Source organism: bacterium (genome assembly GCA_017744355.1).
Classification (GTDB): domain Bacteria; phylum Cyanobacteriota; class Sericytochromatia; order S15B-MN24; family UBA4093; genus JAGIBK01.
Genome location: JAGIBK010000007.1, coordinates 1 through 57,671, shown reverse-complemented (window position 1 = coordinate 57,671; position 57,671 = coordinate 1). Strand labels below are relative to the sequence as shown.

Annotated in this window: 48 protein-coding genes (1 of these 48 running past the window's edge); 27 read left to right on the top strand and 21 right to left on the bottom strand. The window is 67.5% G+C overall.

Features of this window, described 5'->3' with window-relative positions; translation table 11 throughout:
* Positions 1–1,038 carry the 5' portion of a glutamine-hydrolyzing GMP synthase gene (guaA, locus tag J7643_16635; GenBank protein MBO9542217.1) on the bottom strand. 519 nt of this gene lie to the left of the window's left edge, so 1,038 of the gene's 1,557 nt are visible here — the first part of the coding sequence; its start codon is at positions 1,036–1,038; the stop codon falls past the left edge of the window.
* A gap of 84 nt (positions 1,039–1,122) precedes the next feature.
* Positions 1,123–2,280, bottom strand: coding sequence for an iron-containing alcohol dehydrogenase (locus J7643_16630; GenBank protein ID MBO9542216.1), 1,158 nt, complete (start codon positions 2,278–2,280; stop codon positions 1,123–1,125).
* A gap of 289 nt (positions 2,281–2,569) precedes the next feature.
* Here J7643_16630 and J7643_16625 point away from each other — a divergent pair, with 289 nt between their 5' ends.
* Positions 2,570–3,250, top strand: a complete 681-nt coding sequence (locus J7643_16625; GenBank protein MBO9542215.1) for a hypothetical protein — start codon at positions 2,570–2,572, stop codon at positions 3,248–3,250.
* A 66-nt stretch (positions 3,251–3,316) separates the two neighbouring features.
* On the opposite strand, the gene J7643_16620 is transcribed toward J7643_16625, so the two are convergent.
* Both J7643_16620 and J7643_16615 read right to left on the bottom strand, forming a co-directional pair.
* Positions 3,317–3,718 (bottom strand): YjbQ family protein, encoded by a 402-nt coding sequence (locus tag J7643_16620; GenBank protein MBO9542214.1) that lies wholly within the window; start codon positions 3,716–3,718, stop codon positions 3,317–3,319.
* Between the two features lie 25 nt (positions 3,719–3,743).
* Complete coding sequence (locus tag J7643_16615) at positions 3,744–5,345, bottom strand: hypothetical protein (GenBank protein ID MBO9542213.1); 1,602 nt, start codon at positions 5,343–5,345, stop codon at positions 3,744–3,746.
* A 168-nt stretch (positions 5,346–5,513) separates the two neighbouring features.
* Between J7643_16615 and J7643_16610 the strand changes: the two genes are divergently transcribed.
* Together J7643_16610 and ggt are read left to right on the top strand one after the other, a co-directional pair.
* The gene (locus J7643_16610) at positions 5,514–7,265 is read left to right on the top strand and encodes a PAS domain-containing protein (protein MBO9542212.1); all 1,752 of its coding nucleotides are present in this window, start codon (positions 5,514–5,516) and stop codon (positions 7,263–7,265) included.
* 11 nt (positions 7,266–7,276) lie between these two features.
* Positions 7,277–8,992, top strand: a complete 1,716-nt coding sequence (gene ggt, locus J7643_16605; protein MBO9542211.1) for a gamma-glutamyltransferase — start codon at positions 7,277–7,279, stop codon at positions 8,990–8,992.
* A 16-nt stretch (positions 8,993–9,008) separates the two neighbouring features.
* Here the strand turns inward: ggt and J7643_16600 are convergent, their stop codons facing one another.
* Entirely contained in the window at positions 9,009–9,608 is a 600-nt protein-coding gene (locus J7643_16600; protein MBO9542210.1) for a hypothetical protein, read from the bottom strand.
* Positions 9,609–9,800: 192 nt separating this feature from the next.
* On the opposite strand from J7643_16600, the gene J7643_16595 reads away from it, so the two are divergent.
* From J7643_16595 to J7643_16585, 3 genes are read left to right on the top strand one after another with little or no spacing between them, the layout of a single operon-like run.
* Entirely contained in the window at positions 9,801–11,066 is a 1,266-nt protein-coding gene (locus tag J7643_16595) for a TolC family protein (protein MBO9542209.1), read from the top strand.
* Positions 11,063–12,289, top strand: a complete 1,227-nt coding sequence (locus tag J7643_16590; GenBank protein MBO9542208.1) for an efflux RND transporter periplasmic adaptor subunit — start codon at positions 11,063–11,065, stop codon at positions 12,287–12,289. Before J7643_16595 ends, J7643_16590 begins: the two co-directional genes overlap by 4 nt.
* Complete coding sequence (locus J7643_16585; protein ID MBO9542207.1) at positions 12,276–15,380, top strand: efflux RND transporter permease subunit; 3,105 nt, start codon at positions 12,276–12,278, stop codon at positions 15,378–15,380. The genes J7643_16590 and J7643_16585 overlap by 14 nt, the downstream gene beginning before the upstream one ends.
* A gap of 59 nt (positions 15,381–15,439) precedes the next feature.
* Here the strand turns inward: J7643_16585 and J7643_16580 are convergent, their stop codons facing one another.
* Positions 15,440–16,408, bottom strand: a complete 969-nt coding sequence (locus tag J7643_16580) for a C1 family peptidase (protein MBO9542206.1) — start codon at positions 16,406–16,408, stop codon at positions 15,440–15,442.
* A 280-nt stretch (positions 16,409–16,688) separates the two neighbouring features.
* Between J7643_16580 and rarD the strand changes: the two genes are divergently transcribed.
* Positions 16,689–17,579, top strand: coding sequence for an EamA family transporter RarD (rarD, locus tag J7643_16575; GenBank protein MBO9542205.1), 891 nt, complete (start codon positions 16,689–16,691; stop codon positions 17,577–17,579).
* 15 nt (positions 17,580–17,594) lie between these two features.
* Here the strand turns inward: rarD and J7643_16570 are convergent, their stop codons facing one another.
* The 5 genes from J7643_16570 to J7643_16550 form a co-directional block, all read right to left on the bottom strand.
* Positions 17,595–18,134, bottom strand: a complete 540-nt coding sequence (locus tag J7643_16570; GenBank protein ID MBO9542204.1) for a tetratricopeptide repeat protein — start codon at positions 18,132–18,134, stop codon at positions 17,595–17,597.
* Between the two features lie 7 nt (positions 18,135–18,141).
* Positions 18,142–19,545, bottom strand: a complete 1,404-nt coding sequence (locus J7643_16565) for a DUF3370 domain-containing protein (protein MBO9542203.1) — start codon at positions 19,543–19,545, stop codon at positions 18,142–18,144.
* A gap of 53 nt (positions 19,546–19,598) precedes the next feature.
* Positions 19,599–19,871 carry a hypothetical protein gene (locus J7643_16560; GenBank protein MBO9542202.1) on the bottom strand — a complete coding sequence of 91 codons (273 nt, stop codon included), beginning with the start codon at positions 19,869–19,871 and terminating at the stop codon, positions 19,599–19,601.
* Between the two features lie 287 nt (positions 19,872–20,158).
* A complete protein-coding gene (locus J7643_16555; protein ID MBO9542201.1) occupies positions 20,159–21,862 on the bottom strand; it encodes a DEAD/DEAH box helicase in 1,704 nt (567 codons plus the stop codon).
* The gene (locus J7643_16550; protein ID MBO9542200.1) at positions 21,859–22,491 is read right to left on the bottom strand and encodes a histidine phosphatase family protein; all 633 of its coding nucleotides are present in this window, start codon (positions 22,489–22,491) and stop codon (positions 21,859–21,861) included. Before J7643_16550 ends, J7643_16555 begins: the two co-directional genes overlap by 4 nt.
* Before the next feature lie 121 nt (positions 22,492–22,612).
* Here J7643_16550 and J7643_16545 point away from each other — a divergent pair, with 121 nt between their 5' ends.
* On the top strand, positions 22,613–24,652 hold the full coding sequence (locus J7643_16545; protein MBO9542199.1) for a thioredoxin domain-containing protein: 2,040 nt from the start codon (positions 22,613–22,615) through the stop codon (positions 24,650–24,652).
* 36 nt (positions 24,653–24,688) lie between these two features.
* Here the strand turns inward: J7643_16545 and J7643_16540 are convergent, their stop codons facing one another.
* The 3 genes from J7643_16540 to J7643_16530 all read right to left on the bottom strand — a co-directional run bounded on the left by J7643_16540 (position 24,689) and on the right by J7643_16530 (position 27,602).
* Positions 24,689–25,579: a carboxypeptidase regulatory-like domain-containing protein gene (locus J7643_16540; GenBank protein MBO9542198.1), complete on the bottom strand. Its 891-nt coding sequence runs from the start codon at positions 25,577–25,579 to the stop codon at positions 24,689–24,691.
* A gap of 162 nt (positions 25,580–25,741) precedes the next feature.
* The gene (locus J7643_16535) at positions 25,742–26,446 is read right to left on the bottom strand and encodes a glycerophosphodiester phosphodiesterase (GenBank protein MBO9542197.1); all 705 of its coding nucleotides are present in this window, start codon (positions 26,444–26,446) and stop codon (positions 25,742–25,744) included.
* A gap of 67 nt (positions 26,447–26,513) precedes the next feature.
* Positions 26,514–27,602, bottom strand: a complete 1,089-nt coding sequence (locus J7643_16530; protein ID MBO9542196.1) for a hypothetical protein — start codon at positions 27,600–27,602, stop codon at positions 26,514–26,516.
* Positions 27,603–27,760: 158 nt separating this feature from the next.
* Between J7643_16530 and J7643_16525 the strand changes: the two genes are divergently transcribed.
* The gene (locus J7643_16525; GenBank protein MBO9542195.1) at positions 27,761–28,276 is read left to right on the top strand and encodes a DUF2721 domain-containing protein; all 516 of its coding nucleotides are present in this window, start codon (positions 27,761–27,763) and stop codon (positions 28,274–28,276) included.
* Here J7643_16525 and J7643_16520 read toward each other — a convergent pair.
* A complete protein-coding gene (locus J7643_16520) occupies positions 28,273–29,517 on the bottom strand; it encodes an MFS transporter (protein MBO9542194.1) in 1,245 nt (414 codons plus the stop codon). The two genes, J7643_16525 and J7643_16520, sit on opposite strands and share 4 nt — an antisense overlap.
* Positions 29,518–29,639: 122 nt before the next feature.
* On the opposite strand from J7643_16520, the gene J7643_16515 reads away from it, so the two are divergent.
* Genes J7643_16515 through J7643_16505 form a run of 3 tightly spaced genes read left to right on the top strand, consistent with a single transcriptional unit; the run spans position 29,640 to position 31,561 of the window.
* Complete coding sequence (locus J7643_16515) at positions 29,640–29,981, top strand: STN domain-containing protein (protein MBO9542193.1); 342 nt, start codon at positions 29,640–29,642, stop codon at positions 29,979–29,981.
* Between the two features lie 38 nt (positions 29,982–30,019).
* Positions 30,020–30,766 carry a TatD family hydrolase gene (locus J7643_16510; GenBank protein MBO9542192.1) on the top strand — a complete coding sequence of 249 codons (747 nt, stop codon included), beginning with the start codon at positions 30,020–30,022 and terminating at the stop codon, positions 30,764–30,766.
* Between the two features lie 12 nt (positions 30,767–30,778).
* Positions 30,779–31,561 (top strand): tRNA threonylcarbamoyladenosine dehydratase, encoded by a 783-nt coding sequence (locus J7643_16505; protein MBO9542191.1) that lies wholly within the window; start codon positions 30,779–30,781, stop codon positions 31,559–31,561.
* 64 nt (positions 31,562–31,625) lie between these two features.
* On the opposite strand, the gene J7643_16500 is transcribed toward J7643_16505, so the two are convergent.
* A complete protein-coding gene (locus tag J7643_16500; protein MBO9542190.1) occupies positions 31,626–32,609 on the bottom strand; it encodes a glucosaminidase domain-containing protein in 984 nt (327 codons plus the stop codon).
* Between the two features lie 161 nt (positions 32,610–32,770).
* On the opposite strand from J7643_16500, the gene J7643_16495 reads away from it, so the two are divergent.
* Entirely contained in the window at positions 32,771–33,238 is a 468-nt protein-coding gene (locus tag J7643_16495; protein ID MBO9542189.1) for a hypothetical protein, read from the top strand.
* Positions 33,239–33,294: 56 nt separating this feature from the next.
* Here J7643_16495 and J7643_16490 read toward each other — a convergent pair whose 3' ends face one another.
* The gene (locus J7643_16490) at positions 33,295–34,776 is read right to left on the bottom strand and encodes a bifunctional metallophosphatase/5'-nucleotidase (protein ID MBO9542188.1); all 1,482 of its coding nucleotides are present in this window, start codon (positions 34,774–34,776) and stop codon (positions 33,295–33,297) included.
* A 212-nt stretch (positions 34,777–34,988) separates the two neighbouring features.
* Here J7643_16490 and J7643_16485 point away from each other — a divergent pair, with 212 nt between their 5' ends.
* The 4 genes from J7643_16485 (at position 34,989) to J7643_16470 (ending at position 38,091) form a co-directional block, all read left to right on the top strand.
* Positions 34,989–35,888, top strand: a complete 900-nt coding sequence (locus J7643_16485) for a DUF697 domain-containing protein (GenBank protein MBO9542187.1) — start codon at positions 34,989–34,991, stop codon at positions 35,886–35,888.
* Between the two features lie 10 nt (positions 35,889–35,898).
* Positions 35,899–36,930 carry a tRNA (adenosine(37)-N6)-threonylcarbamoyltransferase complex transferase subunit TsaD gene (tsaD, locus tag J7643_16480; GenBank protein MBO9542186.1) on the top strand — a complete coding sequence of 344 codons (1,032 nt, stop codon included), beginning with the start codon at positions 35,899–35,901 and terminating at the stop codon, positions 36,928–36,930.
* Positions 36,931–37,244: 314 nt separating this feature from the next.
* Positions 37,245–37,670, top strand: coding sequence for a nucleotidyltransferase domain-containing protein (locus J7643_16475; GenBank protein ID MBO9542185.1), 426 nt, complete (start codon positions 37,245–37,247; stop codon positions 37,668–37,670).
* Positions 37,660–38,091, top strand: a complete 432-nt coding sequence (locus tag J7643_16470; protein ID MBO9542184.1) for a DUF86 domain-containing protein — start codon at positions 37,660–37,662, stop codon at positions 38,089–38,091. The genes J7643_16475 and J7643_16470 overlap by 11 nt, the downstream gene beginning before the upstream one ends.
* A 10-nt stretch (positions 38,092–38,101) precedes the next feature.
* On the opposite strand, the gene J7643_16465 is transcribed toward J7643_16470, so the two are convergent.
* The gene (locus tag J7643_16465) at positions 38,102–39,835 is read right to left on the bottom strand and encodes an NFACT family protein (protein ID MBO9542183.1); all 1,734 of its coding nucleotides are present in this window, start codon (positions 39,833–39,835) and stop codon (positions 38,102–38,104) included.
* A 197-nt stretch (positions 39,836–40,032) separates the two neighbouring features.
* Between J7643_16465 and J7643_16460 the strand changes: the two genes are divergently transcribed.
* Positions 40,033–41,238 carry a peptidase S8 gene (locus J7643_16460; protein ID MBO9542182.1) on the top strand — a complete coding sequence of 402 codons (1,206 nt, stop codon included), beginning with the start codon at positions 40,033–40,035 and terminating at the stop codon, positions 41,236–41,238.
* A 62-nt stretch (positions 41,239–41,300) separates the two neighbouring features.
* Here the strand turns inward: J7643_16460 and J7643_16455 are convergent, their stop codons facing one another.
* On the bottom strand, positions 41,301–41,666 hold the full coding sequence (locus J7643_16455; protein ID MBO9542181.1) for a hypothetical protein: 366 nt from the start codon (positions 41,664–41,666) through the stop codon (positions 41,301–41,303).
* Positions 41,667–41,814: 148 nt separating this feature from the next.
* Between J7643_16455 and J7643_16450 the strand changes: the two genes are divergently transcribed.
* Complete coding sequence (locus tag J7643_16450; GenBank protein ID MBO9542180.1) at positions 41,815–42,237, top strand: hypothetical protein; 423 nt, start codon at positions 41,815–41,817, stop codon at positions 42,235–42,237.
* A 26-nt stretch (positions 42,238–42,263) separates the two neighbouring features.
* Positions 42,264–43,070, top strand: a complete 807-nt coding sequence (locus J7643_16445; GenBank protein ID MBO9542179.1) for a hypothetical protein — start codon at positions 42,264–42,266, stop codon at positions 43,068–43,070.
* Between the two features lie 52 nt (positions 43,071–43,122).
* Here J7643_16445 and J7643_16440 read toward each other — a convergent pair whose 3' ends face one another.
* Positions 43,123–44,142, bottom strand: coding sequence for a c-type cytochrome (locus tag J7643_16440; GenBank protein ID MBO9542178.1), 1,020 nt, complete (start codon positions 44,140–44,142; stop codon positions 43,123–43,125).
* 14 nt (positions 44,143–44,156) lie between these two features.
* Positions 44,157–45,689 (bottom strand): SpoIIE family protein phosphatase, encoded by a 1,533-nt coding sequence (locus tag J7643_16435; protein ID MBO9542177.1) that lies wholly within the window; start codon positions 45,687–45,689, stop codon positions 44,157–44,159.
* Positions 45,690–45,941: 252 nt separating this feature from the next.
* Here J7643_16435 and J7643_16430 point away from each other — a divergent pair, with 252 nt between their 5' ends.
* The 7 genes from J7643_16430 to J7643_16400 all read left to right on the top strand — a co-directional run.
* Positions 45,942–46,634 (top strand): hypothetical protein, encoded by a 693-nt coding sequence (locus J7643_16430; GenBank protein ID MBO9542176.1) that lies wholly within the window; start codon positions 45,942–45,944, stop codon positions 46,632–46,634.
* Positions 46,635–46,784: 150 nt separating this feature from the next.
* Positions 46,785–48,683, top strand: coding sequence for a hypothetical protein (locus J7643_16425; protein MBO9542175.1), 1,899 nt, complete (start codon positions 46,785–46,787; stop codon positions 48,681–48,683).
* Complete coding sequence (locus J7643_16420) at positions 48,680–50,590, top strand: hypothetical protein (protein MBO9542174.1); 1,911 nt, start codon at positions 48,680–48,682, stop codon at positions 50,588–50,590. The genes J7643_16425 and J7643_16420 overlap by 4 nt, the downstream gene beginning before the upstream one ends.
* A 9-nt stretch (positions 50,591–50,599) precedes the next feature.
* A complete protein-coding gene (locus J7643_16415) occupies positions 50,600–52,483 on the top strand; it encodes a hypothetical protein (GenBank protein ID MBO9542173.1) in 1,884 nt (627 codons plus the stop codon).
* An 11-nt stretch (positions 52,484–52,494) separates the two neighbouring features.
* On the top strand, positions 52,495–54,369 hold the full coding sequence (locus tag J7643_16410) for a hypothetical protein (protein ID MBO9542172.1): 1,875 nt from the start codon (positions 52,495–52,497) through the stop codon (positions 54,367–54,369).
* Positions 54,366–55,880 carry a hypothetical protein gene (locus J7643_16405; GenBank protein MBO9542171.1) on the top strand — a complete coding sequence of 505 codons (1,515 nt, stop codon included), beginning with the start codon at positions 54,366–54,368 and terminating at the stop codon, positions 55,878–55,880. Before J7643_16410 ends, J7643_16405 begins: the two co-directional genes overlap by 4 nt.
* Positions 55,881–55,980: 100 nt before the next feature.
* Positions 55,981–57,671 (top strand): carboxypeptidase regulatory-like domain-containing protein (locus J7643_16400; GenBank protein MBO9542170.1); only part of this gene is annotated, 1,691 nt, incomplete at its 3' end.

The following is a 57,671-nucleotide window of genomic DNA, read 5'->3' as shown; positions in this document are numbered from 1 at the left end:
CTTGATGGTCGCGGTCATCGCCCCGGTCGCCCCCGACTCGATCAGGTCGGTGTAGAGGGTGCCTTGGGCGAGGAAGGCCGTGGCCTCGTCGATGCCGAGGCGCGCCACCTCTAGTTGCTGAACCTCGATGAAGGTGTCCCCGATGATCCGGCGCTTGGTCTCGGGGTCCGTCACCCCTTCGAGGCGCGAGAGGAAGGTCTCGGAGGCGTCCACGAAGTGCAGGTTCGAGAGGCCCATCTCCTTGAGGGAAGCGACCACCTGCTCGCTCTCGCCCGCGCGCATCAGGCCCGAGTCGATGTGGATCGGGAAGATCTGCTCGCTGGGCAGGGCCTTGGCGAGCAGGGCCGCCGTCACCGTCGAGTCCACCCCGCCCGAGACCAGGACGATGACGGGGCGATCGCCCACCGTCGCCTGGACCTCGCGCACGGCCTCGTCCAGGTAGTCCTCGACCGACCAGTCGCCCTTGCAGCCGCAGACGTTGAACACGAAGTTCCGGATGATCGCCTTGCCGTTCGGCGTGTGGGTCACCTCCGGGTGGAACTGCAGCCCGAAGCGCCTGGCCTCGGGCGCCTCGATGGCCGCGACCACCCCGTCCTCGGTGCGGGCCGTGACGGTAAAGCCCTCGGCGAGACGATCGAGCCGATCGCCGTGGCTCATCCAGACTTGCTCCTTGGCTGCCAGGCCTCCCATGAGGCGCGCTTCCCCGGCGACTTCCAGGGCGGTGCGGCCGTACTCGCGCTTGGTATGCGAGACGACCTCGCCACCGCCCAGGTGGTTGAGCAACTGCATCCCGTAGCAGACGCCGAGCACCGGCACGTCGAGCGCGAGCACGCCGGGGGCCGGACGCGGAGCACCCGCCTCGTGCACGCTCGCGGGGCCGCCCGAGAGGATGACCCCCTTGAGGCCGTCGCCCGCAAAGCGCTCGACGGGCGCATCGTGGGGCAGGATGGTGGCGTAGACGCCCATCTCGCGGATGCGCCGCGCGATGAGCGGGGTGTACTGGCTACCGAAATCTAGAATGACGATGCGCTCGTTCATGGTTCCTCATGAGGCTCTAAACCAAGAGGGGAGCTTGCGCCCCCCTCTTGCTCAAACTGTGTTGGCAGGGTTTCTACCTTACCACTAGCGGCAGCAGACCTCCAGGATCTGTCGGATGGCCGGGACCCCGATGTCCTCGCGCTCGCCGAGGTTCACGTCGCCGCGACGCTCCATGCGATCGACGATGGTGGGGATCGTCTCGGCGCTGACCCCATAGGCCTCGAGGCGGGTGGGAACCCCCAGCGACTCGAAGAAGGCGCGGGTCTTGGCGATCGCCTCGACCATGCGCTTTTCGTCGTCGCCCTCGCGGATGCCCCAGACGCGCTCGCCGTACTGCAAGAGCTTCTGAGCCTTCTCTTGGCGCTTGACCTCCATGATGGCGGGCAGCACCACCGCGAGCGTCTGGCCGTGGTCGAGACCGTGCAGGGCCGTCAGCTCGTGGCCGATCGAGTGGGTGGCCCAGTCCTGCGGCACGCCGACCCCGATGATCCCGTTGAGGGCCATGGTGGCGCTCCACATGAAGCTCGCGCGCGCCTGGTAGTCGGTGGGGTTCGCAAGGGTCTCGGGGCCGACCTCGACCAGGGTCGAGAGGATGGCCTCGGCCATGCGATCCTGCAGGGGCGCATCCGCCGGATAAGTCAGGTACTGCTCGGTGGTGTGGACGAAGGCGTCCACGATGCCGTTGGCGACCTGGCGGGGCGGCAGCGAGAAGGTCGTCTCGGGATCGAGGATCGAGAAGCGAGGGTAGACGTGCTTGCTCGAGAAGGCGAGTTTGTCGCGGGTCTCCCACTTGGTGACGACCGAGTTGCCGTTCATCTCGGAGCCGGTCGCCGGCAGGGTCAGGACCGCGCCGAGGGGAATCGCCGACTTGACGCGCGCGCCCTTGGCCAGGATGTCCCAGGGATCGCCCTCGAAGTTCACGGCCGCCGCGATGAACTTGGTGCCGTCGAGAACCGAGCCGCCGCCGACGGCGAGCAGGAACTCCACGCCTTCCTTACGCACCAGCTCGACGGCGGGCATCAGGGTCTCGAACCGCGGGTTGGGCTCGATGCCGCCGAATTCCAGAACCTCGCGGCCCGCAAGCGCTTGCTTGACCTGGTCGTACACGCCGTTGGCCTTGATGCTACCGCCGCCGTAGGTCAAGAGGACCTTGGTACCGGCCGGGATCTCCTCGGCCAGACGGGCGATCTGGCCCTTGCCGAAGTGGATTCGGACCGGGTTCTGGAAACTGAAGTTCTCCATGGGTGAGTTGCTCCCTTCGTACGTGCTGAAAGCAGCATTATCTCACGATCCAGCAGCGAATGATAAAGCTTTGCGTCAAGACTGGCCATCTTGCTGGACAAGGAAGCGGCGCGACTTGCTCGCGCTCCGTCGGCACCGAGATCCCGGGTGGACGCCTGAGCGCCCAGGAAGCCTGGGGGCGTTCGTTGTGCCTCGACGCAGGCATCCCTTAGCATCGGGGCCACCCACCAGGGAGATCGGTGATGACGGCCGCCAGGCCGGAAGGGAGCGAAGGATGACTCGGAGGAACGTGTGGACGTATCTCGCGCTCGCTGGCGCCGCCGCGGCGGCTGGCTGCCAGGCGGCACCGAGCGGAACGCCCGCAGGGGCGTCACAAGCGCTCGTCCCGACCGCAAGCGCCGAGCGGCACGTGCAGGGTCTGGACCAGGCGGGCTTCGAGCGCATGATTCAGGCGCTCCCGAAGCAGCTGACGAATGAACAGGCTGATCGCATGCTCGTGAAGCTGCCCAAGGATCAGCTACGCGCCCCGTTGCTCTCGGACGTGCGCCGCGCCGGATACCGGGTCAGCGGCGGCGTGATGGGCTACGGCAACGGCATGGGCTACGGCCAGGCATACGACATGGGCGAGGGCCAGGCTTACGGCAACGGTCATGCGTACGGCCAGGACTACGGCAACGGTCATGCGTACGGCATGGGCGGCCCTGGGTACGGCGGCATGGTGGCCCCGCCCAACCTCGACTATCGCTTCATGAGCATCGCCCCCGGCGTGAGCTCGCCGTACATCACCTACTACCCCTACGTCTACAACGTCACCAACAACCACTGGGCGCCCTACGCCGCGTACTGGAGCGGTCGCTACTACTATCCCTACTACCAGGGCTACGGTAGCCTTTACGCCCCCTACACCTACAGCGCGATCATGCCGTACGGCGGCGTGTACGCGATGCGCACCGGGACCATCGCCCGGTAAGGCAAGTAGGAGAATGCAAGCGGGCGGCCGGGTACTCCGGCCGCCCGCCTTTTGCCAAGGCGGCTCCTACGCTGAAGCCACGACCTTGACGAGCACTTCACGCGTGCGCGGGCCGTCGAACTCAGCCAGGAAGATCCCCTGCCAGCGCCCCAGCATGAGCCGCCCCTGGTGGACGATCACCGTCTGGGAAACGCCGAACAGGCTGGTCTTGAGGTGGGCGTCGGCGTTGCCCTCGCCGTGGACGAACTCCCAGTGCTGGGGGATCTTCTGACTCAGCCAGTGGAGCATGTCGCGGGGCACGTCCGGGTCGGCGTTCTCGTTGATGGTGATCGCCGCCGTGGTGTGGGTGCTGAAGACTACCACCAGGCCGTCGCGCACCCCGGATCGCGAGAGCACCGCGCGCACCTCGGCGCTCAGGTCGATCAGTTGCTCGCGGGCGTGGGTCTTCACTTGCAGGGTTTCAAGCATGACGGTTCCTTCGGTTCAGGCGGCCTCAAGCGAAGGCCGGGCCGGTCGGGGGGCGTTCGTCGACGGCCCGCGCGGGCGACGGGGGCACGTCGGTGGGCAGGGTGACGGGCAAACGGCCTTCGAGCGGCAGGCCCCGGCTCAAGGTATCGATGGCCGCCTCGATCTGAACGGGTTCGGCCCCGAAGGCGAGCACCCAGCGCGCCGCCTCGGGCAGCTGCGAGACCAGAAAGGGGCTCGAGAACGAGAGGACGGTCGTCTCGACCCGGCGCGCGATCGCCCGCAAGGGTTCGAGCAGGTCCTCGGTGAGCAGGCTGCGGTCCTTGCTGACCCGGATGGGCGAGAAGACCCCGACCAGGACGCCGGGCGCCGAGGCCGCCTCCTGCAAGAGGGCCTCCCATTGCTGGGAAGTGGTCTCACGCGAGACGCGGGTGTGGCGCGCGAGGCCGTGGGCTTCGAGGGAACGATGCCAGGCATCGAGGCGCGAGGGGTCGGCCCCGTCGTCCACCCCGACGACGAGCATCCCCTTCGAAAGCGGCCCTGCCTGCTCCCCCTTGGCGAGCGTGAGCGCCCTGCGCGCCACCTGGCGCGCCAGCTCCTGCGGCTCGCCCTCGGGCGCGTCCGACACCGAGCGATCGAGGCGACGCTTGGCTTCCAGCACGCGCTCAGCGGCCTCGTAGACCCTTGCTTCGGACAGCACCCCGCCCTCGACCGCCGCCACCAGCCCCGCGTGGGCCGCATAAGGGTCCGGGGGCATCAGGAGCACGTCGCAGCCGGCCGCCACCGCCCGGACGGCGGCCTCGGCCGGCGAAGCGGAAGTGGTGATGGCCCCCATGAGCAGGGCGTCGCTCACGATGAGCCCCTTGAAGTCCAGCTCCTCGCGCAAGAGGCCCGTCATCGCCGCGCGGCTGAGGGTGGCGGGCGCGTCGATCCCAAGAAGCGGCAGGGCCAGGTGGGCCGACATGACCGACGCCACGTCGGCTGCGATCGCCGAGCGGAATGGCGGCCACTCGATCGCTTCGAGCCGCGCGCGCGAAGCGATGACCGCCGGCAAGCGGGTGTGCGAGTCGGTGGCGGTGTCGCCGTGCCCCGGGAAGTGCTTGGCGCAGGCGAGGGCCCCGTGGGCCTGGCAGCCCTTCACGAAGGCCGCGACCAGCTCGGCCACCCGGGTCGGATCGCCCCCGAAGCTGCGGATGCTGATGATCGGGTTGAGCGGGTTGCTCGTCACGTCCGCGACCGGCGCGAAGACCCAGTTGACCCCGACCGAGAGCGCTTCGCGGGCGGTCCAGGCGCCGAGCTGGTAGGCAAAATCGGGCGCGTCCGCGGCCCCGAAGGCCATGGCGGGCGGAAAGGCGCTCAATCCCTCGATCTGCTGCCCTGCCCCGTGCTCCATGTCGGCGGCGATGAGAAGGGGCAGACGGCTTACGGCCTGGAGGGCCGCGACCCGCTCGCGGGTCGCGGCGGCCTTGCCGTGAAAGAGGATGTAGCCGCCCCAGCCGTAGCGTTCGAGCTCCAGGGCGACGGCTTCGGCGTGGTAGGGGCGATCGCCCAGCTGCGCGCCGAAGAGGGTCGGGCAGATGAGCTGTCCGACCGCCTCGTCCAGGCTCAGGTCCCTCGCGGTATGCGGCAAGCCCATCCTCGCTCCTCTCGACGCTGGTTCCCCGGAAAAAGCCGACCTCGATTATAGCGTTTGCCGACCGCGTCCCGCATGGCGATGCCTGCCCCTCAAACGGAACAAACCCTCGTCTCTTGTTCGTCGAAGCCTCGACCCGTACGATCCTGCGGAGGGGGTGTGCCCATGGTCCCATCGCCGAGTCCGCATGACGACTTAGAGGCCCCGATCCTGGACGAGCAGCAGAATGTCTCGCTGGATCGGCTCTGGTTCCTGGTCCATGCCGGCGGGATCCTCGCCTCCTCGCTCGAGGTCGAGAGCATCCTGCAGAGCGTCGCCCGGCTTGCGATCCCCCTATTGGCCGATTGGTGCGTGGTGGACCTCTTCGAGGGGGGGGAGCCCCGGCGGCTCGTGTCGCTGCACGCCAACCCCGCGCTCGAAGCGCCTGCCGAGGCGATGAGGCGCTTTCCTCCCAACCTCTCCAAGGAGGAAGGCATTTCCAACGTGCTGCGCACGGGCAAGCCGATCTTCCTGCCCGAGCTCGGCCCGAGCTACCTCGAAACCGTCGCCCTCAGCGAGGCGCATCTCGCCCTCTTGCGGCGCCTCTCGCCCCGCACCATGATCTCGGTACCCTTGAGCGCGCGAGGCAGCCTGTTCGGCGCCATCAGCCTCTTTCGCTCGAACGGCGATCGCCCCTACACCTCGGAGGATCTGCTCGTCGCCGAGATCCTCGCCCAGCGCGTGGCCGTCGCCCTCGACAACGCGCGGCTCTACCAGGATGCCGAAGGCATGCGCGATCGCTTCCATGCGCTCATCGACGACGTGGACGGCATCGTCTGGGAAGGGAACCCGGACACCATGGCCTTCACCTTCGTCAGCAAGCGTGCCGAGGCCATCCTCGGCTACACGCAAGCCGAGTGGCTCGCGCCCGGCTTCTGGGAAAGCCACCTCCACCCGGAGGACCGCGAGGCGATCGTCCGCCGATGCGTCTCCACCACCCGATTGGGCCAGGACCACCGGCTGCTCTACCGGATGATCGCCGCCGACGGGCACACCGTCTGGATCAACGACTACGTGCGGGTCCTCGTCGACGAGAGCGGACGCCCCGTCCAGTTGCGAGGGGTCATGCTCGACGTGACCCTCCAGCACGACCTGGAGGTGGAGCGCGCCCGGCTCCAAGGCGAAGAGCAAGCAAGCCGCGCCGAGGCCGTGGCCGCCAAGAAGCTCGATCGGCTCAAGGACGAGCTGATCCACACGGTCTCCCACGAGCTGCGCGCGCCTTTGACCACCATCTTCGGCTACAGCGAGTTCCTGGAAGAAGGGACCGCCGGCCCCCTCGCGCCCCAGCAAGCGGAGTTCGTCCAGCAGATCCGGGCCGCCAGCCTCCAGTTGGAGCGCCTGGTGGACGACCTTCTGGACAACGCCCGGATCAGCGCGGGCACCTTCCGGCTCAACCTGGTGCCCTCGGATCTCGGACGCCAGATTCGCGAGGCCGTGAGCGCGCTCAAGCTCAGGGCCTCGGAGGCGGGCGTCCAGATCGCGGTGGCGCTCTCGCCGGAGCCGCTGACCCTCGAGATGGACCCGCAGCGCATCCACCAGGTCCTGAGCAACCTGATCACCAACGCCCTCAAGTTCACCCCCCGCGGAGGGCGCATCACCGTCCGGGCCCGCGTCGAAGGCGATCGGATCCACTGCGAGGTCCAGGACACCGGTATCGGGATCGCCTCCGAGGACCTCCCCAAGCTCTTCCAGCGCTTCGGCCAGCTCGAAGCGGGCAAGCGCGAGCAGGGCACCGGGCTCGGTCTCAGCATCAGCAAGTCCCTGGTCGAAGCCCACGGCGGCACCATCGGGGTGATCAGCCAGCAGGGCCAAGGCACCACCTTCTGGTTCGACCTGCCCCGCAGCCCTCAGCGGGAAGAGCAGAGCACCCCCTCATAAGGAGCGACGCCATGCGCCGATCCGTCTTGCTCGTCTCGATGGCGCTCCTCGTCGGCGCCTCCACTGCGCAGGGCGCGGCGCTCCCCATCCCGGGCGACTGGCCCTATCCCGTCACCGGCGAGCCCACGCGAGCCGCCCACGCCATGGTCAGCACGGTCTCACCCCTCGCCAGCCGGATCGGCCTCGACGTGCTCAAGCGCGGCGGCAACGCCGTCGACGCGACGGTGGCCGTCGGCTTCGCCCTGGCGGTCACCTGGCCCGAGGCCGGCAATATCGGCGGCGGCGGCGTGATGCTGATCCGCGACGCCAAGGGCAACCTCAAGGGTCTCGACTACCGCGAGACGGCTCCCGCCGAGGCCCACCGCGACATGTTCCAGGGACCGGCGCGCCCGGGCGAGCGGCCTAGCCTACACGGTCACCTGGCGGTCGGCACGCCGGGGACGGTCCGGGGGTTGTGGGTAGCCCATCGGCAGCTGGGGCGCCTGCGCTGGCCCGAGCTGCTTCAGCCGGCGATCGCCCTTGCTCGCGACGGCTTCGTGGTGGACCCCGCCCTCGCGGCCTCCCTGCAGGATCGCGCCGCCCTGCTCAGTCGAAACCCCGAAGCCTCGCGGATCTTCCAGCCCAAGGGCAAGCCGCTCGTGGCAGGCGAGCGACTCGTGCAAACGGACCTCGCCCAGACGCTGCGCCAGATCGCCGAGCGCGGACCCGAGGGCTTCTACAAGGGGCCGGTGGCCGAGGCGATCGCCGCCGACATGGCGCAGCACGGCGGCATCGTGAGCGAAAAGGACCTCGCTTCCTACCGAGCCAAGTGGAGATCGCCGCTCAAGGCCCGCTACCGCGGGCATACCGTCATCAGCATGCCGCCTCCGAGCGCGGGGGGCGTCATGCTCCTCGGGGCGCTCCAGATGATCGCCGACGACGATCCGCGAAAGCTCGGCTTCCACTCCGTCCCGATGATCCACCTGCTCGCCGAGGTGGAGCGGCGCGTCTACGTGGATCGCAACACCTACCTCGGCGACCCCGACTTCATCACGGTGCCGCTCGACAAGCTGCTCGCCCCGTCGTACGCGAGAGAGCGCCGCGCGAGCATCGATCCCAAGCGCGCGACTCCCGTGTACGCCATGAAGCCCGGCCTGGAGGGTCCCCAGACGACCAGCTACGTGGTCGTCGACCGCGAGGGCTGCGCCGTGAGCAACACCTACTCGCTCAACGACTCCTTCGGCTCGGGGGTCGTCGCGCCGGGGACCGGGGTCCTGCTCAACGGGGTGATGGACAACTTCACCACCCAGCCGGGCCTCCCCAACTTCTACGGCCTGGTCCAGGGCGAGGCGAACGCGATCGCACCGGGCAAGCGCATGCTCACCTCCAAGACCCCGACCATCGTCCTCGATCCAAAGGATCGGCTGCTCCTGGTCCTCGGGACCCCTGGCGGGGCGAGCACCCCCGTCACCATCCTCCAGGTGCTGATCAACGTGCTCGACTACGGCATGACCCTCAAGGAGGCCATCAACGCGCCCCGCTTCCGACACCAGGGCCTACCAGACCGCATCGACTTCGAGCCCCGGGGCTTCCTCCCCGGCACCCTCTCGGCGCTTGCGGCCATGGGTCACCACGTCCACGTCGAGAAAGAGCCGATGGGCGACGTCAAGGCCATTGCCGTGACCCCGAGCGGCACGCGCGAGGGCTACGCCGATCCCCGTCGCGGTGGGGTGGCCTTGGGGTACTAGCGCGCGAACCGGTGGCCTAGAGCCTGAAGCGCACCCCGACGATCGTGCCGCCGCCCACCGTCAGCTCCGCTTCGGGGGTGAACCGAGCGGCGACCTCCAGGCTCGTGTGCGGCCCGAACTTCACCATCCCCTTGTCGTCGGTCATGAAGGTGACGGTGGGCGAGAAGGTGATGGGCAGGCTGCGACCGAAGAAGTTCGGGAAATCGTAGCGGTAGCTGAGCGCAAGCCCCGCCTCGCCCACCGGGATGACCACCGGTTCGGGGGCAACACCGACCGGGGTGGAAGCGTAGGTCTGTACCCCGGTGTAGGCCCCGAGCAGGCCGAAGGCGATCGTGCCGGTGTCGCGCACCGTGTAGACCAGGTGAGCCGCTGGGGTCAAGCTGGTGCCGACGCTGCCGTAGTAGACCGACGCGCTGGTGACCGCGCCGCCGACGGTGATCGGTCCCGCCGTGAGATTGAGGCTGGCACCCGTCATGCCGAGGCCCAGGTTGAGGCCCTGATCCAGGCCGGCACGGGCCTGCACCGAGGCCTCGGCCGGCATCGCGAAGGTGCTGGCGGCGCCAGCGGCGAGCATGGCAAGGGCAAAGCGGGCGAGAGTGGCGTGTGCTGCTTTCAACTGGTACGCTCCCTGGTAGAGAAGAGGAACACGAACGGCGATCAGAAACGCCCTGCGTTTCCCTGCGAGAATACTGTAGGAGAATCACATACCCGATCACGTCGCTTTCGATCGGGTTGAAACTTTTTCGCCCCTCTTTCCCGTAGTCCTACCAGGCCCCTCCATTTGCTCCCCCTTTCGGTAGAAAGCGCCATGAAGCAACTCTTGACCGCGTCTCTCCTCTGGTCCGCCCTCGCCTGGAGCGCGAGTGCCGCGCCCGTCTCGCTCGACGGGCTCATCCAGCGCGCGCTCGACCAGCACCCCAGCCTGCAGGCGGCCCAGCAGAGCGCCGCCGCCCAAGCCGAGCGCGTGGGCGCCGCCCAGGCCCCCAACCTGCCGCAGGTCAACCTCAACTCCAGCCTGCAGTACAGCACCAACCTCTCCAACGCTCAGACGAGCGCTCAGCCCTTCGCCCTCTCCACGGCGGGCCTCTCGCTTCGGCAGCAGCTCTACGACTTCGGCAAGACCGACTCCGAAGTGGCGATCGCCCGCGCCAACGCCGACATCAGCCTGCTTGCAGCCCAGAACCAAGCCGTTGACGTCGCCTACGGGGTCCGGCAGGCCTACCTCCAGTGGGTGCGCGCCGCGCAGATCGAGCGCCTCGCCCGCACCCGCCTCGACTCGGCCTCGCGGCTCTCGGCCCAGGCCGAGGCCTTCTGGAAGGCGGGCAAGCGCTCCAAGATCGACGCGACCCGCGCTGCCGCTACCCTCGCCCAGGCCCGCGCCGAGCTCATCGCCGCTCACACCGGCGTCGAGCAGGCCCAGCGCACCCTGAGCGCCGCCGTCGGCCAAGAGGGCCTCATCGCGGGCGAGCCCGCCTTCCCGGCGCCACCCGCCGAGACGAGCCAGCCCCTTGCGACCCTCGAACAGACGGCCCTCGAGCGGCATCCGGCTCTCCAGACGAGCGCCGTGCGCCTCCACCGCGCCGACGCCACCCTGCGCTCGGCCGAGAAGGCGAACCTGCCCGACATCAACCTGGACGTCAACTACGGCCTGCGCGCCCGCGACATGACCCCCGGCCAGAACTGGACGGCGGGGGTCGGCTTCAGCATGCCCCTGTTCAACGGCTTCTCGACCGACCGTCTGCGCTCCGCCGCTGGCTCCGAGCTCGCCGCCACCGAGGCCACCGCGCGCGACCAGGCCCTCCAGGTCCGCACCGGGGTGCAGAAGGCCTACCTCGCGCTCTCCGGCACGCGCGATCGCCTGCCCGCTTCCCAGGCCTCGGTCTCGAGCGCCCAGGAAAACCTGGCCCTCGCCGAGGGCCGCTACCAATCAGGCGTCGGCTCGATCATCGAGGTGAGCGACGCCCAGGCCCTTTTGGCGAGTGCTGAAACCGACTTCGTCCGCGCCCAGACCGACTACCACCTGGCGGCCGCAGACCTCCTGCGCGCCGCCGGCCTCACGGGGATTTCGAAATGAGCCACCACCGCACCCTGCTTGTGACCCTCACCTGCGCCCTCTTGATCGCCGGCTGCTCGGGCGACAAGGAGCCCGCCAAGAAGGGCGGGATGGGCGGCAAGCGCGGCCCCGGCGGCGCGGTCACCGTTTCGCTCGAAAAAGTCGGGCCGCGTGACCTCATGGAGACCCTGGCGCTGACGGGCACCCTTGCTGCCGATCGCCAGGTCGCGATCGCCCCGCGCGTCTCGGGCCGCCTCACCGAGGTGCTGGTCCAGATGGGCGACCCGGTCAAAAAGGGCCAGGTCCTCGCCAAGCTCGACGACGCCGAGCTTCAAGCCTCCGTCCAGCAGGCCCGGGCGGCCGTCGAGAGCGCCCGCGCCACCAAGCGCCAGCGCGAGATCGACCACGCCAACCTGGCCCGCATCGCCAAGCGCACCCGCGAATTGCTCGACAAGGACTTCATCTCGCGCCAGGAGTACGAAGACGCCCAGGCCAAGGCCGACGGCGCCCAGGCCACGGTGGCGCTCGCCGCCTCCGAGGTCTCGCGCCAAGAGGCCGCCCTGCGCGAGAAGCGCGAGGCCCTCTCCCAGGCGGTCATCACCGCCCCCATGAGCGGGGTGGTGGGCGCGCGCCTGCTCGAACCCGGCGCCATCGCGGGCCCCAGCCAGACCGTGCTGAGCCTGGTCACCGCCGGCAGCCTCAAGACGATCGTCCAGGTGGGCGAGGCCGCGCTGCCGCGCCTCAAGGTCGGCTCACCGGCCACCGCCCAGGTGGACGCCTGGCCCGATCGCACCTTCAAGGCCAAGGTCTCGCGCGTCGCGCCGATGGTTTCGACCGACACCCACACCGCCCAGGTGGAGCTTGCGCTGGACGACCCGACCGGTGCCCTGCGCCCCGGCATGTTCGCCCGCATCGGCCTCACCCTCCAGGAGCGCAAGGGGGCGCCCACCGTGCCCATCCAGGCGCTGGTCAAGCAGAAGGACCAGGACGGGGTCTTCGTCGCCGAGGGGGACAAGGTCCGCTTCGTGCCCGTGCGCACGGGGATCCTGACCGAGACCCACGCCGAGGTCGTCGAGGGCCCGGCCCTCGGCACCGCCATCGTCACCATGGGCAACCACCTGCTGCGCGACGGGGCCTCGATCCGCGCCGAGGGCGAGCGCAAGCGCCGCGGCCCTGGCGACGGCGCGCCCGGCGAGTGGCAGGGCAAGCGCGAGGGGAAGGGGAAGCGGAATGAATCTCACTAAGCTCGCCATCACCCGGCCCTTCACGGTCGCGGTCGGCTTTCTGATCGCGATCCTGATCGGCCTCTTCTCGCTGATGCGGCTGCCGGTGGACCTGATGCCCGACATCAGCTACCCCACCGTCTCGGTCTCGACCACCTACGCCGGGGTCGGCCCCGAAGAGATCGAGACCCTGCTCACCCGGCCCATCGAGGAGGCCGTCTCGGGCGTCCAGGGCCTCGAAGAGGTCACCTCGACCTCGGCCGAGGGCCAGAGCCAGGTGCGCCTGAGCTTCCGCTGGGGCACCAACCTGCAAGAGGCCATCGACGACGTCCGGGCCCGCCTGGACCGCATCCGCAACCGGCTGCCCGACGACGCCAGCGCGCCCACCATCCGCAAGTTCGACATGGCCGCCATGCCGGTCTTCTTCATCGGGATGGCGGGCGACATGCCCGCGGCCTCGCTCAAGAAGCTCGCCGACGACGAGGTCAAGTTCCGGCTCGAGCGCCTGCCCGGCGTGGCGGCCGTGGACGTGCGCGGCGGCCTCGACCGGCAGATCCACGTGGAGCTCGACCGGCACAAGCTCGCCTCCTACAAGCTGACCATCGACCAGGTGATCTCGGCTTTGGGCCGCGAGAACCTCAACGCGCCGGCGGGCGACTACCGCCAGGGGGCGCGCGAGACCGGCCTGCGCGTCAGGGGCGAGTTCAAGAACGTCCAGGACATCGCCGACACCCCCATCGTCAACCGCGGCGCCACCCCGATCCGGGTCCGCGACGTGGCCGTGGTCAAGGACTCCTTCCAGGACGTGAAGCGCACCGTCTACATCGACGGGGTGCCGAGCCTCAACATCGCTATCAGCAAGCAATCCGGATCCAACACCGTCCAGGTGGCAGAAGCCGTCAAGCGCGAGATCGAGGCGATCAACCACGACCTGCGCGGCGCGAGCCTCTACGTCACCAACGACTCCTCGCGCTTCATCTCGCGCGCCATCCACCACATCGCCAACGACCTGGTGATCGGCTCGGCGCTCGCGGTGCTGGTGCTGCTCTTCTTCCTGCGCAACCTGCGCAGCACCCTGATCGTCGCCACGGCCATCCCGGTCTCGGTCATCGCGACCTTCGCCCTGTTGTACTTCCAGAACTTCACCCTCAACACCATGTCGCTGGGGGGCCTGGCGCTCGGCATCGGGCGCCTGTTGGACGACTCGATCGTCGTCATCGAGAACATCTTCCGCCACCGGGAGATGGGCAAGAACCCGCTCCAGGCCGCCCTCGACGGCACCAAGCAGGTCTCTCTGGCGGTCGCCGCCTCGACCTTCACGACCCTCGCGGTCTTCGTGCCGCTCATCTTCCTGACGGGCATGACCGGGGTCATGTTCAAGCAGCTGTCCCTGGTCGTCGTCTTCGCCCTGACCTGCTCGATGATCGTGGCGCTGGGCCTCATCCCCATGCTCAGCTCGCGCTTCCTCAAGGACGAAGAGGCCCCCAAGCAGCCCGCCGTGCGCCGCATGTACGAAGGCATCGGCGGCTTTTTGGACGGCATGGATCGCCGCTACGCGAAGAGCCTCGACTGGGCCCTCTCGCGCGGCAAGCGCGTCGCGGCGACCATCGCCGCCGTCAGCGTCGCGAGCCTCTTCCTCTTCCCCATGATCGGCTCCGAGTACATGCCGAGCTCCGACGAGGGCGAGGTCCGCGTCCGGGTCGAGATGGCCGAGGGCACCCCCCTCGACGCCCTGGAGGCGGCCTTCCAGAAGGTCGAGGCCATCGTGCGCCGCGAGGTGCCCGAGGCCCTCAGCCTCCAGTCCGAGATCGGCGGCGGGGGCTGGGGTGTGAGCGCCAACAACACCGGCACCCTCAATATCCGGCTGGTGGACCGCGCCGAGCGCCAGCGCTCCAACGATGCGATCGCCACTGCCCTGCGTCCCAAGCTCTCCGGCATCCCCGGCGTGACGGCCCGCGCGAGCGCCTCGGGCGGCAACCGCATGATGCAGATGGGGCAGACCGACGGCAGCAAGCTGGGCGTCCAGATCCGCGGCTACGACCTCAAGACCGCCCAGCGTCTGGCCAAGGAGGTCGAGGCGGCAATGGCGGGCACGCCCGGTCTCTCGGACGTTCAAGCCGAGCGCCAGGGGGGCCGTCCCGAGACGGTGCTCGCCGTGGACCGGCAGAAGGCCGCGAGCCTCGGCGTGACCACCACCCAGGTCGCCCGCGCCCTGGAATCGGCCATGCTCGGCAGCAACGCCACCATGCTCCGTGAGGCCGGCGACGAGTACGCGGTCCTGGTGCGCCTGGCGCCCGAGCAGCGCAAGTCCCTCGATGACGCCCTCGACCTCAAGCTCACCAGCGCCTCGGGCGCGCAGGTGGCGCTGCGCGACGCGGTCCAGGTGATCGCGGGCACCGGCCCCACCCAGATCAAGCGCGAGAACAAGGAGCGCGTCTTCAACGTCACGGGCGAGATCGAGAGCAAGGACCTGGGCGGCACCGTCGCCAAGCTCCGCGAGCGCCTCGCCGGGATCTCGCTGCCCAGCGGCTTCGCCCTCTTGGTGACGGGTGACTTCGAGGAGCAGCAGAAGTCCTTCAACGAGCTCACGACGGCCCTCGCCCTCGCGCTCTTGCTGGTCTTCCTGGTGATGGTCGCGCAGTTCGAGTCGCTGCGCTCGCCGTTCATCATCTTCTTCTCGGTGCCGGCCTGCGTGATCGGGGTCGTGCTCGCCCTCTTGCTGACGGGCACCACGCTCAACGTGCAGTCCTACATCGGGATGATCGTGCTGGTCGGTATCGCCGTCAGTAACGGCATCGTCATGGTCGACTTCATCGACCAGCTCCGCAAAGAGGGCGTGCCGCTCGCGGAGGCCGTGCGCCGGGGGGCCCAGGTGCGCCTGCGCCCGGTCCTGATGACCAGCGTGACGACGGTGCTCGCCATGGTTCCGATGGCCCTCGGCCTCGGCGAAGGCGGCGAGTTGCAGTCCCCCATGGCCCGCGTGGTCATCGGCGGCCTCATCACCTCGACGGGCATCACCCTCTACCTGGTGCCCATCGTCTACGGCTGGCTCAACCGTAAGACCAAGGTCGCCCCGCAGACCGAGGCCATGCTCACGGAAAGCGCGGTTTAACCCCCCAAAAACAGCAGGCCGGCCCATCGGGGCCGGCCTGCTGTTTTACTTGGGGCGCGCTATTCGAAGACGTAGCACTCGAAGTAGCTGCTCGTCCCGATGTAGGCGGGCTTGAAGAAGTCGTAGGGCATGTAGAAGTAGCCCTGCTGGCCCCAGTCCTTGCCCCAGGAATTGCGGACGAGGAAGGCCTGCTTGGCGTCGTCGTAACCGACCATCGTCATGGCGTGACCGCCGATGACCGACTCGCTGCGCCCGGGCAGGGGCATCTCACCCGTCTGCGCCATGGCCTTGGTCATGAACGAGTCGTAGAGGGGCACGCCGAAGATGATGGGATGGTTGCTCGCGAGCGCCGACTTCATGCCCTTGACGCTCGAAACCCGGCTCATCTTGATCTGCTTGTAGGCCTTGGCCTCGTCGTACTCGGCCTGGCTCGCGTCGTAGGCGAGGCCCGCCTTGCCGTCCACGTAGGGGGTCGTCGCCTCGGCGGCCGCGCCGACCTTCACGGCGACCCGGGCGGCCACGTCCATGAACGAGCCGGTGTCCCGCTTGGTCGCCTTGGCCATGCGCCCGGTGTCCTGCATCTCCTTGCGGGTGGCGTAGTAGAAGAAGAGCGGCGAAAGGGTGCTGGCCTTGGGTGCCTTGCGCCCCTTGATCGCGATCGTCGCCTCCATGGCGCTGGTGGTAGCGAAGGCGGCGCAAGAGCCCAGGGCCCCCTGGTTACGGACCGGCGTGAAGTAGGAGCGCAGATCCACCTTGGCAGGCAGGGTCTGGCCCTGGATCTGCAAGAACTGGATGCCCATCTCGCTCTCGAAGCTGGCAAGATCCGAGGCCTTGTGCTTGTTGGGCAGCAGGCCCAGGGTGATGGGGCCGATCTCGGTCTTGATGGTGCGCGCCTCGCTCTGCGCGCCATTGGCCGCCAAGGCGTCGGCGCCGTCCTTCGAGAGGCCCATGCCGGGCGTCAGGGCGCACCCCGGCAGGAGCAGCGTGAACGCGATCAGGGCAACGAAGGACTTGGCGCGAGTGATCATGGCAACATCTCCTGCTCGGAAATAACACCTTCCTAACACTCTAGCTATCGCGTCCGTGGACCGGATCTTGCGATCCTTCAAGCAATCTTAGTTCAAGCTTAATCACACCACGGGGCCGCAGCGCAGGCGAGCTCGGTGCAGCGAAGCAAGAAGCTTTTGAGCAAAGGCGCTGGCCATGCTGGTTTGAGGGTCGCCTCGGACGTGGTACGAATCTCTCACGCACGATGCACGCGCGAGGATGCACGTTGAACCATCCCCCGCTGAAAGGGTCCTGGCAAAAATGAACAAGGGTGGCTTTTACGCGGCTGGCGCCTACCTGATTTGGGGGCTGTTCCCCCTCTTCTGGAAAGCACTGCAAAGCGTGCCCCCGCTGGAGATCCTGGCCCACCGGGTCGTCTGGTCCATGGCCTTCCTCGTCGTCTTGCTGGCCTTGCAACGCAACTGGAACTGGCTTCCCGCCGCGCTGCGCGACGGGCGCATCGCGGCACGCTACGCCGCTTCGGGGCTGCTCTTGATGGCCAACTGGTTCATCTTCATCTGGGCCGTGAACACGGGGCGTGTGGTCGAGGCCAGCCTGGGCTACTTCATCACCCCGCTGCTCAACGTCGGGCTGGGGGTGGTGTGCCTCAACGAGCGCTTGCGGCCCCTCCAGGGCGTCGCCATCGCGATCGCCGCGGGCGGGGTCGTCGCTTTGACCCTCGTCTACGGCGCGCTGCCCTGGGCCGCCTTCGCGCTCGCCCTCACCTTCGCGCTCTACGGCTTGCTGCGCAAGACGTCGCCGCTGGGCTCGCTTGAAGGCCTCACCCTCGAAACCCTATTCGTCTGCGTGCCCGCCCTGATTTTCCTGCTGACGCGCGAAGTCCAGCACGCCGGGGTCTTCGGCCACGGCAGCGCCACAACCTCCTGGCTGCTGGTCAGCTCGGGCGCCGTGACGGCGCTGCCGCTCCTGCTGTTCGCCGCGGGGGCCAAGCGCGTGCCCATGACGCTGCTCGGCGTCCTGCAGTACATCGCCCCGACCATGCAGTTCCTGCTCGGCGCCATGGTCTACCAGGAAGCGCTCGATCGCGCGCGCTTGCTTGGCTTCAGCCTGATCTGGCTCGCCCTCGCGCTGTACGCGGGGGAGAGCCTACGGCGCAGCAAGGCGCCCCCCGCGCTCGAAGTGAAAGCCTGAGGCCGCTGCGCGCGTTCAGAGCAGAGGCTGCGCGGCCAAGAGCAAGTCGAGGGCCTCGCGGGTCGATGCGATGAGGCCCTGTTCTCCCTTGCCTATCCGCAGCGTTAGCGCCTGCTCGAAGCAATCCCGGGCCTCCGCGAGGCGCCCCATCTCCACCAGGCACTTGCCCAGATGCTGGAGCGCGAAGTCCTCGAGCTGGGCGGCTTGCGCCGCGGGATCGCGCGTGCGACGCAGGGCCTCTTGGAACATGGTCTCGGCCCGTGGGTGCTCGCCGCGATGCTGGCGCGCCGTGGCCAGGCGCAGGGCCATGGTCACGGCGAGGGACGGGGCCTTCGCCGCCAGCGCGAGTTCGTGGGCCCGTTCGAGGTACGAGACGGCCTCGTCGAGCATGCCGAGCTGCCGGTAATACTCGCCGATTCGACCGAGGCTCGCAGCCCGCTCACCAGGCGGGGCGTCGGGTGCGAGGCTCCCAAGCCGTTGCAGGCCGCTGCGAAGTTCGACAGCGACTTGCTGTGGCTGCTGAGGCAAGTTTCGAAGAAAGCAGTTCCAGGCCATGCCAGCGCTAACGCCGCCTGCCGATCGTCAACAGCTGCGGCGGGGTGGCGTCCGCTGGGTAGCTGAGCGTCACCTTGACGTCGTAACGGGTGTGGGGCGGGACCTCGACCGTCTCGAAGGGCGGCAACACCTGGCCGTGCCTGAGCACCAGGTGGGTGTAGCGGACTTCGGGGAAGCCCTTGGCGTTCTTCCACTCCAGCTTCACCGGCCCCCGGAAGGTCACCGGCTTGTTGGGCGGGTCCACGTAGACGGCGGTGCGATCGCCCTCGGCCCGCACCGGATGCGACAGGGCGAAGGTGTAGAGGCGCGGGGTGGGGTCAGGGTTGTCCAGGGGCACCGTCAGCGCATAGGTCACCCCGTAGTTACCGTGCGCCTGGTAGGCGGTGTCCGGGTAGCGCCGCACCAGGGGCGCGCTCTGGTTCTGGCCGGTGCCGAGGCGGTTGAGGAAGGTGGTCGCGATGGGGTAGGAGACCTGCTCGCCGAGCCCGGGCAGGGACTGCTCGGCGCCGAAGAGGGTGGCGTCCCAGCGATCGCCCTTGCTCACCCCCGCCACGCGCCCGAAGCGGAAGGCCCCCTTGGGAGGCGGCAGGTTGGGGTCGAAGGGGGTCGCGGCCGCCTCGCGGGGGCCCGCCATCAAGGAGGTCCCGAGCAAGAGGGCGTAGTCTTCCTCGGAGGGCGCGATCCAGCTGCCGTCCGGGGCCTTGACCGCGAAGCGCGCCACCTGCGAGAGGTAGACGGGCCCGTCGCTCTTGAGGCGCAGCACGGTGGTGCGCCCGTTGACCGCCGGCGGGATCGCCACGTTGGTCGGGATGCTCCAGGTGCGCACGAGCTTGGTCGCCCCGGGCAAGAGGGTCTCGGCGATCGTCGGCACCGAGGTCCTGCCGTGCAAGAGATCGGTCGCCACCCGGTCCCCCGGCCCCGCGAAGACCACCCCCTGCGGATCGGGCACGATGGGTTCCAGGGGCTTGAAGACGGCGTCCGGCTGGCTCAGGTAGCTCGCGCCGCCGACCAGGTCCAGGTTAACGGGGCGATCGCCGAGGTTGGTCGCAAGCAGCCCCAAGTAGAGCTGGCGCGCGCCCGGCGCCTCGTCCTTGGCGATGTGGTGCGAGAAGAGCGAGAAGGCCCCCGAGAAGGGCAGGTCCAGGTGCGCGGAAGGGGTGGCCGCCGTCGCGGGCGGCAGGGTCGAGAGCAGGATCCCCTCGCTCTGCACCACCTCGGGACTGTTGCTGTTGAAGACGAGCCCCTGGTCCAGACCGCCGGGCAAGGGCCGGATCGGGCCCATGACTTTGATTTCGACCTGCGAAGGCGGTGCGGCGCCGGGTGCCGGTTGCGCCTGCTGCTGGGCGGCGCAGGCCGAAAGCAGCAGCGAGGCCGCCAGGGGCGCAAGGATGCGATGCGTGGTGCGAGCCATTTCCTGTCCTCCTGCTTCAGAATAGCGCGTATCCGAGCAGGGGGACAGACGTCTTATGCGAGCAGGCGCTGCCAGCGATCCTGGTCGTTCGCGATGTCGCGGGCGTGGCTGTCGAGCATATCGAGCGCCTGGCGCAGCTCGGCCACCTCGGGCTGCAGCTCCAGGATCTCCTTCTGGTACTGGGCGATGATCTTGTGGGCGCCTTCGATCTCGGCGAGCAGCAGCTGCAGCTTGTTGTGCAGGCGGCTCTTCTCGGCGTAGACGGTGCGAAGCAAGGCTTCGTCGAGTTCGGCGTGACGTGCGGCTTGGATGCGCTTGTAATCCATGGCCTACAACCCCCTCGTACTCGGGCATCGTCGCCCGAATTGCGGTTCCACGGAGCTTATATTGAGCGTCTAACGAAACTGTTCATTCAAGCCGCCCAGGGCGGTCAAAGGAGGTAACATGCCTGGTTTCGTTAGATGCTCATCTAAACGGGGAATTCCCCCGAGTTGTTGCCGACGCGCTACGGTGTTATGTTTCCTGTCTTATACCCGCCGAGTAGACGATCTTAGCTATCAAATGGTTCCCTGTTTCGCGCTATGAGCCGAATAGCAGCCGATCGAGGGTGCCTTCAATCTCCCGCCAGCCCCCGGCGCATCACCGCCAAGAGGTCGTCGAGGAAGCTCTCGCCGAGCGTCGGGGCCTCGCCGTCGATGGCCTGAGCGACCACGCCGAGCTTCTGCGCGAGCAGGCGCTCGATCTCCTCGTCGAGGGTGCCCACCGCCGAGAGGTAGGTGACGGTGACCGCGTTGCGCTGACCGATCCGGTAGGGGCGGTCCTCGGCCTGGAGGTGCTCGGCCGGGACGAAGGAGTAGTCCACGAACACCACCTGGGTCGCCGCCGTCAGCGAAATGCCGATCCCCGCCGCCTGGAGGTTGCCCGCGAAGACCCGGACGTCGGGATCGTGCTGGAAATCATCAACGGCTTGCTGCCGCTGACTTGCTGACTCAGCACCCGTCACCTTCACGCAGGACGCGCCGAAGTGCGCGACGATGGCATCGACCACCACCTGATGACATGCAAAGATGATGACCTTTTCACCCGCCTCCAGGATCGCCTCGGCCAGCGCGATCGCCGCCGGGATCTTGGCGATCGCCGCCGCGTGCCGCAGCTTGGCCACCTCGGCGAGCAGGGTCTTGCGGGGCACCCGCTTGCGCTTGGAAAGCCGCGCGACGTAATCGAGCCAGACCTGGCGGTAGGCGACGAGATCCACCTCGACCGGCATGTAGGTCCGAAGCTTGGGGGGCAGATCGAGGACGGACGCCTTGCGACGGCGTAGCAGCACGTCCGAGAGCCTGTCGTGCAACTCGCCGAGGTGGGAGGCCCCGTTCATGTCCCAGCCGAAGGCCGTCTGGAAGGCGGCACAGTACCGCAGCGCGAAGGCGAGCTGATCGTCGCCCAGGGGATGGCGGATGGCGCGCAGCAAGGCGAAGAGATCGAGGGGTCGGTTGGTGATGGGGGTGCCCGTCAGGAGATACAGCCGCTCGGCGCGCTCGGCGACACCTCGGATCCGGCCGTTCGGCAGCGAGCGGGCCGTCCTGCGCCGGGCCTTGCGCTCGCCGCCGAGCACCAGAAGCGATCGCTGCGAGCGCAGGTTCTTGATGTAGTGCGCCTCGTCGAGGACCAGGCAGCTCCACGCATCGGCAACGAGCTCCGCGTGGTGCTTGCGCAAGAGGTCGTAGTTGACGATGGTCCAGCGGGCTCGGCGAAACTCGCGCCCCACCACGCTCACCTCGGCCTCGGGCCCGAGGGCCAGGCGGATTTCGCGCGCCCAGTTCAGTTTGAGGCCCGCCGGGCAGACCACCAGGATCTCGCCGGTCGGGTGGGCCTCGTGGGCGGCGATGATGGCCTGGCGCGTCTTGCCGAGGCCCATATCGTCGGCCAAGAGGGCGCCTCGGACCTCACGCGGGCGCATGAGGAAGGTGATCCCCGAGACCTGGTGGGGAAAGAGGGTCGGGTAGCTGGCAGCGAGCTTTGGCACGACGCGCTCGTAGGCTTCGAGCATCCGCGCGTTCATGGCCGCGGTCTCGGCGAGGGTTTCCCGGGCGATCGCGCGCAGGGCGGTGATCGCCTCCTCGGGCGCTTCAGCTCGCTCCAGGCGCTCGGCGAGATCGGGCGCAAGCCAGGCTGGCACGTGCCAGCACCGGGTCTCGGGATCGAAGCTCCGAAAGCGCACACGCTTGATCGCAGCCACCCAGATCGGGTGGAAGGGAAAGGAAAGGACGATCTCGCCGTCCTGGTGCGAGACCGAGAAGGGGGACGCGGGCTCGATCAAATCAGCGAGCGCGTCGTCGCCGTGGCCACGGGGGCCTGCGGGATCCGGTTCAGGTAGAGGAGGCTGGGCCCCTTGGGCGTCAGGTGGATCTCGCTGGTCGAGGTGTTGTGCAGCTCGAAGAAGACCCCGCTCGGGAAGGGCAACTCCAAAAGGACGTGGATCAAGCGGCGCAGGACGGCCCCGTGGGCCACGATGGCGACCCGGCCCCCGGGGTGCCGCTCCTTGATCGTCGCCATGAACGAGTCGAGGCGCGAGCGCGTGGCCTCCTCACCCTCGGCCTTGGGCACCAGGGCCCAGTTGCCCGACTCGACGAAGCGGCGATGCTCCTCGGGATAGCGCTCGGCGATGCTTTGCCAGCTGAGCCCCGAGAAGACCCCCACGTCGATCTCGCGGATGCGCGGATCGACCTGTAGCGCGAGCCCCAGGCGATCGGCCACCGCGCGGCCCGTTTCATGGGCGCGTGCAAGGTCGCTCGCATAGATGGCATCGAAGCGCTCGTAGGCGAGGCTCGCGGCGAGGGCCTGGGCCTGGATCCTGCCCTGCTCGTTGAGGGGGGAGTCGAAGTGGCCCTGGACGACTCCCATTTGATTGGCGACGGATTCGCCGTGGCGAATTAGGATGAGCTGCATGGTGTTCTAACGCTACGGCGCCTGGCCCGGTGACGTCAAGCAGCCAGTGGTGAGAGAGGGCCCGACAAAGTCGACACCCGCCCGGTTTTGTTGGATGCTCGAGGGGCGAAAGGGGATGCGCATGCCGAACCGCCTGAAAGACGAGACCAGCCCGTACCTGCTTCAGCACCGGGACAACCCGGTGGATTGGCACCCCTGGGGCCCCGAAGCCCTCGAAAAGGCCAAGGCCGAGGACAAGCCCATCCTGCTCTCCATCGGGTACTCGGCCTGCCACTGGTGCCACGTCATGGCCCACGAGAGCTTCGAGACCCCCGCGATCGCAGCCCTCATGAACGAGCACTTCGTCAACGTGAAGGTAGACCGCGAGGAGCGCCCCGAGCTTGACCACCTGTACATGACCGCCGTCCAGGCCATGACCGGCCAGGGCGGTTGGCCCCTGACCGTCTTCCTCACCCCGGACGGCCGCCCCTTCTACGGCGGCACCTACTTCCCGCCGGAGGACGCCTTCGGCCGGCCGGGCTTCCCCACCGTCCTCGCGCAGCTCGCGAAGGCCCACCGAGAGCGACGCGCCGAAGTGGAGGCGAGCGGCGAGCAGTTCCGCGCCTTCCTCAACCGCCGACTCGAAGCCTCCGTCCCGTCCACCACGCTCAACACCGCCCTCTTGGACAACGCCGCCCACCACCTGCGGCTTCGCTTCGACCCGGTGCACGGCGGCTTCGGCGGCCCCCCAAAGTTCCCGCCCAGCCTGGGGCTCGAGCTTCTCTTGCGCGACTTCGTGCGCACCGGCAACGCCCACGACCGCGACATGGTCGAGGCCACCCTCGATCGCATGCATCGCGGCGGCCTCTACGACCACCTGGGGGGCGGCTTCCACCGCTATGCGGTCGACGCCGAGTGGCGCGTCCCCCACTTCGAGAAGATGCTCTACGACAACGCCCTCTTGAGCCGGCTCTACCTGATCGGTTACCAGGCCTTCGAGCGACCCGACTACCGCGAGGTCGTCGAAGAGACCCTCGACTGGGTCGTCCGCGAGATGCGCGCGTCCGAGGGCGGCTTCTACTCCTCGCTCGACGCCGACACTGAAGGCGAGGAAGGCAAGTTCTACGTCTGGACCCCCGACGAGGTCAGGGCCGTGGTCGGCCCCGGCGCGGCCGCCGTCTTCGAGCTGGCCTACGACGTCACCCCGAAAGGCAACTTCGAGGGCAAGAGCGTCTTGAACCTGCGCCAGCCCATCGAAGCCATCGCCCCGCTGCTTGGCTACTCGATCGGTCAGCTCAACGAGGAGCTGACCCTGATCCGTGCGCGCTTGTTCGACGCCCGTGCCGAGCGCGTGGCGCCCGGCCGCGACGACAAGATCCTGACCGCCTGGAACGGCATGATGCTGCGCGCCTTCGCCGAAGCGGCCCGCGTCCTCGATCGCGCGGACTACCGCGAGGTGGCCCTTCTTGCCGCCGAATTCCTGCTTTCGCGCCTGCAGCGAGACGGGCTGCTGCTTCGCTCGTACAAGGACGGCGTCGCCAAGCTGAACGCCTACCTGGAGGACTACGCCAACCTGATCGACGGCCTTCTCTCCTTGTACGAAGCGACCTTCGACCCGCACTGGATCGAAGAGGCAAAGCGCCTCGCCGACACGATGATCGCCGAGTTCTGGGATCCGAGCTTGCCCGGCTTCTACGACGTGGGCAAGCACCACGAGGCCCTCGTCGCGCAGGCGCGCAACGTCTACGACAACGCGACCCCCTCGGGCAACTCGGTGGCCTGCGACGTGCTCTTGCGACTTTCCGCCTACCTGGGTGACGAGGGCTACCGCTCCTACGCCATGCAGGCGATGGAGGGCCTGAGCGGCGTGATGGCCAAGTACCCCGACGGCTTCGCGCGCCTGCTCTGCGCACTCGACTTCGCGCTCGCCCCGACCCGGGAGGTGGCGATCGTCGGATCACCGTCGCTGCCGGACACCTGTGCGCTGGTCAAGGCGGCCTTCTCGCGCTACGCCCCTCACCAGCTCGTCGCCGCCGCCCCTCAGGCCGAGCCCGGGCCCATCGTCTTCCTGCGTGATCGCCCCGCCATCGACGGCAAGCCCACCGCCTACGTCTGCGAGGGGCAGACCTGCGGCCTGCCCCTCACGGACCCCCAAGCCCTCGCCCAGGAAGTTTCTCGCTAATCCCCCCAGCCCCCTAGCGGGGCGGGGGATCGGGGATCAGCGCAGGCGCGGGAAATCCCCGGGATAGCCCAGGGACTCGCGGCCCGTCGCCACCCCGCGGCTGCCGCCCGAGACGAAGTCCTGGAAGAGGCAGCCCCCCTCGCCCGCCTGTCCGGCGTCCCACTGGTAGCCCCAGAGGTAGCGGCCCGAGCCGAGCGCGGCCACGCTCTGGCCCTGCCCTCCCTGGTTGGCCGCCCCGGTGAAGGTGAAGGTCCGAATGCCCTCGGCCGGGACCAGCTCGGAGACGAAGAGCGCCTGCCCGCTCGGCCCGCCCCGATCGTGGATACGGAAGCGATAATTGATGGCCAACGGGTAGGGTTCAAACCGTGCCGTGAAGGGGAAGCTCACCGATTGCCCCTGCCCCGGCGAGTTGCGCATCCCGACCAGGTAGACGTCCCAGGCGGGGAAGACCGCCCCGTGCGAGGCCGTCACCTGGAGGCTCCGGGTGCGCCAGAAGCCGACCTTGTTGTTGTCGCTGTCGTTGTAGAAGTGGGCGTAGTAGCGGCCCTCGGGCACGTCCTTGACCCGGTAGACCCCGTTCGTATCGGTCGTCAGCCGATAGGTCCGGCCCGTGCTGCTGTTGATCACCGTCAGGGGAATGCCGCTCGCGGGCTGGCCCCGGGTCAAGATGACGCCTGCCACCTCGCGGGCCCCTACCTCCGGCGGGGCGGGCGTGGCGTAGGGATATGGCGGCCTCGGCCCCGCGATCGGCGGCGGCGAGGTCACGGGCACCGGGGTCGGCTCGGCGGCCGGCGGTGCCACCGGCGGAGCCACGGGCGGCGCAACCGGCGGCTCCCCGCCATGACCGGGTGGAGCGGGGGCCGCCCCGCACCCCGCCCCAATCGCAACGACCGCTAGCCCGAATCCAAGGCGTACCCAGGTGTTCACGCGCGACGCCTCCTCTTTTTCAGCCAAGGGAGTGTCCTGCGACAAGGCTCGATCGCTAGAAACCTTCCGCCTCAACCCTAGCGGCCCGTCGCCGTTCAAGCCACGGACAGAGCGGCCGAAAGATCTCGGCCAGCGCGCATGTCGGGAGTGGTCGGGGGATGGCTAGAGGGCGCGCAGGATCTCGCCCGGCGCGTTGGCGCCGAAGGCGTCCACCCCGGCAGCCGCCATGCGGCGAGCCTCGTCCGGAGTCCGAACCGTCCAGGCGAAGACCGAGAGACCCGCTGCATGAAGCGCGCGGATCTGGTCCGCCTCCACGTCCTCGACGGCCGGCGCGACGGCGTCCGCCTCGGCCGCGCGGGCCATGGCCAGCGGATCGATGGGCAGGGCGCGGTAGAGGATGCCGCCGGCAAGCTCCGGCGCGAGGCCCTTGAGGGTCTTGATGGCGAAGTGGTCGAAGGAGATGAAGAGCGCCCGGTGACCAAGCCCCGCCTTGCGCACCTCGGCGACGACCGCCGCCTCGATGCCCGGGTAGCGGCGCGAGCCTGCCTTCAGCTCGATCACCACGTAGGGAATCACCCCGCGCGCTTCCCCCACCTCGTGGACCAGCGCCAGCAGCTCGCAGAGCAAGGGAACGTGCGCTCCTGCGAAGCGCGGCGCGTACCAGCTTCCCGCATCCAGCCCTCGCAGGTCGGCATAGGGCAAGGCATCGACCGGCCCCTTGCCCGTGGTCGTGCGATCGAGCGTGTGGTCGTGCAGCACGACCACCTGGCCGTCGGCGCTCAGGTGCACGTCGCACTCCACGCCGTCGGCCCCCTGCTTGAAGGCCTCACGGAAGCTTTCGAGGGTATTCTCGGGCGCGCAGGCCATCGCCCCCCGGTGACCAATCACCAGGGGGCGAGCGTGTTGGGTGTCGAAGGGACGAGGCGCCACGGGCCTAGTTGGCGGCCCAGTCCTTGCCGGCGACCTGGGCCAGCTTCGCGACGATGCCCTTGTCGTCGATGATGATGCCCATCTCGCGGTTACGGGTCAGCGAGTTGGTCGTCAGGTTCTCCGATCCGATGTAGGCCTTGGCGCCGTCGGCGATGATCAGCTTGGCGTGCAGGCCGACCGTCTTGATGAACTTGACGTCGGTGATGCCGGCGTCGTTGAGCTGCTTGAGCTGCTTGGCGTTGCCGTCGTAGCCCGTCTGCTTGTCGGGGGCGTGGTACGAGAGCTGGACCGTGACGTTCGCGCCTGCCTTCTTGCGAGCGCCCATGTGGGCCACCACGTCCGGATCGTCCAGGAACTCCACCTGGACCGTGAGGTCCTTCTTGGCCGAGTCGATCAGCTTGATGATGCGATCCTTGGAGTTGGTCGGGCTGACGACCAGATCCTCGTCCTTGGGCACGATGGGACGCTCATCCCAGTCGGCCATGAAGATCTCCTTGAGCTCCTTGACGTCCGAGGGTGACGTGTCGACCACCAGGTACTCGCGGTTCTTCTGGAAGGCGGCGGCCGAGAAGTTCATCGTCATGATCCAGGCGCTCTGGCCGTCGATGATCATGGACTTCTGGTGGGTGAAGACGAACTGGGGGCTGGAGCGCTTGACCCGCACGCCGTTCGCGGTCAGCACCTCGAGGGCGGCGCGGTTGACGTTGATGGGGGGCTTGGGCAGCTCGCCCGGCTTCGGGGGGACCGGCATGACGAAGGGCTGGTTCTCGAGGATGATCCGCACGTCGACGCCCGCCTTGGACTTGGCGATCAGCGCGTCGGTGATCTCCTTGGTGACGCCCGAGTAGGTCAAGAGGTACATCTCGAGCCAGATCGACTTCTTGGCGCTGTTGATGGCGTCGAGGATGGGCTGGTGACCGGCTTCGGGCATCACGTACAGCGACAGCTCACCGGGCTTGTGCGCCTTGGCCGACAGCTTCCCCTGATCGGAGCCATCGACCGAGAGCATCGGCACCCCGCAACCCACCAGCAAGCTCATGCTCGCGACGGCGGTGACCAGGAGGTGCTTGATCGAGCGGCGAATCTGCATCATGTGATCCTTTCCCTTGAAGGAAATCTCAACGCGGCTTAACTGTTCGTTAATGCCTATCCTACTTATCGCCGGTCGCGCGAAAAAGTTGCGTGTTATTTTCAAGGGCCTGGACACGGCGGCTTGAAGGGCCTGCGCTTTTCGCCTAGCATGAAGGGGCCATGTTTACGCAGACGCTCGATGCCACGCCCTTCATCTCTTCGGCGCTCGCGCCCGCGGTCGCCATCTCGGCGTGCGCGATCCTTGCCTCCAACGCCCAGAGCAAGTACTCGTCGCTGGTGGATCGGATCCGCGCCCTGAACGCCGAACGCCGCGAATACCAGCGCCTGGACCCGATCTCGGTCACCGAGTCGCTGCGGATCAAGAGCCTGGATCGGCAGATCGCCCTGATCTTTCGGCGCTCGAAGCACATGCGCGATGCGATCTTCCTGCTCTACGCGGCGATCGCCTGCATCATCTCCACCTCGTTCCTGATCGCGGCGATGCAGTACTTCCAGCTCAAGAACCTGACCCATGCCCCCAAGGTCACCTTCCTCAGCGGGCTGGTCCTGGTGCTGGCGGCGCTGGTGATGGAGTTGCTGGAAGTGCGCCTCACCTTCCGGGTGCTGCGCTACGAACTGGGTCTCTTCGACCAGGAGACGGCGAAAGAAGCCGAGCGCAGCTTCCGCGGCGTCTAGCCCTCGGCGGGCTTCGCGTTGAGACGCGCGACCGGGCCCAGGAGGGTGTAGGCCGCCGCCAGGGCGAAACAGCACGACGCAAAGCCCAGGGCCAGGCGGATCCCGATGACGTCCGCGAGGCTCGTGAGCACCAGGCCCGCCACCGGCATCAGGCCAAAGGTCGCAAGGCCTGCGATCGACGAGACGCGCCCGCGCATGGTCTCGGGCGCCCGCTCCAGGATCGTCGTGTTGGCGAGGCCAAAGAAGGTCGAGCTGGAGACGGCCAAGAGCGCGATCAGGGGCGCCGCCATCATGAAGTTGGCCGCCGCCGAGAGGCCCAAGAGCGCAAGCACCATGCCCGTGCAGGCGAACCCGAGCCGCCCCAGGCGCTTGTCGCGCGCGACGTTCAGGAGGCCCAGCGCGCCACCGACCGAGCCCGCCCCGGTGATCGCCATCAACAGGCCCATCCCGTCGGGGCCGAGGCCCAGGGTCTTGGTCGCGTACAGGGGCATCAGGATGGCGGTCAAGGGGAAGACGAAGACCGTGTTCGCCGCCATCAGGCCGATCATCGCCATGGTCAGGCGATCGCTACGGATGTAGGCGAAGCCCTCCTTCATGCCGGTCTGGCGCTCGGCTTCCTCTTCGGCGGTGCCCGCCGCGCGCGGCTTGAGGGTTCCCAGCGAGACCAAAAGCGCCAGGAAGCTGAAGGCGTTGGAGAAGTAGGCGATCGCCGCCCCGAAGACCCCGATGATCCAGCCGGCCAGAGCCGGGCCCACCAGGCGCGTCGCATGGAAGATCGTCCGGTCCATGGCGATGGCGTCGGCGATCTCGTCCTTTTCGACCAGCTCGGGCACGAAGGCCGAGACGGCGGGCATCTCGAAGGCCTGGACCACGCCGAGCACGACCGCGATCGCCATCACGTGCCACATGGCCACCCAGCCCTTCAGGACCAGGACGCCCATGGTGATCGCCGTGACGATCTGCACCAGCTGGGCGACGATCAGGATGGTGCGCTTGTCGTGGCGATCGGCGAAGACCCCGCCGGTCATGGTGAGCAAGAGCATGGGCAGGCCCGAGGCGAAGTTGACGAGCCCCAGCATGAAGGCCGACTGGGTGAGCTGGGCCATGACCCAGCCCTGGGCCATGTTCTGCATCCAGGTGCCCGTGACCGAGATCCCCTCGCCGATCATGTAGCGCCGGAAGGGGCCGGGCCGAAGCACGTTGACGGCCTTGCGGAATCCGGCGGGCTTGTCGGTGGTCACGGGGGCTCTCTTTCAGTGGGGTCAAGGCTTTGGGGCGGAGATCCAGCGTAGCACGACCCGCGCCCTCCCTGCTAGCTGCTATGATAAAGGGACGTCCGCTTGTTGCGAGGAGGGATGAGTCGATGCGCGCGATCCCTGCGATCCTGGCCATCTTGAGCCTCGTCCTCTGCCTCGGCCATGGCCGCGCGCAAGCCAACACCCTGACGCCGGACGGGGGCCTCTTCCCCAAGCGCGACAGCCTCTTCATCCAGGCCACCGACCTGCCTCTGCGCGAGGCCCTCATGCTGATCTGCGACAAGGGCGGCTACAACGTGGCGCTCGCGAGCGACGTCGGGCGCACCAAGGTCGATCTGAACCTGCGCGGGGTCACCCTCGACGAGGCCTTCACCAGCCTGCTCTTGGCCAACGGTCTCTCCTACAAGAAGACCGGAAAGACCCTCATCATCCGCCCCGACCAGGAGTAGGTGACGGCAAGAGGCGCTTTCGGTACGATAGAAGGCCCATGGGCCACCTGGACTCGCACTGCCACTTCGACGACACCGCCTTCGACCCCGACCGGCTCGAAGTCGCCGCGCGTGCCTGCGAAAAAGGCCTCTCGTCGCTGGTGGTGCCGGGGGTGACGGTCGCCGAGTTCGAGCGCCCGGCCCTCTCGGTCCCGGGCCTCGCGCTCCACTACGCCGCAGGCCTGCACCCGGTCTTCGACCATCCTCCCGACGCGCTTTCGCGCCTGGAGGCAGCCCTCCAAACGGGCCGCTTCGTCGCGGTGGGAGAGACCGGGCTCGACAAGCGCTTCATGAAAGAGACGAGCGAGGCCCTCTGCGCGGCCCAGCTCGATCTGGCCGAGGCCTTCGGGCTGCCACTCATCCTGCACGTGGTCCACGTCCACGAGCCCATGCTCGCCCTGCTCAAGGGGCGGCCGGGGCTCAAGGGGGTGGTGCATGCCTTCTCGGGCTCGCAGGAAGTGGCCAAGCGCTACCTGAGTCTCGGCTTCAAGCTGGGCCTGGGGGGGATCGGCACCTGGCCCAGCGCCCAGAAGCTGCACAAGGCGATCGCAAGCTGTCCCAAGGACGGCTACGTGCTCGAAACCGACGCCCCCGACCTCTCGCCCGAGACGTGGCGGGGACGACGCAACGAGCCGAGCGCGCTCTTGGACGTGGCCGAGGCGATCGCACGGCTCAGAGGGGAAACAACGGAAGAAGTCCTGGCCTGCTCGGACGCCACCGGGCGGGAATTGTTCGGCATCACGTAGGAAAGAGGAATCATGAGGCAGGAACTAGCGGAACGCACCCACATCCTGGTGGGCGACCCCGGGCTGGAGCGGCTGCGCAACGCGCACGTCCTAGTCGCGGGCGTCGGCGGGGTGGGGGGCTCGTGCGTGGAGGCCCTGGGCCGCGCGGGCGTCGGCACCCTGACCCTGATCGACATGGACGTGGTCGCCTCTTCCAACTGCAACCGCCAGGTGGTCGCCCTCACCTCCAGCGTCGGGCGCTCCAAGGTCGAGGTGATGGCCGAGCGCCTGCGCGACATCAACCCGGACATCAAGCTGAACCTCATCCAGGAACGGATCTCGCCGAGTGAGGCCGCCAACTTCCTGCCCGACGACGTGGACGTGGTCCTCGACTGCATCGACGCCCTCACTTCCAAGGTGGGCCTCATCAAGGCCGCCCAGGACCGCGGCGTGTTCGTGGTGTCGAGCATGGGCGCCGGCGCGCGGGTGGACCCGACCCGGGTGAAGGTCACCGACCTTCTTGAGACCTACGGCTGCCCCATGGCCACCGCCATGCGCAAGCTCTGCCGCAAGAACGGGATCGCCCCGGGGGTGCGGGCGGTCTTCTCGGACGAGCCCGCCCTGCCCCACATCGAGCGCGAGTGGGTGCCCGGCGCCGGCCCCCAGAAGACTGTGAACGGCACCATCAGCTACATGCCAGGGACCTTCGGGTTCTTCGTCGCGTCCGAGGGGATCCGCTACCTCTTGGGCGACGTGATCCCGCCCCGGACCGTGATTGGAGCCCCTCCCCTGCGGCGCAAGGCCAAGGCTCGCTAAGCGCACCTAACACCCACGACAAGGGGCCCCGGCGCAGTGCGCCGGGGCCCCTTGTAAAGGCTGACTAGGCCAGCTCGTAGGTGTTCATGATCGAGATCAGCTTGTCGTCGTAGTTGGGGTCCGTGGCGTAGATCCCGGTGATGTTGGTGGCGAACGCCTTGGGGTCCTTGTCCCTCTTGTACTGCTCCATGGCCTTGGTGTAGTAGGGGCGCAGGAGGACCTTGGCGTGCTCCTCGATCGCCTGCTCGAAGTTGTGGTACTTGGCGAAGTTGGCGTCGATCCGGATGTAGCGGCCGTTCTCGTACTCCGAGGTGTTGACCGAGGTGGTGCCGGCGGGGCCCTTGCCCTTGATGCCGAAGACGTTATAGCCGCCGATGGCAGACTTGCCCCAGCCCGACTCGAGGGCTGCCTGGGCGAGGGTGACCGCGGCAGGCACGCCGTACTTCTCTTCGGCGGCTTCGGCGGCCGGGCGCAGGACGTCGAAGAACGCGTCCTTGTCGGTCGCTCCCAGCTGCTTGAGCTGCTCGGTCGTGACCGAGGCGAGGTTGCTATCGGGCTTGGCCTCGGGCTTCGCTTCAGGCTTGGCCTCGGGCTTGGGCCCGTAGAGCCAGGCGACCATGTCGTGCATCGACGAGAGCATGGCGGTGAAGGCGCCGTAGACGGCCTTGGGGGCGGGGGTGGCAGGCTGGGAAGGCTCAGCGGGGGCAGCAGGCTGCGCCTGGGCCGCGACGGGCTCGGCGGCCTTGCCGGGGATGGTCAGCACCTGGCCGGGGAAGATACGGTTCGGGTCCTGGAGGGTCCCGCGGTTAGCGGCGAAGAGCTCGGGCCAGCGGTTGCCATCGCCGAGGAGCTTGCGGGCGATCTTCGAGAGGCTATCGCCCTCCTGGACCGTATAGGTGCCACCGCCCGCGCGGACGAAGGTGTCCTGGCCGAGGCCTGCCTCGGGGGCGGGGGGCGCGCTCGAAGGGGCCGCCACGGCCTGGTGCAAGCGACCGAGCAGGGTGCGGTAATTGTTGGTCTGGAACGTATCCGCTCCCTGAATCGCCATGTCCCGCCCCCCTTTCATTGAACGCCAGGCCCGGATGAGCCTACCCTTCATATCCTGGTCAGGGGCCGAGATTCGGTAAAGTCGTCTTGAAGTCTTGATTAAGCCTGCACTAAACTAGCCGGCTGTCGCCTCACAAGGCAGTCATGTTAGGATAAAGGGCCATGAAGACGAAGAAGCAGGCGGCACGTCGTGCCCAGATCCGCAGACGACGCATCTTTCTCGGCCTGTGCCTGGCGGGAATCCTCTCGCTAGGTGTCTGGGGCATCAAGCGCGCCCTTCCCCCCGCACGGCCCAAGCCCGCGCCGGCCGCCGTCGAGCGCAACGCCCAGGTGATCCGCCACGCGGCGGCCCTCCAGCAGGCCTTGGATGCCTACGCGAGCAGCCACGGCGGCACCGTCCCCCGCAGCGCCAAGGCCCTCAAGCGCGAGATCCTCGAAAGCGAGACCTTCCCCAAGGACACGGTGCCGATCCGCCTCTTGGAAGTCGTAAGCGACACTCCCGGCGAGACCGACGTGGGCGCCCTCGGCTATTCGAGCCTCGGCGGGAAGCGCTACCGGCTGTACGGGGTCGGCCACGACAGGGCGGGCAAACCCTCGATCATCATCCAGCTGGGCGAGCCCCTGCGCTAAGCAAAACGAATCCCCCGTCCCGGGCCCGGGACGGGGGATTCGTTTTGCTCGTGGGATTAGTTGGCGACCCGGATCCGGCCGGTAGCGGGCGGGATGAGCGTGGGGCGCGCCGTGATGGCCTCGATGATCACGTCACGCAGCACCTTGCCGGTGGCCTGGTAGTTCTTACCATTGGCGAAGGCCTCGTAGCCGTCGTTGCCCTGGGCCAGGTAGTCGATGGTCGCGACCTTGTAGAAGCGCTTGGTATCGAGCGGGGTGCCGTTGACCCGGATGTCCGAGGCCTTGCCGCCCGCCACCGCGAAGGTGACACCCGAGTACTGGAGCTGGGCCGCGCGGCCGGGGATGGCGGCGGCCTTGTCGATGAAGCCCTTGAGAGTGGCTCCGTCCACGTCGATGGTCACCAAGGCGTTGTCGAAGGGGAAGATGGTGAAGACGTCGCCGACCGTGATGGAGCCGGGCTGCAGGGCCGCCCGCAGGCCGCCGGCGTTCATGATGCCGATCTCGGCCTTGCCGCGCTCGCGCATGACGTCGGCGGTCCAGTTGCCGAGCTCGCTGTCCTTCTTGTACTTGCCCTCGGCCGAGAGGCCCTTGGGGGCCGAGCCGATGATGACCGCCATCCGCTCGGCGATCTTGTCGTTGTAGGCCTTGACGGTGGCGGCGACCGTCTGGTCGTCGGCGATCTCCTTGGTCACGGGCATGAGCTTGCCCTCGTAGGCGACGACCTTGCCGCCGTCGACCTTGAGATCGAGCTTGCCCACGTACTCGCCCCACTGGAAGCCCTGGACCACCAGCGTGCGCCAGTCGCCGTTCATGACCTCGCGGGGCTGGTCGAGCTTGGTGTGCGAGTGGCCGCCGACGATCACGTCGATGCCCTTGACCTTGCCGGCAAGCTCGGTGTCCTCGTCCAGGCCGCTGTGCGAGAGCATCACGACCAGATCCGAGCGCTTGCGCAGCTCGGCGGCGGTCTCCTCGGCGACCTTGATCGGCGAGACGAACTTGAAGTCCTTCTGGTTCTCCTTGGCGACCGCGCCCAGGGCGTTGAAGCCGAGCACCCCGAAGACGCCGACCTTGAGGCCGCCGCGCTCGAAGACGTGGGTGCCCACGAAGATGGGCTTGCCGGTCTTGGGGTCGAGCAGGTTGGTCGAGATCAGCTTGAAGCGGCGGCCGGCGGCCTGCTTCTTGAGGTTCTCCAGGCCGTTGTCCAGGTCGTGGTTGCCCACGGTGGTCGCGTCGTAGCCCGCCTGATCCATGGTGAGGTAGTCGGGCTCGCCGGAGAAGAAGTTGAAGAGGGGGGTGCCCTGGAAGGTGTCGCCGGCGTCGAGCACGAGCACGCGCTCGGTATTGCCCTTGATCTGGGTGATGAGGGTGGCGCGTCGCGCGATGCCCCCCAGGTCCTTGCCCTGGCGGGTCTCGTAGGGCAAGAGGTGGTCGTGGGTGTCGTTGGTGTGCAGGATGGTCAGATCGACCGGGGCTGCCCATGCCGGGACGGTCGCGGCCGTCCACGCGAGCACCATGCCGATTACGCCGAGTTTACGCACGCGGTTCTCCTCATCGTTGGGGAAAGATGCGCCAAGCGTCTGCTTTCGCCTTGGAACCAGACCATCTTACGCCTGTGCCCCTCTGGCTTGCAACCGCCGGGGGTCGCAGGGGGCTGGATCGGCGGCATGAAGCGGGCAGGCGGCGGCCCCGTGCTATAATTTCGTCAACCGGCCGCGAGCCGGAAGACGGTGATTAAGAGGAGGACGCGCCCATGGTGTCGCTACCCGCACCCGTTCAGGAGCTCTGGAATGTCTGGCGGGAGATCGAAGGCAAAGCCGGCCAGCCCATGACCCTGGGCCTCGTGGCCGCCCCCGGACCCGAGCGCGACCACTGGCGCGACGCCCTGCTCATCGGCAGCCACGACGCCGACCGGCTCGTCTTAATCGACGCCGACGACCAGCGCCCCGCCGCCGCCGACCTTTACCTCGGGCTGGTGACGACGAGCAGCAGCGCGATCGCCCGCGAGATGCCGGCGCTGACGCGCCTGGATGCCTCCAAGCTCGCGATCGCCCTGGTCGGCATCCCCGACCACCTGGCGGCCACCCGCCAGCGGGAGCTGATCCACGCCCTCTCGCTCGAAGCCGAGCAGGTCGTGCCGGTCGCCTCGCTCAAGGAGCTCGCGGGGCCCTTCGCCCGGGTCCTCTTCGATCGCTTCCCCGAGCTCGTGATCCCGCTGTCGCGCCAGTTCCCCATCTTCCGCAGCGAGGCCGCCTGGCAGGAGATCCAGGCCACCGCCAAGCAGAACGGGGTGGTGGGAGTGATCCCGATCCCGGGCGCCGACATGCCCCTGATGACCGCCAACCAGATCAAGATGGTCCTGCGCATGGCCGCCATGTTCGACATGCCCCTCGGCGTCGATCGGGCCCGCGAGCTCCTGGCGGTGGTGGGCGGCGGCTTCGGCCTGCGCACGGCCGCGCGCCAGATCGCGAAGTTCATCCCGGGTCCCGGCTGGCTCCTGGGCGGCGCCATCGGCTACTCGGGCACCCTTGCGATGGGCAAGGCCGCGCTCGAGTACTTCCGCCGCAGCGCCCCCTCGCACCAGGTGCCGGTCTCGCGGGCGATCATCACGGTAACGGACGAGCACATGACCGGATCCGAGGGGCCGGTCTAAGGGAACTAGCATGGCCACCATTCTCGCGGTCGAGACCTCCTGCGACGAGACGTCGGTCGCCGTCGTCAAAGACGGGGCCGAGGTCCTCTCCAACATCATCGCCTCGCAGATCGACCTGCACCAGCTCTACGGGGGCGTCGTGCCCGAGGTCGCCTCGCGCGCCCACATGGAGGCGATCGGGGCGACCCTCGAGACGGCGCTTACCGAGGCGAATGTTGCGTGGAGCGACGTGGACGCGGTGGCCACCACCTTCGGACCGGGCCTGCAGGGCGCGCTGCTGGTGGGCCTGATGGCCGCCAAGGGCGCCGCCTGGGCCCGCGGGATCCCCCTGGTCGGCGTGCATCACCTGGCCGCCCACATCTGGGCCAACAAGATGGCCCACCCGGACCTGCCCCTGCCCTTTTTGTGCCTGCTGGTCTCGGGTGGTCACACCTCGCTGGTGCGGGTGGACGGCCCCGAGCAGTTCACGACCCTCGGCGAGACCCGCGACGACGCGGCAGGCGAGGCCTACGACAAGACCGCCCGCCTGCTGGGCCTCGGCTATCCCGGCGGGCCGGTCATCGACAAGCTCGCCAAGGAAGGCAACCCGAGCGCCTACGACTTCCCCCGGGCCTGGCTCGACGGGGCCCCGGACTTCTCGTTCAGCGGCCTCAAGACGGCCGTCAGCCGCCTGCTCGAGAAGAGCAACGCCGCCGGCATGCCCATCAGCATCCCGGACGTTTGCGCCTCGTTCCAGCGGGCGGTGGTGGACGTGCTCGTGACCAAGACGATCCAGGCCGCCGAGCGCGAGGGGATCGAGGCGATCGCGGTGGCGGGCGGGGTCGCGGCCAACCGTGAGCTGCGCGAGCGCCTATCGGCCGAGGCCGAGAAGCGCGGCTGGCGCTTCGTGGCGCCGCCCATGTCGCTTTGCACCGACAACGCCGCCATGATCGCGGGCCTCGGCTATGAACTCTTCAAGCGCGGGCGCCTCTCGGGGATGGACCTCGGCGCCATCTCGCGTCTGCCGCTCGAGAAGCTCGGAGTGGCGGCCAAGCAGGGGTAACGGAGTTCACGTTTCGCCCGGATCCGATGCAACAGGCACCACCCTCGGCCTGTGGCAAGATGAAGACATCTAGAGCGCACTCCTCACCTCTCTGAGCAAGGCCCGCCGGTCGCACACCCGGCGGGCCGTCTTCCTCCAAGACGCGAGCACCGCCTGGCAGCAGAAGCGAAATGAGCCAAGAAGCACGGTACAATGATTCACGAGCCCTCCTTTCCGCTTTCGAGCGCCCTGTGTTCAAGAGCGGGTGGGATGTTCACCGCACGCAGTCTTTCGCCCGTCACTCCTGCACTGACCAGCCCTACAAGGCCTGATTGATGATTGCCAACGATCCAATAGGCGACCCTCGGCTTGCCGACGCGCTGTTACAAAAGGTGCGCGCGGCGCTGCCTGATGCCATGGCCCTCTACGCCTTTGGCAGCCGCGTGCACGGCACCTCGGGACCGGAAAGCGACTTGGACCTGGCGGTGCTGGTGGAGAGCTACGCCGACCCAGTGAAACTGTGGGAGCTCGCTAGCGAGCTTGCCGACCTGGTGAGCTGCGAGGTGGATCTGCTGGACATGCGGGCTGCCTCGACGGTGATGCAATACCAGATCCTCACGACGGGGAACCGGCTGTGGGCCAAGGACCACCGGGTGGGCCTGTTCGAGAGCTTCGTGCTCAGCGAGAAGACCGCCTTGGACCAGGCCCGGGCGGGATTGCTCGCCGACATCGAAAGAGAAGGCAAAATCCATGGCGGATGACGTGCTCATCAACAAGGCGGCAGCCATCGAGCGCTGCGTGGCGCGGGCCCGCGAGGAGTACCAGCGCGATCCCTCAACCTTCGCCACCGACTTCACGCGCCAGGACGCGGCCATCCTGAACATACAGCGAGCCTGCGAAGCCGCTCTCGATATGGGTCAGCACCTGATCCGACGCGATCGCCTCGGCGTGCCTCAGAGCGCGCGCGACGTGTTCGCCCTGCTCGCTGGGGCCGGCTGGATCGAGCCCACGCTGGCCGATTCACTCAAACGCATGGTGGGCTTCCGCAACATCGCGGTGCACGACTACCAGAGCCTGCAATTACCCATCACCGTCAACGTGATCACGCTTCACCTGGACGAGTTCTTGCGCTATTCCGAAGCTCTCTTGAAACGAGACGCTGCCACGCGGAAGGCTCGATAAAGCGTCAGGATTAGGCGTCTCCTCGCGCGATCGCAGCGATCGCCCCGGGCTCGGGCGTCACGAAGACGGCCTTCTCCTTCTCATAGATGACGAGCCCCGGCTTCGCGCCCGACGGCTTCTTGAGGTGGCGGCGCTGGGTGAAGATGACGGGCACCTTGCTGCTCTCGCGCGCCTGGCTGTAGTAGGCCGCGAGCAGCGCCGCCTCATCCCGGGTCCGATCCGGCAGCGCACCGCCCGCCGATCGCACCAGGACGTGCGACCCTGGGATGTTCTGGGTGTGGAACCACCAGTCGTCTTGCCGCGCGAGCTTCATGGAAAGCTGGTCATTCTGGCGGTTGTTCTTGCCGACCAGGATCTCCCACCCGTCGCTCGACACGAAGCGCATGGGCTCGGTCACGGGCGGAGCCTTCTTCGGCTGCTTGTGCGCCGGCACCGGCTGGATCTCGGCACGGATCTCGGCGAGCTCCTCGACGCGATCGCTCACGCGGATCGAGGTCTCGACCCCTTCCCAATAAGAAAGCTCGTCCTCCACCTCAGTCAGGAAGCGCTCGCTGGTCTCCAGGCCCCCCTTGGCCTTCTGGTAGCGGCGGAAGTAGCGCTGGGCGTTCTCCATGGGCGTCAAGCGCGGATCGAGCGGGATCGAAATCCGGGGTGACCCTTCCATGTAGTAGTTCTCGGCTTCGAGGACCTCGCTACGCGGCGGCAGGCCGTAACCGTAGGCCTGGATCAGCTCGCCCCACTGACGCAGCTCCTCGGCCTGGCGACCCGCCTCCACCGTCTCGATGAGGCCCACCCGACGGTGCCGAAGCTTCTCCAGGCGCTCGCGAACCAGGTTCGTGAGCTGTGAGCGCTGATTCTCCAGCCGCTCCGAGGTCTCACGCGTGCCGTAGTAGGCATCCAGCATGTCGCTGACCGAGACCTCGGGCAGAGGCTCCGCCCCCACCGCGAGCACCCGGTACTCCCAGCCGGGCCCCTTGTTCAGCTCGGGGCGGAAGCGACCGGCCGCGAGGTTCTCCATCGCCGTCTGCCAGACCGTTTCCAGGCGCACGAGGGCCTCGGCGTCGAGGGTGTCCCCCTTGGCCTTGGGGTCGATGCCGGCGGCTGCGAGGAGCTGGGCGATCGCCGCCCGGCTGAGCGAGTGCACGCCCGAGAGGATCGCAGCCTCCGCCGCCCCGCCCTTGGCGAGCACCGTCCACAGATCGCCCGGTGACAGCCGCCGAGGATCCAGCTTGGAGGCAGAGATGGGGGGCGGATCGTAAGGCAGCCCCGGCATGATCTGGCGCTCGCGGCTGACGGCCTCGGTGACCGTGCGCAGGCTGCCCATGACCGTGCCCCACGGCTTGTCCAACAGGATCAGGTTGGCGTGCTTGCCCGTGATCTCGGCGACCAGCGCCCGCTCGGTCGGATCTCCCAGCTCGTCGCGGCCCGCCGTCACGATCTGCACCACCCGCTCCAATTCGAGCTGCTCGATGCGCAGGATCCGGCTGCCTTCCAGGTGCTTGCGCAGGAGCATGCAGAACATGGGCGGCTGGGCGGGGTTCTCGTAGCGACGCTGAGTCAGGTGCAGCCGCGCGTAGTTCCCCCGGATGGAGAAGAGCAGGCGCAGGTTCTTCCCCTCGCCCCGGAGGTTCCAAACCATCTCGTGAGCGGTGGGGAGGTGGATCTTGTCGATGCGAGCCCCCGTGCAAACGCGCTGGAGCTCGGAGACGACGGCGGCGAGGGTGAGACTGTCTTGGATCTGCATACGATCAATTATAGCGCGCAAGTTTCTGCAAAAGCAGGCGATAACCCACTCGGAGACTATGGCGAGGTAAAGAACCATTTAGTTTTTAAGGCACCCTTAATTTGTTAAATCAAAATTAAGGTCTTGCTAAATTCTTAATCCATCGCTAAAATTCCTCTAACGATTCACGCACCCTTCTTAACATGAGGTACGACTGGATGAAGAAGCTGTCCCTGGTTGCTGGTTCGCTCGCGATGGCCCTCCTCGCCGGCTGCTCCACTGGCCCCATGATCGGTGGCATCGGTGGCGGCGATTCGTCGACCGATTTCCGCGCGGACGGCACGTCCAAGACCGAGATCGTGGTCCGCTTCAACACCGCCTCGGTGAAGGGCCTCCCCTACAAGGTCAAGAAGACGATCAAGGGCATCAACGCCAGCGTCATCGAAGTCCCCTCGGGCAAGACCCCCGAGCAGGTCATCGCCGACATCAAGGCCAAGTACTCGGTCAAGTACGCCCACAACGTCAACCGCGTCATGATGGACGTCTATGACGACCCCATGATCAAGGACCAGTACTCGCTCAACATCACCAACGCCCTCCAGGCCTGGGACACCCAGAAGGGTGACATGAACACCATGATCGCCGTCATCGACAGCGGCGTGGACATGACCCACCCCGACCTCAAGGACAAGATCGTCAAGGCCTACAACGTGTTCTCGAAGGACGCCAACGTCAAGGACATGAATGGCCACGGCACCCACTGCGCCGGCATCGCGGCCGCTGCCCTCAACGGCGTCGGCACCGCGGGCGTTGCCCCCAACTGCGGCATCATGGCGGTCCAGGTCCTCAACTCGCAGGGTGGCGGCAGCGACCAGACCATCGCCGACGGCATCGTCTGGGCGGCTGACAACGGCGCCAAGGTCATGACCATGAGCCTCGGCCTCTACAAGCGCAGCAAGGTCGTCGAGGACGCCCTCCAGTACGCCCTCGACAAGGACGTCGTGCTCTGCGCCTCGGCCGGCAACAACAACGCCATGAACGATCCCGAGACCGCGCCCCACCTGCCCTCGACCTACCCCGGCGTGATCGAGGTCGCGGCCACCGATGCCAAGGACCAGAAGGCTTCCTTCTCGAACTGGGGCAAGACGGTCGTCGTGGCGGCCCCCGGCCACCAGATCCTCTCGACCGTTCCCACCTACGCCAACGGCACCGGCAAGACCTCGTACTCCACGATGAGCGGCACCTCGATGGCTTCGCCCTTCGCCGCCGGCGTTGCGGGCCTCATCCGCAGCCAGCACCCCGAGTGGAACCGCGAGCAGGTTCGCCAGGCCATGGAGAAGGCGGTTGCTGACCTCGGCCAGCCCGGCTTCGACCAGTACTTCGGCCACGGCCGCGTCGACGCGCTCAAGGCCGTCAGCCTCTAATATCAAGACATCAAACGAAGGGCCCCCGGTTGAACCGGGGGCCCTTCGTTTTCGTCTGTTTGCTAGAAAGGCTTGTCGTCGTTCGGGGTGCCCGCCGCGATCCAGTCGAGGACGGTCTGGGTCTGGGCCTCGGTCAAGAAGCCCTCGGCGGGATTGGCCTTGGCGCTGGCGTTGCTCTGGACCATGGCCTTGATGCTGATCCGCTTGCTGCTGCTGTCGTAGGCGTAGGTGCCGAGGCTCATCCCGTCGGCGAAGACCTGGCCCTTCTGCTGGACGTGGCACTGGTAGCAGCGCTGGTCGCTCGTGATCGGCTTGATGTCGGTCGAGTAGGTGCGGATCTTGGCTGCCTGGACTGCGACGACGCGGTTGGTGCAGCCGGTCGCGAGCGCGACGACGAGCGTCAACCCGAGGGCCATGGCGTGTTTCATCGGTCTGCCTTTCCAATATGCGCGAACAGCTTGACCCGCCTGTGGCGGGCTAGCGAAATATACCACCGACGATCGCCAAGCTATCAAGCCCCAAACCGCGCTTAACTCGCCCGTTTCAGAGGTATATTGCCGGAAAGGAGATGAACCCATGCCGCTGCTGAACCGAATCCTCGTCCCATCTCTGGCCGCGCTGCTGCTCGCGGCCATTCCCCAGAGCGCCTCGGCGGAGCTGAACGGCGACCCCGTCAAGGGCAAGCGCATCTTCATGACCAAGGGCGACAACGACAAGGCCTGCATGTCGTGTCACCCCAAGGGGTTCACCACCAAGGAGGTCGTGCGCGGCAAGCAGGTGCCCAACCTGACCGAGCGCGCGGGCCAGATCAGCGAGAAGCGCCTGATCGCCAAGGCCCTCAAGCACATGGAGGAGGACGCCGGCCTCGATCTGACCGATGCCCAATTCCTGGACCTCATCACCTTCGTCTCGCAGCTGCCGACCAAGGGATTCGGCGACGTGCCCCCCGAGTGGCAGGACTACGTCAACACCAAGCTGAAGAAAGCCGGCATCCAGTAATGTCCAGAAAGGAAAGCCCAACGCCCATGCGCCACACCCTCCGGACACTCGCCCTCGGGGCCCTCGCGCTGGCCACCCTCGGCGCGTCGGCAGCCCCGGCCTTCGCCAGCCAGTTCGATTACGGCACCCCGGACATCCCCTCGCCCCTTTCGACCAAGAAGGGGCAGATGTTCCTGCGCATGTCGCACCGCTACAACGCCCAGGCCTTCCCTTCGGACAGCGCCCCGGCCCTGGCGGCCGGCCTCGGGATCACCAAGAACCTGACGCTGGACCTCTACGGCTCGACCCGCAACCGGCCGGTGGACGGTGAGCTGGGCCTGCGCTACCAGCTCATGGACGAGTACGACGACGCCCCCTTCGCCCTCACGGGTCGGGTCGCCTACTCGACCCACGTTTCGGGCAGCGGCATCGGCGAGGTGATCGCCTCGAAGAACAACCTCTTGCCCGGGCTCGGGGTGGGGCTGGTGGGCCGCTACTTCAGCTATGTGGCGGACTACAACAATCCCGGCTGGATGACGGCCGCGGGGATGGGTCTCTCCTACTCCATCGCCGAAGGGCTCAACCTGATCGGCGACGTGGTCGCCCCCATGGACCAGAGCGTCATCGACAAGTACGGTTTCAACTGGACGGCGGGTCTCCAGTGGTGGCTGCCCGACACGCCCCACGTCCTGGTGCTGATGGTCGGGCGCATGGGCCCCGGCACGACCTACGGCCGGACCTTCTCGCCCGACAAGGACACGCTGCGGGTCGGCTTCGAGTACCACGCCCACTTCGACGCCCCGTTCTTCCCCCGGCGCACCATCGTGTTCCAGGGCAAGGACGACGAGGAGTAAACAACGTAACGCGAGGGGCCCCCGGAAAATCCGGGGGCCCCTCGTTTGTCGTCTAGCTGGGCAGCTTGGGCGGGGTCACCTTGATGGGCGGCCCGCTCAGGGCCTTCAAGAACTCGACCACGTCGTCGATATCGTCCGAGGTCATGCCCCAGCGCTTGATCTTGTCGCTGAGGTTGGGGTAGGACTCCTCGACCTTCTCGTAGTGCTTGACCGCATCCCGCAGGGTCTTCATGGACCCGTCGTGCATGTAGGGGGCGGTGAGCGCCACGTCGCGCAGGCCGGTGGTCTTGAAGGCGCCCATGTCCTTGCGATCGCGACTGATCGCATAGCGGCCCTTGTCCTTGTCGCCCGAGCCCGGCACCCCGATGTTGTAGAAGTTGTCGTCGGTGAAGTTGGGACCCTTGTGGCAGGCGATGCAGTCCGCATCACGGGTGAAGACCCTGAAGCCGCGACGGGCCGAGGCGCTCAGGGCCTTCTTGTCACCCTTGAGGTAGCGGTCGAAGGCCGAAGGGCCGCTCACAATGGTGCGCTCGAAAGCGGCGATCGCAGCCGCCGTCCGATCCACGGTCGGCTCGCCGCCGAAGACCTGCTTGAAGCGCTTGCGGTACTCGGGGATGCCCGAGAGGGCCTTGACCACCTTCTCGGGGGTGCTGTTCATCTCGTCGGGGTTGAACAGGGGGCCCTTGGCCTGCTCTTCGAGCGAGGGGGCGCGCCCATCCCAGAACTGGGTCTTGTAGTGGGCCGAGTTGATGACCGAAGGGGTGTTGCGCGCAAGCACCTTGCCCTTGAAGCCGCTGCCCGTGGGACGCCCGTCGGCCCAGCCCTTGCTCGGCAGGTGGCACGAGGCGCACGAGAGGGAGCCGTCGCCCGAGATCCGCGGGTCGAAGAAGAGCATCTTGCCCAGCTCGATCTTGGCGGGGGTGGTAGGGTTGCTCGCGGGGGCTTTCACCGCGGGCAAGGGGCGCAGGCCCCACTCGGGCTTGATCTTGAGCTGCTGGGCCTGAGCAGCCCCTGCAACGAGCAGGATCCCCCCCAGCGCCACCCCGAGCGTTTTCGACCAATCGGCTTTCACGGCTAGCGTCCTCGTTATTCGGCGGCTTCGATGGCCTTGGTTTCGTGGGCGGCGCCCTCCTGGCGGCGGAGCACCACGATGGAGATGTCGTCGAGCTGCTCGGACATCCACGCGCGCACCTCGGCGAGAATCTGGGCCTTGATCTCCTCGACGGGCAGGTGCGCGTAGCGGATGAGGGCCTGCTCGAGGCGCTCCATGTCGTACTGCTCCTCCTCGGCGTTCTTGGCCTCGATGAGACCGTCGGTGTAGAGGAGCATGACGTCGTTCGGGGCCATGTCGAAGGTGTAATCGAAGGTCATCTCGCGCACGTCCGGCACGAACCCGGTCCAGAAGCCCGGCGTCTCGATCAGGTCGACCTTGCCGGTCTCGGCGCGGTAGATCAGGACGTCGCAGTGCATGCCGGCCGCGACGAACTGGCCGTCGCCCAGGTGGTGGATGACCTGCAGGGTCATGTAGTTGTCGTTCTGGAGGCGATACTTGACGTTCTGGTGCAGGGTCTCGTTGAGGCGGCTCAAGAGCTCGCTCGGCTGGGCGTTGGGGTCCTCGGCCACCAGGGCGGTGAACATGGACTGGGCCATCATCATGACGAGGCCGGGGGTCAGGCCGTGGCCCGTGACGTCACCCACCGCGAGCCAGTAGCGGCCGTCCTCCTGGGGGAAGTAGTCGATCATGTCGCCGCCGACCTCGGTGGCGGTGATGAGCTCCATGGTCATCTCGTAGTTGGGGACCGACGTGTCGGTGGGGATGAGCGCCGTCTGGATGCGGGTGGCGATCTCCATCTCCTTGCCCATCTGCGCGAGCTGGGCCTGCTGCTTCTCCTTGATGGCCTCCATCTTGTAGAGCTCGACCTGCTGCTTCTCCTTCTGGACCTCGACGCCCATGATCCGGCGCGAGATGAAGACGACGAAGGCGATGCCCAGCACGAGCAACAGGCCGCTTCCAATCGCGAACTGGCGGATGGCGTCGCGGATTTTGCGGGTGGTGGCCTTGTGCTCGGCCTCGATGACCTTCTCGTTGAGCGCCGTCAGCTCGTGGGTCAAGAAGCCCATGACCTGGCTGGTCAGCCCGGCGCCCTTGGTGGCCTTCAGCTTGAAGGCGTCCTGGGCGTGGCCGTTGTCGACCAGGTCGATGATCTCCTCGTTGAGGCCGGCCCATTCCTTGACCGCGGGCTTGATCTTCTCGTCGATCTCGGCCTTCTGCTCGTCGTTGGTGAAGAAGCGCGACAGGGCGCGGACGCCGGCCTTCACGTTGAGGGCCTCGTCCGTCAGCTCGGGGTAGATCTTGGCGCGCTCGGCGGCGTTCGGGGCGAAGATGTAGCGGCTCTGAAGCTCTTCGGCGCGCAGGAAGCTCGTCACGATGTAGGAGGCGGACTGGTTGTTGCCGCTGCTCGACAAGAGCGAGTTGATGCTCCCGTTGATCTGGGCCATGGAGCGGTAGATGCCACCTGCTACCAGTATCAGCACCACGGCGAAGACCAGGGTTCCGACCATGAAGCCCGTCGCCGTGGAGGACTTCTTGAGGTTGGTGAGCAGCGCGTCTTTTTCCATCGACCGTTCCTTAGCGTATGGGGCTCGAAACTCCGGCCTCTCATACCCTGTTCGCTCGCTTACCAAACGTAACCACAGGCGAAAAGCAGGCTAGCAGGGGATTAAGCCCTCTCAACCTAACACAACGAGGGATAGAGAGGGACCCTGCAAGGGTACGAATTTTTGGACCGGGCTTCTTGACTGTTAGACGAGCAAGGGTAACGGGTACAGACAGTGGGTCGTCGTCTCAGTATTTTCTACGGAGGGCTCTGAATGCGCTTCAAGCTCGGCATGCTTCTCGGCCTTGGCACCACGGCAGCAGTGGCGGCAGTCGTAGCCGGCTGCACCGCCTCGACTCCCAACTCCAGCACCCCCCTCACCACCACGTCGGTCGAGCAGTACGTCGAGCGCGGCAAGTACCTCGCCGACATCGGCGAGTGCATCTCGTGCCACTCCCCGATCGGCCAGCAGGGCCCCGACATGAGCAAGATGGGCGAGGGCGGCAACGCCTGGATGACCCCCCCGCTCGGCATCGGCGTCTCGCCGAACCTGACCCCTTACGAGGGCAGCAAGGTCAAGACCCTTGAGGCCGCGGACCTCGCCGAGTACTGGGCCGAGCGCACCTCGGTCAAGCTCCCCAACGGCGCGTACGCCCCCAAGCTGCTCCCCCCCATGCCCGCCCTTGCCAAGTACGACAAGGAAGACCTGAAGGCGATCGCCTACTTCTTCAAGAGCCTCCAGGGCAAGACGCCCACCAACCCCGAGCTCAAGTCGTTCTACTTCCTCGAGGCCGCGGCCAGCGAATCCATGAAGACCAAGTGGCCGTACCCTAAGAACGCTCAGAACGGTAGCCAGGGCGCCGAGGTTCCCGGTAGCTTCGAGGCTGCCCCCAACATGACCCTCGACCAGGCGACGATCAACCAGCTGATCGATGCCGCCTCGGCGAGCGCCGGCGCAGGCCACTAGGCCACTTTCGCGCGACCCGTCTCGACGCCCCGCTCCTGATTGGGAGCGGGGCGTCTCGCATCTTCACGCAAGCATTGCCCACAGGCCGTTTCGGTCTCGAACAGGCGTGGAATAAGAATCCCTGGCCGCTTCTTGTTGGCCGGAGGACGGATGGGACGAGGAGCTCGCAACCTCATCGCGGCCAGCATCGCGCTTCTAGCGGGCGTGACCCTTGTCGCATGCGCGCCGACAGGCCTTTCCCCCCGGCCCCTCACTGCCACGCCCGACGCCGCTTCCGCGTACCGCCTGAGCGGTATGATTGCCTTCCCCGAGCGCCAGACGCTCGTCACCGGTGGCGCAGTGATCGACCGGGCGGCCGTTACCCTGTTCAACGCCTCGAACCAAACCGTTGCCATCGGCCAGACGAATGCCGCAGGCGCCTTCACCCTCGATCCGGGCACCGGCTTCGCTCCGGTCGTCGGTGACACCTACGTGCTCGACGCCTACAAGCCCATCGCGGCAGGCGGGGTGGGGGCGGACGTTGCACGGCTGCGGACTGTCGTCGCCTGGACGGGCAGCAATTGGACCAGCATCTCGGGATCCAATATCGTCCTGAACGAGCTCACCACCACCGTCGCGGTCATCCAGGGTTTACAGGGCGCCACCCTTCAGCCGCAAGACACTCTCGGGACGGTCTCGGGCGCCTCGGTGACGAGCCGCAAGAGCGCGATTGCCGACCAGTGGGGCGCCGTGAGCGTACTGGTCAGCGATCTGCTCGCCAAGGACCAGGACCCCGTCGCGCGGCTGGCATTCGCGAGCGGGCGCTACTTCATTCGGCCCGGCGCCGCCTCGGTCGTCAGACTCGAACGCTTTGACGAGGGCACCTTCACCGACACGGTCTTGGAGGCGGCGGGGGCCTTGCAGTTGGCCGGGCCTAAGCCCAATCCCAGCGATCCTGGCTCGGAAACGGCCTACTTCCAAGTCACCAACTCAGGAAACGACGGCGTGCCGATGGTCGTGAGCGACGGCACCCATCTCTACACGCGCATCTGGAGTGCGAGCTACGCCAGCACGACCGCCGACGCGCTGAAGTGGAAGAAATTCGGAAGCGGCTTCAACGGCACCACCCGAGGCGCCTACGTGGCCACCCTCGGCACCGCCACCTACGCAGCCTGCACGTCGGCCTTCTACTGGAACGGCGGCATCTACCAGCCTAGCGGTGTCGCCAACCAGTTCCTACGGATCGACACGACGACCGGCGCCCAGAGCGCCGTCAACACCACGGCGACGACGATAGAGCGCGCGCGCGGGGTGGCCGGCCCCCCCCAACTCTTCACGACCGACGGAACCTACGTCTACAACGTCGCCTATGGGATCACCGCAAGGACCACCACCGACTACAACGGCTTCACCGTCCAGGTCCTAAACCCCGCCACGGGCTTCTCGCTGGTTCGGCAGTTCACCATGGACACCAACTCCTACTACGTGGACGGGGTGCTGTGCGACGGCACCTACCTTTACATGATCGAGTACAACCCCAACGCTCGCATGCGCCGCTACCGCCTCTCGGACGGTGTACGCGAGGCCGAATGGACCTTTCCCCAAAGCCGGTCTGCCGGCAGCGCCCCTTATGCCTTCGACCCGGCGGCGAATGATCCGCTCGCTGGCGTATGGGACAACACCAACCGAGTCTTCTGGGTCGGCAACCTGACCAACGACAAGATCCACCTGCTGCGCGGCGGCAGCTACACCCACGCGGGCAGCTACCTCTCGGCCCCGCTCGACTCCGGCTCGGGAGCCCCCCACTATGGCCGCCTGAACTGGACCGCCACCACCCCCGCCGGCACCAGCCTCTCGTTCAAGGTGCGCTCGGCCAACACCCTCGCAGACCTCGCCTCGGCCACCTGGTACGGCCCCACCGGCGCAGGCGACAGCTACAGCGCCTCGGGCACCTCGCTCAACGCCGTCCACAACAAGCACCGCTACCTCCAGGTCCAGGCGACCCTCGGCTCGACCAACCCGGACAACTCCCCCAAGCTCCAGGCCCTGAGCGTGGAGGTGTTGCCATGACGCGCCGCCTTTTGCACGCAGCCCTGGCCGCCACCATGCTCCTGGCGGCAGCTTGCCAAGCTTCCAACCTGCCGCCCGGTCCAGACGGGCTCTTCTCGACCCAGGGCGCACGCCTTGCCGTGCAGGGCAGCGTGAGCTTCGGCGATCGCACCGCACAGATCGCCCCCGACGCCCTCACCCGCTTGGCCACCGTCACCCTGATCGACAGCGCCAACCGCACGGTCGCCACCACCCGCACCGACGCAGCAGGCGCCTTCACCCTCCTGCCCAGCGCCGCCTTCGCCGTGGCGAACGGGGACGTGTTCTACCTGGACGCCTACAAGGGCACCCGCGACAACGCCATCGGCGCCGACGTGGCGCGCCTGCGCACCATCCTCCAGTGGACCAACACCGGCTGGAAGAGCATCTCCGGACCCAGCGTCGTCCTCAACCCCCTGACCACCGCCGTCGCCGTCATCCAGGGCCTCGTGCCCGGCAGCGTGGCGGCCACTGCCACCCTCGGCACCGTCTCGGGCACGACCGTCACCACGGGCAACGGCACCCTCAACGTCAACTGGAGCGCGGTCCAGGCCCTGGTGAAGGACCTGCTTTCCAAGGACCAGGACCCCCTCGCACGCATCGTTTACCGCGACGCGGCCTTCCGGGTCGTGACGGACCTCGCTCAGCCCCTGGTCGTCGAGAACTTCCGCGGCGGCACCTTCGCCGAGACCCAGGTGGACCCCACCGGGCGCCTGCTCCTTGCTCCGCCCAAGCCGACGCCGACGAACCCGACCTCCGAGCTCGAGGTGTTCGCCGCCTCGGGTGTTGCTCCCGACTCGGCCGGCGCCATCACCACCGACGGCACGTATCTCTACGTCAACGGGTGGAGCACCTGGGGCAAGAACACCGCGAACAACGGCGTCCTCAAGAAGATCGGCACCGGCTTCAACGGGACCGTCCGCGGCGCCAACTACGGCACCCTGGGCACCGCGCCGCCGAACGTCAGCATCAGCCTGGCCTACTACAAGGGGTACGTCTACATCCCCATGGCCAAGCAGCCCACCCAGCTGTTCCGGGTGTCGGTCACCACGGGCGCCACCACGATCATCGACCTGCCCACGACCCTCTATGCCTACAACCAGTCCAAGATCACCGTCAACGCCGCCGCGCCGCTCGTCACCACCGACGGCCGGTACTTCTACAACGTGTCGAGCACTGTCGACGCCTCGGTAGATCGCACGGACAACGGCTTCACCGTCAAGATCCTCGATCCCGAGCAGGGCTTCCAGGTGGTCAAGGCCTACACGCTCGATACGACGTCCTTCTACAACGACGGCCTGTTCTGCGACGGGACGTACCTCTACATGATGGAGTGGAGCGCCGCGGCCAATACCGCGCGGATGCGGCGCTACCGCCTCGCGGACGGCGTGCGCGAGGCGGAGTGGACCTACGATCGCGTCGGTCGCAGCGGCGCCACCTCGGGCGTCTACGATCCCGATCGAAACCTGCCGATCAACGGCTGCTGGGATCCGTTCAATCGCGTGTTCTGGGTCGGCCAGCTGGCCAACGAGCGCATCCACCTCCTGCGGGGTGGCAACTTCATCCCCACCGGCACCTGGACCTCCGCGGCGCTGGATGCGGGGAGCGCCGATCCGCACTTCGGGCGCCTCGGCTGGCAAGTGAGCGAGGCAAGCACAGGCAGCAAGCTGAGTTTCCAGGTACGCTCGGCGGATACGCTCGGCGCGCTCGGCGCTGCCACCTGGTACGGTCCCACCAGCACGACCGACGCCTACACCGCGAGCGATACCCCGCTCAACCCGATCCACGCCAAGCATCGTTACCTGCAGGTTCGCGCCACCTTCGGCGCCTCGACCGACCTGCTCACGAGCCCGACGCTCTCCAGGCTGAGCGTCGAGGTTCTGCCCTAGGAGGCCCCTATGCGGCGATCGCCTCGTCTGCTAATCCTTCCCCTTGCGGCCTGCGGCCTGCTCGTAGGCTGCCCGCTCGCAACCACTCCGAGCGCCCAGGCCCCGATCCAGGGCCCGAGTGTCGAGGGCGCGCGCATGCAGGGCCGCGTGGCCTTCCCCGACCGGGAGGTCTCGGCCACCCCCACCGAAGTGGCGCGGCGCGCCACCGTCTCGGTCATCGACACCAACCAGCAGACCGTCGCCGCCACCCTCACCGACGTCGAGGGGAGCTTCAGCCTGAGCTTTTCCCCGGCACCCGGCGCCTTCTACGTCGTCGAGGCCATCAAGCCCCTCTCGGCCGGTGACTCTGGCGGCCGTGTCGTGCGCCTGAGGACCCTCGTCCAGTGGACCGGCAACGCCTGGACCTCGTGCACCGGATCAGCGATCGCCCTCACCCCCGCCACCACCGCCGTCGCGGTCATCAAGGCCACCCAGGCCACGCTCGGCTTCCAGGAGACCATGGGCGTGGTCGCCAACGAGGCCGTCGTCTCCACCCACCCCACCCTCAACACTTACTGGGCGAGCGTCAAGGAGATGGTCGGCACCCTCCTCGCTCGGGACCTGGACCCCCTTTCGGGCATCGTCACCCAGGGGTCGGGCTACGCCCTCTCCGCCGGCCGGACTGCCGTCTTCCAGCCCAACCTCGCCCAGGGGAGCAGCAGCAATACCTGGCAACTGCTCGACGGCTCGGTCCAGCTCAGGGGCTCCTTGCCCCGCCCTGGCACCAACGATGACGCGACCTTCAACGCGACGGGCGCCACCGGGGCGAGCGTCATCGCCACCGACGGCAAGTACCTCTACTTGAAAGCATGGGGCGGCGGCGCCACCGCCTGGAAGATCTACGGCAGCGGCTACGGGGGAACGGTCGCAGGCACCAGCTACGGCGCGCTCGCAAACACCACGAGCGGAGCCATCAGCGGCTGTTTCTACGGCGACTCGCTCTACCAGCCCCTGTACAACCCTGGGACCAACGGCACGCTCGAGCGCATCAACACGACCACGAGCGTCGTTACGAACGTCGCGCTGTCGACCCCGCTGCTCTTCCGGGACAACGGGCTGACCACCGCGGGTACCTGGTCGGCGCTCGTCACGGACGGGACCTACTTCTACAACGGCGCAAAAAACCCCGAGAACACCGGTTTCCAGCTCCGCGTCTACGACCCTCTCCTCAGCTTCGGCATGGTCCGCCAGCTTGCACTCACCGGCGCCAACACCCCCCTGGAAGGCATCGGCTATCCCAACTCCAACACCTGCTTCTTCGCGGACGGCGTCTACGCCTACGCGATGGAGTGGATCGCGAACGAGGCGGCAAATGGCGTCGGCGGCATCTACAACGGGTCGGCCCGCATGCGCCGCTACCGGCTCGCCGACGGCCAGCTCGAAGCCGAGACGAGCTTCAAGCAGCAGACCCCCATCGACGATCCGCTCACGGGCAGCTACGACCCGACGAACAACAAGTTCTGGTTCGCCACCTACCAGAAGGACATCATTCATCGCACGCCCGGCCGTTCTTTCCCAGGCACGGGCACCTGGACGAGCACGCCCATCGACCTGGGCGGTGTCGCGCCCCTTTACGGTCGACTCGCCTTCAACGCCGTGACCACCCAGACAGGGCAGGCCGTGCGCCTCAGGATCCGCTCCGCCAACGACCCCAACGCCCTCCAGAGCGCCACCTGGTACGGTCCCACCGGCACCGGCGACCACTATACGACCAGCGGCACGGCCATCAACCCCATCCACCACCGCAACCGCTGGGCCCAGATCCAGGCCACCCTCGTCGCCAGCACCGACTCGATCACCGTCGCCAACACCACCCCGCGCCTCTACGGCGTCAGCCTCGAAGCCGTGCCCTAGAGGAAGCCGCCATGAAGCCCCGCCCCCTCATCCTCTCGGCCCTCGTCGCCACCAGCGGCGTCATCGGCTGTGCCCTGGTGCCGCCCTCCGTTCCTCAGGCCCCCGGCATCGCCGTCCAGATCGCCCCCAAGCTCGTCGGAACGGTCGCCTTCCCCGAGCCCCGAGAAGTCGCGGCCACCACCACCGAGATCACCCAGCGCGCCACCATCGCCCTGCTCGATCCCGCCAACCAGACCGTCGCCGCCACCGTCACCGACGCTGCCGGCGCCTTCACCCTCGACGTCAGCGGCGCCTTCACCCCCACCCCGGGCAGCTATTACACCCTCGAGGCCGTCAAGACCCTCAAGAGCGCCACCAGCGCGGGCACCGCCGTGCGCATGAGGACCCTCCTCCACTGGAGCGGCACCGCCTGGAACTCCTGCTCGGGGGCCGTCACCCTCGCCATCAGCCCGGCCACCACCGCCGTCGCCCTGATCAGGGCCACCCAGAATAGCGTCACCTTCGCCGAGACCATGGGCGTCGTCACCGGCAGCACCATCACCTCGGCCAACCCCACCCTGAGCGCCCACGGCGCGAACGTCCGGGAGCTGGTGCGCGACCTGCTCTGGCGCGACCTGGACCCCGTCGCCCGGATCGCCCTTGCCAACGGCACCTACGCCCCTTTGCCCGAGCGAACCACCGTCGCCTCCGCCAACATGGGCACCGGCACCTTCGACGGCACCGTCTCGTTGCTGGATGGCTCGGTCCAGCTCAAGGGCTCGCTGCCTCGGCCCAAGGCCGAGAGCGAGGCCACCGCGAGCGTCTCGGGCCTCACCACCACGGCGATCGTCGCGACGGATGGCACCTACCTCTACTCCAAGCCCTGGGACACCGACCCGACCAGCCCCCGCACCTGGACGCGCATCGGCACGGGCTACGGCGGCACCACCTTCGGGACGAACTACTTCTCTTACGGCCCCAGCATGGACGTTACCAACGGGGGTGGGGTGTTCGGCGGTCTCCTCTACCAGATCAAGAGCGGGAACGGAAACAACGGGACGCTGTGGCGCCTCAACCTCTCGAACGGGGCCACGGACTCCGTGAGCATCGGAGCCCCCATGATCGATCGATCCACCGGCACGACCCTCGACGGGGACTACCTCGTCTCGGACGGCACCTACTTCTACAACGGCGCCTTCTCGATCAACAACGGCGGCTACAACGGCTTCGTCATGCGCATCTATGACGCGGCCTCCCGCGCGCTCTTGCGCCAGATCTACCTGGACGGCGCCAACACGCCTTTGGCCAATACCTCGTACTACGCGGACAGCATCTTCGCTGACGGCGTCTATGCGTATGCGATGGAGTACATCAACCCGGGCGCCGTGGGTGGGGCTCGCATGCGCCGTTACAGGCTCGCGGACGGCCAACTGGAGGCCGAGACCACCTTTCCGCAGGACTACCCCACGGACGCTCCGCTCAGTGGCACCTTCGATTGGGTGAACAACAAGTTCTTCTTCGGCGTCCACAACCGGCCCCTCCTCCATCGCACCGCCGGCCGCACCTTCCCCGCCTCGGGCACCTGGATCAGCGCCCCCATGGACATGGGCAGCAACACCCCGGTCTTTAGGCGCCTCAACTTCAACGCCGTCGCCGTCAACGGCCAGACCGTCCGCCTCCAGATCCGCTCGGCAGGCAGCGAGGTCGGCCTCGCGGGTGCCACCTGGTATGGTCCCACCGGCACCGGCGACAGCTACGCCGTGAGTGCTTCGAGCCTCAATCCCATCCACAACGGCGATCGCTGGGTACAAATAAGAGCAACGCTCGCTCCTGCCGTCCAGAACGCCACCACCGGCCTCGGCACCACCCCTCGCCTCTACGGCGTCAACTTGGAGGCCATCCGATGACCCCGCTGCGAATGAGCCGAACGGGTTTCGCCCTCCTCGCCCTGTCCCTCTGCATCGGCTGCCAAGCCCTCAGCACCGTCCTCCCGGGTATCGGCGGGAATGGCGGCGACTCGGGGGCGAGCGCCGCTCAGGCGACCGGCACCCTCACCATGCGCCTGCGCGTCCCGCTCGAGGCGCTCCCCGGCTATACCACCGCAACCATCCCCGGCGGCACCAGCACCCTGACCGTCACCCTCACGAACGCCGCCCGCATCGGCGCTCCCCGCGTGGTCGACGTCCCGCTCGTCGGCGGCCAGACCCTCTACACCATCACCCTCCCCTCGCTGCCCGTTGGCGATGGCTATACCCTCGAAGCCGAGGCCAAGAACGCCTCGGGCACCCGACTCGCCTACGCCAACCGCCTTGAAGCCGGCACGACCGATCCGGTGCTCAACCAGCCGATCACGAGCAATCCCTACGCCCTGCCGCCCCTGGCCTTCGCCGTCAAATCCGGCGCCAACAACGTCGGGCTCGGCCTTCGCATCCTGCCCGTCGGGGGCAACGCTCAGGCGGATACGCCCGGCACCCTGAACGGTTCGACCCTGGTCGACTCCGGCTACCTGCGAACCCTCACCGTCACCAGCGCCAACGCCGTCAGCGCCGGCTACGTGGTCGCCCTCACCCTGAACACCGCCGCCCTCGTCAGCGGGGGCAAGCTGCGCGCCGACATGAACGACCTGCGCGTCCTCTACTGGGACGGCAACCGCTACACCGAGCTCACCCGCGAGATCGAAGGCCCCAACTCGGCCACCAGCACCCTTCGCTTCCGCCTCCAGAAGGCGATCGCAGCCGCCGGCAGCGATGCCGGCTATCGCCTCGCCTACGGCAACAACTTCGCAGGACAGGCCCCCAGCGACCCGGCCCAGGTCTACGACTGGTACGACTCCTTCGAGCACGGCAACGATACCCTGGAGGCCCGCGGCTGGAACACCATCCGGGGCAGCGCTCCAGCGACCGCCTCGGCCGGCACCGCCCGTACCGGCGCGCGCAGCCTCAAGCTCGACACGAACCAGGGCGACCTGCGCCGCGACCTCACCTTCAACTACGCCTTCCCGGCGAACTTCGCCATGCAGGTCTGGTTCTTCGACGATATCGACACGTCCCGCAACGACTGGATCGCCCCGCAAGTCGGCGATGACCTGGGTGGTGGCGTGCTGGGCCTGTACACCAACACCAACACCACCACGTATCACTTCTTCCCGACGAGCGGAGCCTGGACGGCCTCGGCCATCAACCGCACCAACACCTGGCATCGCTACGAGTTCCGCCGCTACAACGGGACCATGGCCTACCTGATCGACGGCACCCAGGTCGGAACCGTCGCCGATGCGCGCGCCTTCTCGTGCATCTTCCTGCGTGCCGGCAGCAGCGCCGCCCCCTGGAGCAGCGTCGCCATTTGGGATGATATGAGCATCCGCCCCTACGTTTCGCCCGAGCCGGCCGTTGCCATGGGGGCGGAAGGAAGCTTGTAACGCAGTCCTGACGCCCTCGTCACGATATCGTGTCGTTAAGGGTTGGATGGTCGGTGGAATAAGAAGGCCGGGGTGCTTGGTTTTCCTGAACGGGGGACGGATGAACTTGAGGGTGAACGGCCTCATCGCCGTTAGCGTCGCCATGGTCGCTGGTGCGACCTCGGTGGCGTGCGCCCCTGCGAGCGTTTCCCCGCATCCCCAGACCACCGCCGATGTCCCCACGGCTTCCGCGTACCGCCTGAGCGGCACGGTCTCCTTCCCCGAGCGCCAAACGCTCGTCACCGGCGGCGCGGTGATCGATCGGGCGACCGTGACCCTGTTCGACGCCTCGAACCAGGCGGTCGCCGTCGGCCAAACCAACGCTGCGGGCGCCTTCGCCCTCGATCCCGGTACCGGCTTCGCTCCGACCCGGCGCGCCACCTACGTGCTCGACGCCTACAAGCCCATCGCGGCGAACGGGGTGGGGGCGGATGTAGCACGGCTGAGGACCGTCGTTTCCTGGACGGAGAGCGGCTGGACCAGTGTTTCGGGCCCCATTATCGTGGTGAACTCACTCACCACGGCGGTCTCGGTCATTCAGGGCCTGCAAGCCAAGAGCATCCGACCACAAGACACCCTCGAAACGGTCTCGGGCGCCTCGGTGACGAGCCCGCTGAGCGCGATCGCCGAGCAGTGGAGCGCGGTGAACACCATGGTCCTGGATCTGCTCGCCAGGGACCAGGACCCCGTCGCGCGCTTGAGCTATAACAGCGGGCGCTATGTCGTGACCCCGGGTGCGGCCTCGGTGGTGAAGCTGGAGCGCTTCGACAAGGGCAGCTTCACTGATACGGCAATGGACGTGACGGGGACCTTGCAGCTCGCAGGGCCCATGCCCGCGCCGAAAAACGCCAACTCCGAGACGGCCTACTTCCAGGTCGGGGGAGGCGCCAACGACGGGACGGGCGTGGTCGTGAGCGACGGCACCTACCTCTATGCCAAGACCTGGGGCGACTACGCCGTCACCACCGCCAACGCGCAGAAGTGGAAGAAGATCGGCACCGGCTTCAACGGCACCACCCGGGGCACCACCTACGGCACCCTCGGGGCCGATACCCCGCAAGTACTGTCGGCCTTCTACTGGAACGGCGGCATCTACCAGACCAACAACGCCCCGAACCAGTTCTTGCGCATCGACACGACGACCGGGGCCCAGAGCGTCGTCAACCTTCCCTTCACCACCCTCGATCGCGCCTACGGCAGGCCAGGCATCCCGCACCTGCTCACGAGCGACGGGACATACGTCTACAACCTCTCGACCGGCATCGAGGCGCGGCTCAACACCGACTTCAACGGCTTCAGCGTCCAGGTTCTCAACCCCGCCACGGGCTTCTCGCTGGTTCGGCAGTTCACCATGGACACAGATTCTTACTACGTGGACGGGGTGCTGTGCGACGGCACCTACCTGTACCCGATCGAATGGATCACCACTCGGCCCGCCCGGGTTCGCCGGTACCGCCTCTCGGACGGCGTGCGCGAGGCCGAATGGACCATCAGCCAAACCTTCATCAACAGCAACTACAACGCGGGGGCCAACGACCCGATCAGCGGCACCTGGGACTGGATCAACAAGGTCTTCTGGATCGGCAACCTGACCAACGACAAGATCCACCTGCTGCGCGGCGGCACCTACACCCACGCCGGCAGCTACCTCTCGGCCCCGCTCGACTCCGGCTCGGGTGCCCCCCACTACGGCCGCATGAACTGGACCGCCACCACCCCCGCCGGCACCAGCCTCTCGTTCAAGGTGCGCTC

Excerpts from the sequence above, each read along its gene's own strand:
- J7643_16630 (MBO9542216.1), bottom strand. The coding sequence starts at position 2,280 with ATGGAGAACTTCAGTTTCCAGAACCCGGTCCGAATCCACTTCGGCAAG.
- J7643_16620 (MBO9542214.1), bottom strand. The coding sequence starts at position 3,718 with ATGCTTGAAACCCTGCAAGTGAAGACCCACGCCCGCGAGCAACTGATC.
- J7643_16610 (MBO9542212.1), top strand. The coding sequence starts at position 5,514 with ATGGTCCCATCGCCGAGTCCGCATGACGACTTAGAGGCCCCGATCCTG.
- ggt (MBO9542211.1), top strand. The coding sequence starts at position 7,277 with ATGCGCCGATCCGTCTTGCTCGTCTCGATGGCGCTCCTCGTCGGCGCC.
- J7643_16595 (MBO9542209.1), top strand. The coding sequence starts at position 9,801 with ATGAAGCAACTCTTGACCGCGTCTCTCCTCTGGTCCGCCCTCGCCTGG.
- J7643_16590 (MBO9542208.1), top strand. The coding sequence starts at position 11,063 with ATGAGCCACCACCGCACCCTGCTTGTGACCCTCACCTGCGCCCTCTTG.
- J7643_16585 (MBO9542207.1), top strand. The coding sequence starts at position 12,276 with ATGAATCTCACTAAGCTCGCCATCACCCGGCCCTTCACGGTCGCGGTC.
- J7643_16580 (MBO9542206.1), bottom strand. The coding sequence starts at position 16,408 with ATGATCACTCGCGCCAAGTCCTTCGTTGCCCTGATCGCGTTCACGCTG.
- rarD (MBO9542205.1), top strand. The coding sequence starts at position 16,689 with ATGAACAAGGGTGGCTTTTACGCGGCTGGCGCCTACCTGATTTGGGGG.
- J7643_16570 (MBO9542204.1), bottom strand. The coding sequence starts at position 18,134 with ATGGCCTGGAACTGCTTTCTTCGAAACTTGCCTCAGCAGCCACAGCAA.
- J7643_16565 (MBO9542203.1), bottom strand. The coding sequence starts at position 19,545 with ATGGCTCGCACCACGCATCGCATCCTTGCGCCCCTGGCGGCCTCGCTG.
- J7643_16560 (MBO9542202.1), bottom strand. The coding sequence starts at position 19,871 with ATGGATTACAAGCGCATCCAAGCCGCACGTCACGCCGAACTCGACGAA.
- J7643_16550 (MBO9542200.1), bottom strand. The coding sequence starts at position 22,491 with ATGCAGCTCATCCTAATTCGCCACGGCGAATCCGTCGCCAATCAAATG.
- J7643_16545 (MBO9542199.1), top strand. The coding sequence starts at position 22,613 with ATGCCGAACCGCCTGAAAGACGAGACCAGCCCGTACCTGCTTCAGCAC.
- J7643_16535 (MBO9542197.1), bottom strand. The coding sequence starts at position 26,446 with ATGGCCTGCGCGCCCGAGAATACCCTCGAAAGCTTCCGTGAGGCCTTC.
- J7643_16530 (MBO9542196.1), bottom strand. The coding sequence starts at position 27,602 with ATGATGCAGATTCGCCGCTCGATCAAGCACCTCCTGGTCACCGCCGTC.
- J7643_16525 (MBO9542195.1), top strand. The coding sequence starts at position 27,761 with ATGTTTACGCAGACGCTCGATGCCACGCCCTTCATCTCTTCGGCGCTC.
- J7643_16515 (MBO9542193.1), top strand. The coding sequence starts at position 29,640 with ATGCGCGCGATCCCTGCGATCCTGGCCATCTTGAGCCTCGTCCTCTGC.
- J7643_16510 (MBO9542192.1), top strand. The coding sequence starts at position 30,020 with ATGGGCCACCTGGACTCGCACTGCCACTTCGACGACACCGCCTTCGAC.
- J7643_16505 (MBO9542191.1), top strand. The coding sequence starts at position 30,779 with ATGAGGCAGGAACTAGCGGAACGCACCCACATCCTGGTGGGCGACCCC.
- J7643_16500 (MBO9542190.1), bottom strand. The coding sequence starts at position 32,609 with ATGGCGATTCAGGGAGCGGATACGTTCCAGACCAACAATTACCGCACC.
- J7643_16495 (MBO9542189.1), top strand. The coding sequence starts at position 32,771 with ATGAAGACGAAGAAGCAGGCGGCACGTCGTGCCCAGATCCGCAGACGA.
- J7643_16485 (MBO9542187.1), top strand. The coding sequence starts at position 34,989 with ATGGTGTCGCTACCCGCACCCGTTCAGGAGCTCTGGAATGTCTGGCGG.
- tsaD (MBO9542186.1), top strand. The coding sequence starts at position 35,899 with ATGGCCACCATTCTCGCGGTCGAGACCTCCTGCGACGAGACGTCGGTC.
- J7643_16475 (MBO9542185.1), top strand. The coding sequence starts at position 37,245 with ATGATTGCCAACGATCCAATAGGCGACCCTCGGCTTGCCGACGCGCTG.
- J7643_16470 (MBO9542184.1), top strand. The coding sequence starts at position 37,660 with ATGGCGGATGACGTGCTCATCAACAAGGCGGCAGCCATCGAGCGCTGC.
- J7643_16465 (MBO9542183.1), bottom strand. The coding sequence starts at position 39,835 with ATGCAGATCCAAGACAGTCTCACCCTCGCCGCCGTCGTCTCCGAGCTC.
- J7643_16460 (MBO9542182.1), top strand. The coding sequence starts at position 40,033 with ATGAAGAAGCTGTCCCTGGTTGCTGGTTCGCTCGCGATGGCCCTCCTC.
- J7643_16455 (MBO9542181.1), bottom strand. The coding sequence starts at position 41,666 with ATGAAACACGCCATGGCCCTCGGGTTGACGCTCGTCGTCGCGCTCGCG.
- J7643_16450 (MBO9542180.1), top strand. The coding sequence starts at position 41,815 with ATGCCGCTGCTGAACCGAATCCTCGTCCCATCTCTGGCCGCGCTGCTG.
- J7643_16445 (MBO9542179.1), top strand. The coding sequence starts at position 42,264 with ATGCGCCACACCCTCCGGACACTCGCCCTCGGGGCCCTCGCGCTGGCC.
- J7643_16435 (MBO9542177.1), bottom strand. The coding sequence starts at position 45,689 with ATGGAAAAAGACGCGCTGCTCACCAACCTCAAGAAGTCCTCCACGGCG.
- J7643_16430 (MBO9542176.1), top strand. The coding sequence starts at position 45,942 with ATGCGCTTCAAGCTCGGCATGCTTCTCGGCCTTGGCACCACGGCAGCA.
- J7643_16425 (MBO9542175.1), top strand. The coding sequence starts at position 46,785 with ATGGGACGAGGAGCTCGCAACCTCATCGCGGCCAGCATCGCGCTTCTA.
- J7643_16420 (MBO9542174.1), top strand. The coding sequence starts at position 48,680 with ATGACGCGCCGCCTTTTGCACGCAGCCCTGGCCGCCACCATGCTCCTG.
- J7643_16415 (MBO9542173.1), top strand. The coding sequence starts at position 50,600 with ATGCGGCGATCGCCTCGTCTGCTAATCCTTCCCCTTGCGGCCTGCGGC.
- J7643_16410 (MBO9542172.1), top strand. The coding sequence starts at position 52,495 with ATGAAGCCCCGCCCCCTCATCCTCTCGGCCCTCGTCGCCACCAGCGGC.
- J7643_16405 (MBO9542171.1), top strand. The coding sequence starts at position 54,366 with ATGACCCCGCTGCGAATGAGCCGAACGGGTTTCGCCCTCCTCGCCCTG.